Source organism: Streptomyces physcomitrii (assembly GCF_012273655.1).
In the GTDB taxonomy this organism is placed as follows: domain Bacteria; phylum Actinomycetota; class Actinomycetes; order Streptomycetales; family Streptomycetaceae; genus Streptomyces; species Streptomyces physcomitrii.
In genome coordinates this window covers 223,631-280,893 of the sequence record NZ_JAAWWP010000006.1, presented here as the reverse complement: position 1 = coordinate 280,893, position 57,263 = coordinate 223,631, and the positions used below count along the sequence as shown (strand labels likewise).

Genomic DNA, 57,263 nt, shown 5'->3' with positions numbered 1-57,263 from the left:
GCCGCATTTCGGGACTGCGCCGTCCCGGTGAGGCGACACGCCGGGGCTCCGCCGCACGCCGTGATATCGCCGCAGGTCACACACCGTCAGGAAAGAACCCGGGCTGCTCGCCCCGGATGGCGCACCGCGACGCGGGCGGCCACCCGTTCGCCGCCGCGTGCTCGCCGGGCGCGGGCGCCGCGCTTAGCTTTCTCGTACGCGCGGCGGGGTCCTCGCACGCGGGGTGAGCAAGGGAGTGCGCATGTCCTCTACCGGGTCCGCCGACGGCGGCAGGCCGATGAAGAAGCGGGCCCCCTGGGGGGTCATGGCGCTCGTGCTGCTCGCCGGGGTGGCACTGATCCGCAACGGCTCCGGCGAATTCGACTCGGGCCCGCCGCAGCCGGCCTCCGCCGACACCGGGACCGAGCGCGACCGCGGGGGCGGCGCGGCGGCGCTGCCGTTCGCCGAACCGGACCGGGTCCGTATCGACGCGATCCGGGTGAACGCCCCGCTGATGCCGGTCGGTATCGACAAGAAAGGCTGGATCGAGGCTCCCCCTCCCGAGGAGCCGAACCTCGCGGGCTGGTTCACCAGCGCGGTGACACCCGGCGAGAAGGGCACCGCGGTGGTCGTCGGACATGTCGACAACTCCCGCGGCCCCGCGGTCTTCTTCGGCCTCGGCGCCCTCAAGAAGGGAAACCACGTCGACGTACGGCGCAAAGACGGAAAGACCGCCGAATTCGAGGTGTACGGAATCGAGGTCTTCGAAAAGGACGACTTTCCCGGAGCCAAGGTGTACGGCGGCAAAGGCCGACCCGAATTGCGGGTGATCACCTGCGGCGGCGGTTATTCCAAGGAATCCGGATACGACGGCAATGTCGTGGTGTTCGCCCGTATGGTTTCCTCCCGCTGACCGCACCGGCGGCCTCACCGGCCCCCGGTTCCGCCCGTCCCCCGGTGCGCGCCGGGGCGGCGGCGGGGGCTCCGCTAGCCTCGGAGGGTGACGGAACACCAGGCATCCCGCTTCGAGCGCGGCACGGACGGCCCCAAGGTCATCCTGGCGGGCGTCGACGGCTCCGAGTCCTCGATGCGCGCGGCCGCCTACGCCGCCGGGCTGGCCCGCCGCCAGCACGCCCTGCTCGCCCTGGTCTACGTACAGCCCGTCATGACCGCCGGTGCCGCGCTCGGCGTGCCGGTCGCGGAGACCACGGACGAGATCGCCCAGGACATCGCCGCGGACATCAGCAGCAGCGCGGAGCGCCTGAAGGACATATACGACGTGCGCTGGGAGTTCCACACCTTCCGCGGCGACCCGTACACCGGGCTGGTCTCGGCCGCGGACGAACTCACCGCGGACGCCGTGGTGGTGGGCGCCTCCGAGCAGGCAGGCCACCGCTTCGTCGGCTCGGTCGCGGTGCGCCTGGTGAAGGCGGGCCGCTGGCCGGTGACCGTGGTGCCCTGAGCCGGCGCCGCCGGGTCGCGAACCGGTCAACCGCCCTGGCCGGAAGTGGCCATGTGAAGACTCTCACCCTCCCCGGGGAGTGACGCCCGTGGGCGGTGGGCGCTGTCGTGGTGCCTGGGATTCGGGGGATCCGGGGGCCGGTCCCGCGCCGGTTACGGTGAACCGGCGTGAGGGATCGACAAGACCCCGCGCGCCACCGTACGCACGACCGACAGCCGCCGCTGACCTGCCCAGAAACCGGAGATCGGGTCAAGACTTGGCAAATCGCCTTGCTCCCGACCCCCCTGGGGCACTGCGCTGTGCTCAACCGTGCGTGCGGACGCGGTGCCCGAGAGGCGCACGGAGTCAGGGAGGCGGGACGGATGCGGCAACAAGGCCAGGGAAGCGCGGAGGGTGCCGACGGCGGCGAACTCACGGTGCCGATGGCTTGGCTCTACGCCGAGTACATCGCGGACGAGCTGCTGCGCACCGGCGACCTGATGCCGCCGTCCTCCTTCGAGTTCCGCGCCGGGCGCGAGGCGCTGGCCCTGACCATCTACCTCTCCGACACCTCGGGCGAGCTCTCCGGCATCCGGGTCATCTCCCAGCTCGACAACTGGCTCTCCCTGACCGCCTACGAGCAGCCGTGGCAGCACTGGGTACGCGAGCAGATGGACGCCCTGGCCGGGGAGGCGGCCGGCACCCAGGGCCCCGACCTCGCGCTCGCCCTGGAGGCCTGGCGCTGGCTGGAGGAGACCGAGCTGCTCGCCCCGGACCTGGACGCCGTCACCGAGGGGCTGCCGCCGCACCCCGGCGCCCTGGAGGAGGACGAGGACCTGCCGAAGGTGTGGACCCCCGCCTGGCAACTGGGCCTGCCGCTGGGGCACTTGGCGATCCACCTGTTCTGAGCCCGGACCCGCGTGGACGCCCCGGCGACAACGCCCCGGCCGCGGCCCGGCTCAGCGCAGCAGCCGGGACATCCTGCGGTCCGCGAGGGGCTTGCCGCCCGTCTGGCAGGTGGGGCAGTACTGCAGCGAGGAGTCGCTGAAGGAGACCTCCCGGATGGTGTCCCCGCACACCGGGCAGGCCTCCCCGGTACGGCCGTGCACCCGCAGCCCGCTCTTCTTCTCGGCCTTGAGGCGCCCCGCCGCCACCCCGCGGGAGCGCTCCAGGGCCTGGCCGAGGGTCTCCCGCAGCGCCCGGTACAGGCGTCCCGTCTCCTCCTCGGTCAGGCTCCCGGCCGGTTTGAAGGGGGACATCCGCGCGGCGTGCAGGATCTCGTCGCTGTAGGCGTTGCCCACCCCGGCGAGCAGACTCTGGTCGCGCAGCGCCCCCTTGAGCCGGCGGCGCTCCCCCGCGAGCAGTTCGGCGAGCCGCGCCTCGGTGAGGTCCGCCGCCATCGGGTCGGGACCGAGCCGGGCCACGCCCGGCACCTCACCGGGATCCCCGACCACGTACACCGCGAGGCGCTTCTGGGTACCGGCCTCGGTGAGGTCGAAGCCCTGGCCGGTCTCCAGGGCGACCCGCAGCGCGAGCGGCCCCTTGCCGGGGCGCGGCGGTCCGTCCGGGAGCCGGTCCTGCCACCGGAGCCAGCCGGCCCGCGCCAGATGGGTCACCAGGTGCACTCCGCCGGCGTCGATGTCGAGGAACTTGCCGTACCGGCCGACCGCGGTGACGGTACGGCCCTCCACCGCGCTCAGCGGCGGCTCGTACGTCTTGAGCACGCTGACCGCCACCGGCAGGACGCGGACGATCTCGTGTCCCACCAGGTGCTCGTCGAGAAAATCCCTGAGCGCGGCGACCTCGGGCAGTTCCGGCATGGATCCAGGGTGCCACCTCCCCGCGCGTACGGCCCGGCCGCGGACCCGGTGCTCAGCCGCGCACGACGAACTCGCACCAGACGCACTTGCCGGTGCCGCGGGCCTCCACGCCCCAGACGTCGCAGAGCACGTCGACCAGGAGCAGCCCCCGGCCGGACTGCTCGCTGCGGGTCGCGTCCCGGCGGCGGGGCAGGGCGCTGGAGGTGTCCTCCACCTCGACCCGCAGGCGGCGCTGGGCGCCGGTGAGCACCCGCAGGGTGACCACGGCCGAACCGTCGGTGTGGATCAGGGCGTTGGTGATCAGCTCGTCGGTGACCAGCTCGATCTCCCCCGCGTCCGCGCCCGCGCCCCAGGCGCGCACCGCCGTACGGATCATGCGCCGCGCCTCGGCCAGGGACTCCGGGTCGCCGGGCGCCACATGCTGCCGGAAGCGGCCGCCGGACTGGGCCGCGCCGAGGCCCCGGCGGTTGAGCAGCAGCAGGGCCACGTCGTCCTCGCCGCCGCGCTCGTCGGCGCTCCCGCAGAGCAGGTCGGCGAGGGCCTCGACGTCCCGGGGCCCCTTGGCCACCGCCTCGGCCAGGGCGTGCATGCCGTCGTCGAAGTCGGACCCGGGGTGTTCGACCAGGCCGTCGGTGCACAGCACGAGCATCTGGCCCTGCTCCAGGCTGAGGGTGCGCACCGGGTACTCCAGGGCGCCGAACTCGGCCGAGAGCCCGATCGGCAGGCCGCCGTCCACCGGCACCCGGTGGCAGCTGCCGTCGACCAGGCGGATCAGCGGGTCGAGGTGCCCGGCGCGGACCACCTGGACCACGCCGGTCATCAGGTCCACCTCGGCGTAGAGGCAGGTCGCGAAGCGGTCGGTGTCGAGTTCGTGGAGGAAGACCGAGGCGCGGGCCATGACCGCGGCCGGGTTGTGGCCCTCGGCGGCGTAGGCGCGCAGCACGATGCGCAGCTGGCCCATGACGGCGGCCGCGTGGGTGTCATGGCCCTGGACGTCGCCGATGACGACGCCGACGCGTCCACCGGGCAGCGCGACCACGTCATACCAGTCGCCGCCGACATCGCGCCCCACGGCCGCCGAGCGGTAGCGCACGGCGATGTCGGCGCCCGGCACCCCGGGGATCGAGCGGGGCAGCATCGCGTGCTGGAGCCCCTCGGCGAGGTCCTTCTCCTGCTCGTAGAACATCGCCCGCTGGAGGTTCTGGGCGATGCTGCTGCCGAGGGCGACGAGCAGGCTGCGGTCGGCCTCGTCGAAGCCGGTGCGCCCGCAGTAGAGCAGCCCGAGGGCGCCGATGGGCCGGCCCTGGGCGATCAGCGGCAGATAGGCGCCGGAGGTCACCCCGACCCGGCGCACATCCGGCCACAGCTGCGGATAGCTGTCGGCGTACTCCTGCGGGGTCTCCACGAAGCGCGGCGAGAGGGTGCGGATGACCTCGGGCATCGGGTACGGCTCGTCGAAGCGCAGGATCAGGGTGTGCCGCTCGAAGGGGTCGACGGGGCCCTCGGAGATGACCCGGATACGGCCGTTCTCCACCAGGCCCATGACCAGGTGCGCGGCGCCCAGGTGGCCGAGGCCGTGCTTCTGCTTGAGCACGTCGAGGATGTCCTGCACGGTCCTGGCGTGCGAAAGGGCGGCGGTGGTGCTCTGCACGATGCCGGTCTGCCAGCGCCGGGAGGCGTGCTGGCGCTCGCGCTCCTCCAGGGCGGTGCTGTCGCTCAGCTCCTCGGTGGCGTCGCGGACGATGCCGTGGATGCTGCGGGGGCGGCCCGCGGCGTCGCGTTTGATGAAGCCGGTCGAGTGGGTCCAGCGCAGCGAGCCGTTGCGCAGCCGCACCCGGAAGTAGGTGCCGTAGTGACTGCGGCCCTTCTTCATGGCCTGGGAGATCACGCCGTCGAGGTGCAGGCTCTCGGCGCGCGGAATGCGGCCGGTGAGGGTCTCGGGGTGGTTGTCGTACTCCTCGGGCAGGACGTCGAAGATCTCGTACGCCGCCGCGTCCATGTGCATCAGTCCGGTGTCGAGATCCCAGACGAAGCAGCCCATGCGGTTGAGCAGGAGGAAGGGGTCCGGGGTGGCGGCGGGCCAGTTCTCCGGGAGTGAAAGCTCGCTCGCTCCCCGATCAGCCATGCAGTCACCTTGCCAGCAATTGTCCGATTCTTCGACTCTGCTGGTCCGGCCGGGCGCCCCCGGCGCGGGGGCGGAGGCGGCGGTCCGCGCCGCGAGGGCGTTCGGGGAAGGCCACACTGGGCGGGTGGACTGGTTCACCGTGAGCGACTACTGGCTGGGCCGCCTGCTCTTCCAGCGGGCGCTGGCCGGCGTCTACCTCCTCGCCTTCCTCGGCGCGGCGCTGCAGTTCCGCGCCCTGATCGGGGAGCGGGGCATGCTCCCGGTGCCGCGCTTCACCGGGCGGACCGGCTTCCGCCGCGCCCCGAGCCTGTTCCAGCTGCACTACTCCGACCGCTTCTTCGCCGGGTGCGCCTGGACGGGTGCCGCCCTTGCCGCGGCCCTGCTCGCGGGGGTCGGGGACCTGCTGCCGCTGGGGGCCTCGATGCTGCTGTGGGCGGCGGTCTGGGCGCTGTACCTGTCGATCGTGAACGTGGGCCAGACCTGGTACGGCTTCGGCTGGGAGACCCTCCTCCTGGAGGCGGGCTTCCTCGCCGTGTTCCTCGGCAACGACGAGACCGGGCCGCCGCTGCTCGTCCTGGTGCTGCTGCGCTGGCTGCTCTTCCGGGTGGAGTTCGGCGCGGGCCTGATCAAATGGCGGGGCGACGCCTGCTGGCGGAAGCTGACCTGCCTCGACCACCACCACGAGACCCAGCCGATGCCGGGCCCGCTGAGCCGCGCCTTCCACCATCTGCCGAAGCCGGTGCACCGCGTCGAGGTGGCCGCCAACCACCTCACCCAACTCGTGGTGCCGGTGCTGCTCTTCACCCCGCAGCCGGTGGCCGGGTGCGCGGCGGCGCTGATGATCGCGACCCAGCTGTGGCTGGTGCTCTCCGGCAATTTCGCCTGGCTGAACTGGCTGACCATCGTGCTGGCCCTGCCCGCCCTCGACCTCGGCCGCTTCACCGGGGGGCACCGCGACCCGGGCGCCCCGCTCTGGTTCGAGGTCCTGGTCCTCGCGGTCACCGCGGGGCTGCTGGCGCTGAGCTACCGACCGGCGCGCAATCTCCTCTCCCGCCGCCAGCTGATGAACACCTCGTACGACCCGCTGCGGCTGGTCAACTCCTACGGGGCCTTCGGCAGTGTCACCCGGCAGCGGCAGGAGGTCGTGGTGGAGGGCACCTCGGACAGCAGGCCGCGGGAGGAGTCCGACTGGCGGGCCTACGAGTTCCGCGGCAAGCCCGGGGATCCGCGGCGCCGCCCGCGCCAGTTCGCTCCGTACCATCTGCGCCTGGACTGGATGATGTGGTTCGTGGGGCTCTCCCCCGCCTATGCCCGCCCCTGGTTCGGCGCCTTCCTCCAGCGGCTGCTCCAAGGCGACCGGGACACCCTGCGGCTGCTGCGCACGGTCCCCTTCCCCTCGGGGTCACCGCCGCGGTACGTCCGGGCGCGGCTGTACCGCTACCGCTTCTCGACCCGGCGAGAACTCCGGGAGACCGGGGAGTGGTGGCAGCGCGCCTTCGTACGGGACTACTGGCCGCCCACCCGGCTCGACGGGGCCGGGGAGCCCCGGAGCTGAGGGCCGGTACCGGCGGGCCGTCGGCGGACGGCCGGCCGGTGGGACGCGGCAGCGGTCAGTCGACGCTGGGCAGGATGTGCGGCTCGGCGAGGTCGTCCTCGTAGCCCGCGAGCCGGATGGGGGCCGATCTGGCCCAGACGTCGAGGCTGCCGAGTTCCTCGCTCCGGGGGGCGAGGCGTTCGGCGGGCTCGCGGACGGCCCGTTCGCTGGTGGTCTTCTCCGGTGTCACCGCGTACTCCTTCTGTGTCGGTCAATCCACGGTTGCTTCGGACCTGGCGTCGCGCCTGTCCTCACTCGTCCGTACGGGATCTGTCGAGAGCAGCTCGGACGCGGTGGCGCCGATGACTCCTCGGGAGGCGCGCCATGACGGACGGCGGCTCCCGGAGCGGACCGTGCCTCCGGGTGAGAAGTCACGTGGACTGTCCGTGCGCTCAAGGGTAACCAGATGAGCGGCCCTGCGCTCGATAGCGCGAGAAACAACTGGTTCTTTTCAGGTCGCCTGTCGTTCACGCCGTCATGCTCTGCTTCTTCCGCCGCCGGTCCGCCCGAGGGAGGGAGCCCGTCTTGGAGCCGCTCAGCGTCGAGGAACTCATGGAGCTGCTGGACTCCTGCCGCGGCCTGCGGATCGCCACCGGCCGCGGCGGCCCGGTCGACCTGCACGAGCATGCGCTCCAGACCGCCGCGCTGCTGCGCCGAAGCCACCCGAGCGACAAGGAGTTGCAGGTCGCCGGTCTGGTCCACGGAATCGGCCACGCCCTCCGTCCGGGTGAGCCGGACGGGCACGCCGACCTCGCGGCGGAGGCGGTACGCGAACTGCTCGGCCTGCGGGTCGCGCGGCTGGTACGGGAACGCCCCGGGGCCGAACCCGCACCCGACGCTCTCACGCTGCACCAGGCCGGGGCCGCGGCCCGGGCGGCGGCACTGGACGCCGGGGTCCTGGAGGACTGGCGGCCGGTGCTCGAACTGGTCGCGGCGCGGCAGACCCGGCCGGGCGGCCGGCACACACCATGAGCCCCACACGGGCACTCCCCCCTCCTGCATCCCTCCGACAAGGTCACACAGGAGAGGGTGTGATCGAAAGCACATCCGGGGAACTGGCCGGAAGGTTTCCTACGACTTCCGAAGGCACCCGGCGGCCCCCTCGCGAAGCCCCGGCGCACCCTCCGGAACGCGGCCTCACCGGCCGGGTTCCGCGGGGGCGGCACACGAGTGCGGTGGGGCGGGGAATCCCGGCCGGCACCGGCTCCGCTTCGGGTCCCGCGCCGGACGGGGCCGCGGAGGGCGGATCGCCCGGCGCCGGACCGCCCCCGGCGGCCTCCGCGGGGCGCTGAGACGCACTTGGCCGGATCCGTACCGCCCCTCGGCGGGCCGCACCGCGCGGTCGGCCGCGCTCAGCGACCGGGCTCAGCGGCCGGGCTCGGGCTCGGCGGCCGGGCTCACCACTTGCCGGGCGCGTAGTCCTTCAGGAAGACGCCGAAGAGCTCCTCGCCCGCCTCGCCGCGCACGATCGGGTCGTAGACCCGGGCGGCGCCGTCCACCAGGTCGAGCGGCGCGTGGAAGCCCGCCTCGGCGAGGCGCATCTTGTCGGGGTGGGGCCGCTCGTCGGTGATCCAGCCGGTGTCCACGGCGGTCATCAGGATGCGGTCCCGCTCGTACATCTCCTGGGCGCTGGTGCGGGTCAGCATGTTCAGCGCGGCCTTGGCCATATTGGTGTGCGGGTGGCCGGGGCCCTTGTAGCCGCGGGCGAAGACGCCCTCCATGGCGGAGACGTTCACGATGTAGGCGCGCGAACCGGCGCGCGTGGCCGCGGCCATGGCCGGGCGCAGCCGGCTGATGAGCACGAAGGGCGCGGTGGAGTTGCACAGCTGCACTTCCAGCAGCTCGACCGGGTCGACCTCCTCGACGGTCTGCACCCAGCTGTTGGTGTCGTGCAGGTCGGGCACGAGTCCGCCCGCGTCGATGGCGGTGGCCGCCTCGATACGGGCCGGGGTCGCCGAGCCCGCGACCAGGGCGAGCTGGGTGAGGTCCTGGGCGCTGAGCCCGCCGCGGCGGGCCTCGGGCAGCATGCCGACGGCGCCCGAGCCGAAGCCGCCGATCACCTCGGCGGCGGGCAGCGCGCCCGCCGGGGCGGGCGCGGACTCGGCGGCCACCAGCTCGCGGTAGGCGCCGGGCGAACGGCGCACCGTCTGCGCCGCGTTGTTGATCAGGATGTCCAGGGGCCCGGCGGCCGAGACCGAGTCGGCGAGGGCCACCACCTGGGCCGGGTCGCGCAGGTCGATGCCGACGATCTTCAGCCGGTGGATCCACTCGTCGCTGTCCGGCATCGCCTTGAACCGGCGCACCGCGTCGGCCGGGAAGCGGGTGGTGACGGTGGTGTGCGCGCCGTCCCGCAGCAGCCGCAGCGCGATGTACATGCCGATCTTCGCGCGCCCGCCGGTGAGCAGGGCCCGCTTGCCGCCGAGGTCGGCGCGGGCGTCCCGGCGCATCCGGTTCTCGGTGGCGCAGGGCAGGCAGAGCTGGTGGTAGAAGGCGTCGACCTCGACATAGCGCTGCTTGCAGATGTAGCAGGAGCGGGGGCGCTGGAGTATCCCGGCGACCTCCCCGAGGCTGCTGGAGGACGGCAGCAGCCCCTGCGTCTCGTCGTCGATGCGCTCCGCGGAGCCGGTGGCGGTGGACTCGGTGACCGCCTTGTCGTGGGCGGTCTTGGCGGCCCTGCGCTCCTGGCGGCGCCGCTGCTTCACGGTGCGGTAGATCCCGGCGGTGGCGCGGCGCACGGCGATCGCGTCCGGGTGGTCGACCTCCAGCGCGTCCAGCTCGTCGAGCACGCTCAGGCACACCGCGAGGCGCTCCGGGTCGATGCCGGGGCCGTACTCGGGGGTTTCCTGTGTCGCCGTCATCGCGGTGCTTCCTCAGAATGTGCGTGCGCCGGTGGGAGTGCGCCCTGATGTTCCAAAAGCCGAACTTTACGTAGGCACCCGCGCTCCCGCCAAACCGCCTCGGGCCGCAGCTCAGCTCCCCCGCACCGGCCCCGGCCCCGCGGTCCCCGGCGGCCGGGTGAAGCAGCAGTCGCCGCAGACCCCGCCGCCGGGGACCCGGTAGTACAGGCAGCAGCTGCGGCGCCGGAAGGCGGTGCCCTCGCGGTGGCCGGTGGCCGCGAGGAGGGGGTCGGCGAACAGGGCGTCGCCGAGAGCCCGGGCGCGTGCGGCGGCCTCGGGGCGGCCGGTGCGGTGCGCCCAGCGGTCCACCTCGCGCAGGGCACCGGCGAGCGCGGAGCCCGAGTTGCCGTGCAGCAGCCCCTCGGCGAGCCCGTAGCGCCGGTGCAGTACCGCGGCGAGCGGGTCGAGGTGGCGCCCGCGCACCGCCCGGTCCACGGCCTCCGGGTCCGCGGGCAGCAGGCGCGCCTCGGCCACCCACAGGTCCTCGCCGGTGGCCGCCTCGGGGTCCCAGCGCACCCGCGCGGGGTCGAGGTCGGGCAGCGCCCCGTGCAGCACCGCGGCGCCCAGGTGCAGCGACCAGATCCGGGCCGCCAGCCCGAGCTGCACGAGGGAGACCGCGACCCTGGCCTCGGGGGCGCCGATCCGCCGGGTCACCAGGCCGACGCGTACCGCGAGCGGATCGCTGCCGCCCGGTACGAGGGCGTAGGCCTCGGTGAGCGGGCGGGCCGCACGCGGCGGGCGGCCGGTGCGCAGCGCGAAGAATCCGCCGATGTCCGCGAGTGCCGCCGTGTCGAGATCCTGGACCATGGCAGAAGTACACCAACCCCCCTCGGGCGGCGGTGACTCGGGGCTTGTGGGGGTCCGGCGACCCCCGCGAGCATGAAGGCGGCCGGGGTGTACTCCATCGGCAGTAGGAGGCAAGGCACCCTCAGGTACGACGACGTGAGCGCTCTCACGCGTCATGGTGGAACCATGGAAGCCGACCGTACGCCGCGCCGGGGCGTATCCGCCCGCTCACCGAGGAGCACCGGATGAACGCCCTGACGTTGTCCGTGGTCCTGTCCCTCGTCTCCGCCGTCCTCTACGCGGGCGGTGCGATCTGGCAGGAGCAGGTGGCCCGGGACAACCCGGACCGCCCGTACGCGCCGATGCGCAGCCCCGGCTGGTGGGGCGCGATCACCCTCAACGGTCTCGGCGCGCTGCTGCACGTGGTGGCGCTCGCCTTCGGCCCGCTCAGCCTGGTCCAGCCGCTCGGCGCGCTGACCATCGTCTTCGTGCTGCCGATGGCCGCGATCCTGGTGCACCGCAAGGCCGGGGCCGCCGCCTGGCGCGGCGCGGTGCTCGCGACGATCGGGCTCGCCGGGCTGCTCGCGCTGACCGGCTCCGCCGACTCGCGGTCCCTCGGCAGCGTGGAGCGCCTGGCCCTCGCGCTCAGCACCGTCGGCGCGATCGTGGTCGTGGTGGCCGTGGCGCAGACCGCGCAGCGTCACCCGGCGGTGCGCAGCGTGCTCCTGGCGACGGCGGCCGGTGTCGCCTTCGGCATGGCCTCGGTGTTCACCAAGACCGTCGCGGTGGACGTCTCCGCCCACGCGGCGGTGGACCAGCTGCCCTCGCTGGCGGCGATCGGCGTCTTCGCCACCGCGGGGGTGCTGCTCTCCCAGGCCTCCTACCGGGGCGCGGGCCTGACCGCGCCGCTGGCCACGGTGACCGTGGTCAACCCGGTGGCCGCGGCGGCGGTCGGTCTGACGATGTTCGGCGAGACCTTCCGCTACGGCTGGGCCGGCACCGGGCTCGCGCTCGGCTGCGGCGCCCTCGCCGCGGTCGGCCTGGTGCTGCTCACCACTGAGCGGCTCGGACGGGACGCGAAGCCGAAGGTGCCCGCTCCGGGCGGCGGGGCGGAGTTCCCGGGACCGCCGGCCGGGGGCCTGCCGAGCCCGAAGGGTCCGGATCCCGAGGAGCGGGGCGCGGTGCTGCGGAGCCTGCCCCCTGCCGCCGCGGCGCGGCAGCCGTCCCTGCCGGTGCGGCACGCGGCCCCGGCGAAGGTCGTGTTCAACGCGCGGCACTCCCGCGCGGAGATCCGCTCCTGAGTCCCGCCGCCCTCACGGGATCGTCCTGAACGGTCGACTCCCGCCTGCGGGCGGGCAGTTCACCCGCACCACACGAGCGCGCCGCCGGGAAAACCCGGCGGCGCGCCGCTGTCAGAGGCCGACGCCCTTGGCCCGCAGATAGGCGAGCGGGTCGATGTCGGAGCCGAAGCCGGGGCCGGTACGGATCTCGAAGTGCAGGTGCGGCCCGGTGACATTGCCGGTGGCGCCCGAACGCGCGATCCGCTGGCCCGCGACCACGCTCTGCCCCGAGCGCACCGAGATGGCCGAGAGGTGGGCGTACTGGCTGTACCTGCCGTCCGCGTGCCGGATGACGACCTCGTAGCCGTACGAGCCGCCCCAGCCCGCCGAGACGACGCGGCCCTCGGAGACGGACTTGATCGAGGTGCCGGTGGGCACCGGGAAGTCGACGCCGGTGTGGTAGCCCTTCGACCAGGAGCTGCCCGAGACGCGGTACTGGGTGCCGGTGGACGCCGAGACCGGGGCGGAGAAGCGGTGCGAGACCTTCGCGGGCGCCGGCTTGTGCGGCTTGGGCTTCGGCTTCGGCTTGGGCGCCTCGGTGTGGGTCTTCTCGGGAGCGGGCTTGTGCGTCTTCTTCGGGGCCGGGCGCTCGGACTTGCTCGGCGCCGGGCGGGTGGTCTTGGAGGGCGCCGGCTTGGTGTGCTCCGGGCTGGGCCGGGTGGTCGGCGAGGAGGGCTTCGGCCGCGGCGTGTCCTTCACGGGCGCCGGGTGGCTCGGGGGCTTGCGGGCCTCTTCCTTCTCCGGCTTCTCCGGCTGCGCGGGACGGGTCCGGGGCCGCGCCGGGGCGTCCAAGGAGAGCCGCTGGCCGGGGAGGATCAGGTCCGGATCGCCGCCGATGGTACGGCGGTTGCCCTCGTAGAGGCGGTGCCAGCCCCCGTCGACGCGGCGCTCCTCGGCGATCTGGGAGAGCGTGTCCCCGGAGACCACGGTGTACATCTCGGCCCGGCCCGCGCGGGACTGCGGGGTGGTCTGCGGCTTGACGTCCGCGACCTGGGTACGCGCCAGCGGGCGCACCCGCTCGGTCTGGGGGGCCGCCTCGCCGCGGGAGAGTCCCGCGGGGCCCGAGCAGTCGGGCCAGGCGCCGGGGCCCTGACTGCCGAGGACCTTCTCGGCCACCGCTATCTGCTGGTCCTTGCCCGCGAGGTCGGCGCGCGCCGCGAAGGAGCGGCCGCCGTACGCCTCCCAGGTGGACTGGCTGAACTGGAGCCCGCCGTAGTAGCCGTTGCCGGTGTTGATGCTCCAGTTGCCGGTGGACTCGCAGGCCGCCACCTTGTTCCAGGTGCTGGTGTCCGCCGCGTGGGCGAGGCCCGCGCCGAGCAGGGGGAGCGCCATGCCCGCGCCGCCTACCGTGACGGTGAGTGAAGCCCGGTTGACCAGACCGGGCTGCTGCCGGCGGTGACGACCGCGTGCGGCCATGAATGCCCCCTCAATGCTTTCCTCTGGGCGGCGCACCGCTCCGCAAGGCTTCAAGGGCCGCAAAAGTACGCGGTGTCGGGGCGCGCGGACAAGGGCGCATTGAGTCGCACGCACCGGCGCACGGACGGCTCCTCCGCGCCCGCTCCCCCACCGGTCAGGTCCTCAACTTGCCCGGCAGCCAGTGTAGTTGAGCGAGCTGCTGGTAAGGGCCCCCGCCTTCATGGTCGTTGAAGGGGTAGACCTCGATTGTCTTGTCCTCGCCCGCGTAGGCGTTGAAGGCGGCGAAGACCGTCGAGGGCGGGCAGGTCATGTCCTCCAGCCCGGTCGAGAAGAGGGCGGGCGCCCGGCCGCGCGCCGCGAAGTGCACCCCGTCGAAGTAGGAGAGCGTACGGAAGACGGTCTCCCGGTCCGCGCGCCGCGCCTTGAGGAACTGGCCGATCTCCCGGTACGGCAGCCGGTCGGTGAGTGTGGCCGCCCGCGGGAAGTCGCACAGGAAGGGCACATCGGGGGCGATCGCCACCAGGTCCGGCACCAGTCCGCCCACGGCCAGGGTCAGTCCGCCGCCCTGGCTGGTGCCGAGCGCCGCGACCCGCGCGGAGTCCACGAGGGGGTGCGCCCGGGCGGCCGAGACCGCGCGTACGGCGTCGGTGTAGACCCGGCGGTAGTAGTAGTCGTGCGGGTCGCCGATGCCGCGGGTCAGATAGCCGGGGAAGGCCGGATCGCTGCCGACCGGATCCGGGGTGGCACCCTCGGCGAGGCCGCCGCTGCCCTGGCCCCGGGTGTCCATCACGAAGTGGGCGAAGCCCGCCGCCGCCCACAGCAGATGCATGTGCGGCAGCCCGCGCCCGCCGTTGTAGCCGATGTACTCCACGACCGCGGGCAGCGGCTCCCGGGTACCCGCGGGCAGCACCAGCCAGCCCTTGACGGTGTGCCCGCCGTACCCCGCGAAGCTCACATCGAGGACCTCGACCCCGGGCAGCGGCAGCTCCACCGGCTCGAAGCGGGCGGCGAGTTCGTGCTCGGCCGCCGCGGCCAGCGTCTTCTCCCAGAAGGCGTCGAAGTCCTCCGGTTCCGGCAACGAGGGCCGGTACGCGCGCAGTTGGTCGAGCGGCAGATCGGTCTGGGCCACGGACGCTCCTGAGGGAAAGGGGGTGAGGTGAGGGGGCGCGGCGAGGAAACGCGCGGGGCCACCGCCCGCGGACGGACGGTGGCCCGGGTCGCCGGATGGACCGGCGGCGGTGCGTGCGGCCTTTAGGGCCTGTCGCCTGAGGCCGGTCCCGGCTGGGGCTCCGGGCTCGGCTCGGGCCCCGGCGGCTGCGGGATCGGCGAGGGCGGGGGCCCCGGCACCGGCTCGGGGTGCGCGGGATCCGGCCCGCCGGGTCCCGGCACCGGCGGCACCGGAACGGGCGGCTCAGGACCGTCGGGCCCTGGCGTCGGCCCGGGGGGTACCGGGCCGGGTGGCATCGGATCGGGGTACGGGTGCGTCATTTCGTGGCCTCCAGGCCGGTCGACGTGCGTCGGCTTCTGGACTTCTCCCACAGGTACCCAGCGGGATCGCGCTCACTCACCCCGTCATACCACCGTCGTACCACCTCCGCACGGCCGTCCGGCCCTGCGTCCGGCGGATCGTCCGGCGGGGCTCAGCCGCGGACCGCCCGGGCCGCGGCGGCGAGGCCGGGGCGGGGGCTCGACAGGACGGGCGGGCCGCCGGTCAGCAGTGCCCGGGCCGGTGCCATGGAGGCCTGGGCGAGGACCAGGACGTCGGCCCCGGAGACCTCGCGGGCCGCGGCGGCGACGCGGGCGATATAGCCCTCGCCGTCCCCGGACCGGAAGAGCTCCCAGGCCCCGGGCACCAGGACGGACCGCGGAGCGACCTCCCGCCCGGCCCGGCGCGCCTCCTCGGCGATCAGCCCGGTGGTCGGCTCCAGGGTCTCGGCCAGCGCCGCGAGGACCACGATCCGCGGTCCGGTGGCCACCGCCTCGGCGGCCATCGGCCGGTCCACGCGCAGTACGGGGACCCCGGCCGCCGCCGATGCCGACTCGGCGACGCCGCCGAGCGTGGAGCAGGTGCAGAGCACGGCCCCGGCCCCGTCCCGCGCGGCCCGCAGCACGGCGCCTTCGACCTCGGCGGCGACCGAGGCGGGCCCCTCGGCCGCAGCCGCGGTCAGCAGCTCCTCGCGGACGAGATGGCGCAGGGCGAGGCCGGGGTGGTGCGCCTCGCGCAGGGCCTCGAAGACCGGGACGTGGACGGGCGAGGTGTGCAGCAGCGCGAGGACGCCCGCGCTCCCGGGCGCCGGGCCGGTCAAAACCGTCCGGGGTGGGCGCGCACGTACTCCTTGGCGGCTTCGAGCAGCTCCGGGTCGGCGGCGGGCGCCTGCTCGGGGTGCCGGGCCGCCCACTTCACGACGTACGGGCAGAGCGGGGCGACCGGGAGCTGCTCGCGGGCGGCGCGCGCGTACAGCTCGGCGGCGAGTGATCCGGCGATGCCCCGGCCCTCGTGCCCGGGGTCCACGACGGTGTGGACCGGCACCACGGCGCGGCCGGGCTCCTCCAGGAGGAAGTACTGGATGCGGCCCACCACGGCGCCGTCCTCGACGGCCTCCAGCATGCCCGCGGCGCGGTCGTCACGGATGTCGATCTCGCTCATCGCCCTCAGCCTCTCGGTGGTCCCGCGCCGCCGGCCCGGCCGGTCAGACGGTGACCGGCGCCTTCGCCTGCGGGCTGCGGAAGGTGTCGCTGCCGGGGACGGGCTCGGAGGCGTCGGTGCCGAGCGCGAGAATGCGGTTGTCCTTGTCGACGTGGACGACGCTCGGCCGCCACTGCCTGGCCTCGGCGTCCTCGACCTGAGCGTAGCTGATGATGATCACCAGGTCGCCGGGGTGCACCAGGTGCGCTGCGGCACCGTTGATCCCGATCACCCCGGAGCCGCGCTCGCCCTCGATGACATAGGTCTCCAGGCGCGCGCCGTTGGTGACGTCGACGATGTGCACCAGTTCGCCGGGGAGCAGATCGGCGGCGTCGAGCAGGTCGGCGTCGATGGTGACCGAGCCGACGTAGTGCAGATCGGCCTGGGTCACCGTGGCACGGTGGATCTTGGACTTGAACAGAGTGCGCAGCACTGTGGACTCCTCGAAGACGGCTCCCTGCCTGCTTTCTGCAGGTCAAGGGCTTCCTCGACTTTACACCGGCACCCGCCGTCCGAGGATTGTGAGGAACATCGCTCCGCACGGGCGAGGAGGCCGCCCCGCCCGGCCCGAGCACCTGTCGGGCCGGGCGGTCCCGGTCAGCCGACGGTGCCGGCCGCCGCGAGGTCGAGGGCGATGTCCGTGATCATGTCCTCCTGACCGCCGACCATCTTGCGCCGACCGACCTCGACGAGGATCGCGCGGGTGTCGAGGCCGTACCGGTCGGCGGCGGACTCGGCGTGGCGCAGGAAGCTGGAGTACACGCCCGCGTAGCCGAGGGTGAGGGTCTCGCGATCGACGCGGACCTCGCGGTCCTGCAGGGGGCGTACGACGTCGTCGGCGGCGTCCATCAGGGGGAACAGCTCGCAGCCATGCTCCCAGCCCATCAGGGCGGCGACCGCGATGAACGCCTCCAGCGGGCAGTTCCCGGCTCCGGCGCCCTGTCCCGCGAGGGAGGCGTCGACGCGGGTGACGCCGTTCTCGACGGCGACGACGGAGTTGGCGACACCCAGGCCGAGGTTGTGGTGGGCGTGGATGCCGATCCCGGTGTCCGGTCCGAGGACATCGCGGTAGGCGCGGACGCGCTCGCGGACGCCGTCCATGGTCAGGCGGCCGCCGGAGTCGGTGACGTAGACGCACCCGGCTCCGTAGGACTCCATCAGCTGGGCCTGGCGGGCCAGTTCGGCGGGTTCGGCCATGTGGGACATCATCAGGAAACCGGCCACGTCCATGCCCAGGTCGCGGGCGGCCGCGATGTGCTGGGCGGAGATGTCGGCCTCGGTGCAGTGGGTGGCGACGCGGACCGAACGGATGCCGAGGGCATGGGCCTGCCGCAGGTCGTGCAGGGTGCCGATGCCGGGCAGCAGCAGCGTGGTGGGCACCGCGTGCCGGACGCTGTCGCAGACGGCTTCGATCCACTCCCAGTCGGTGTGCGCGCCGACCCCGTAGGTGATGCTGGAACCGGACAGGCCGTCGCCGTGGGCGATCTCGATCGCGGCGACCCCGGCGCCGTCCAGCGCGGCGGCGATGGTGCGGGCCTGGTCGACGGTGTAGCGGTGGCGTACGGCGTGCATGCCGTCCCGCAGGGTCACGTCCTGTACGTACAGGGCGGGGGGCTGGTTCGCGGTCATCGGGAGACCACCTCCGTGAGGGGCTGCGCGGCGGCCATGCGCTCGGCGGTGCGCAGGGCGGCCGAGGTCATGATGTCGAGGTTCCCGGCGTAGGCGGGCAGGTAGTGGGCGGCGCCCTCGACCTCCAGGAAGACCGAGACCCGCGCGGCGTCGCCGGAGCGCGTGCCGGCGGGCAGCAGCGAGCGCAGCGGGTCGTCGGCGGCGACGCGCTCGAACTGGACCTTCTGCTTGAGGCGGTACCCGGGCACGTACGCCTGGACCCGGGCGGCCATCTCCTCGACCGAGGCGGTCACCGCGGCGTCGTCGCACGCGCCGACCAGGCAGTACACGGTGTCGCGCATGATCAGCGGGGGTTCGGCCGGGTTCAGGACGATGATCGCCTTGCCCCGGGCGGCGCCGCCCACCTTCTCGATGGCCGAGGAGGTCGTCTCGGTGAACTCGTCGATGTTGGCCCGGGTGCCGGGACCGGCCGAACGGGAGGAGATCGAGGCGACGATCTCGCCGTAGTGGACGGGTGTCACGGCCGCGACGGCGGCCACGACCGGGATGGTGGCCTGGCCGCCGCAGGTGACCATGTTGACGTTCGGTGCGCCGAGGTGGTCGTCGCCGTTGACCGGCGGGACGACGTACGGGCCGAGCGCGGCGGGCGTCAGATCCACCACCCTGCGCCCCAGTGAGCGCAGCACCTCGTCGTGGCGGCGGTGGGCACCGGCCGAGGTGGCGTCGAAGACGATCTCGACGTCCGCGAACTCGTCCAGCTCCACCAGGCCGTCGACGCCCTTGTGGGTGGTGGCGGCCTTCAGGCGGCGGGCGCGGGCCAGTCCGTCGGAGTCGGGATCGATCCCGGCCATCGCGGCGATCTCCAGGGAGTCGGAGAGCCGCAGGATCTTGATCATCAGGTCGGTGCCGATGTTGCCCGACCCGATGACGGCGACCTTCGTGCTCATACTGCGGCTCCTTCCGTGGCGGCGGACGCGAACGCGGTCGTGACCGTGCCGAGCCCTTCGATGTGCGCGGTGAACTCGTCGCCCTCGGCGGCACGTGCCATCGGGCCGAGCGCGCCGGTCAGGACGAGATCGCCGGCCCTGAGCGGGTCGCCGAGCCCGGCCAGGGTGGAGGCGAGCCAGAGGGCGGCGGTGAGGGGGCTGCCCAGGCAGTCGGCTCCGGTGCCCTCGGAGACCGTCTCGCCGTTCCTGGTGAGACTCATGGTCGCCGCCCGCAGGTCGACGCGGTCCAGGGGGACGGGGGTGCCGCCCAGGACGTACAGGCCGCAGGAGGCGTTGTCGGCGACGGTGTCGACGATGGTGATGTCCCAGTCGGCGATACGGCTGTCGACGATCTCCAGCGCGGGCAGCGCGAACGCCGTGGCGCGCAGCAGGTCGGCGACGGTCGGGTCGCGGTACGGCAGGTCCGCGCCCAGCACCAGGGCGGCCTCGGCCTCGACCTTGGGCTGGAGGAGCCGGCCGGGGGCGATCGGCTGTCCCTCGGGCACCGCCATGTCGGCGAACAGCGCGCCGAAGTCCGGCCGGTCCACGCCGAGTTGACGCTGCACGGCCGGGGAGGTCAGGCCGATCTTGCGGCCCACGAGCCGCCGCCCGGCGGTGATCCCGCGCTCCACGTGCAGGCGCTGCACGGCGTACGCGGCGCCGATGTCCGCCGCGGGCAGCAGCGAGCGCACCGGGGCGCACGGCACGCCGGTACGGGCGGCCTCTTCCAGGGCGTCCGCCACCTCGGTCACGGCGTCGGCGGGGTTGTCCGGGCTCACGGTCGCCCCCGGCGGCGACGGGTGCGGCGGTGCGGAGCGAACATGCGGGGTACCTCCGGACGGAGAGTGGCGGGGCTGTCGGAGAGGCGGCGGTGGCCGTCCGTCGATCCACGACAGGTATAGGCGTACGGTTCGAGCGGCGGCAAAATACGTTCCATGACACGGAACAGCGCGCAGGGGAACATGCTCGACAAGGCGGCTGCCGTGCTCGACTGCTTCCGCCCGGACGGCGGTACGTTCCGTCTCACGGAAATCGCCGCCCGCACGGGACTGGCCAAGACGACCGCGTTCCGCCTCTGCGCCGACCTGGTGCGCCTCGGTCTGCTCGAACGCGACGGCGAGACCTACCGGCTCGGCGGCAAGCTCTTCGAGCTGGGCTCGCTGGTGCCGCGCCGACTCGATCTGCGGGAGGCCGCGCTGCCGTTCCTCCAGGACCTCTTCGAGGCCACTCACGAGACCGTGCACCTCGGCATCCGGCAGGGGCACGACGTGGTCTACATCGAGCGGATCCACGGCCACCAGACCCTGACACTGCCCTCACGCATCGGCGGACGCCTCCCCCTGAGCTGCACGGGCGTCGGCAAGGCGCTGCTGGCCTTCTCCGGCTCCGAGCTGGCGGAGGAGGTACTGGCCGGGCCGCTGCCCCGCCTCACCCCGCACTCGGTCACCGACCCGGCGCGGCTGCGCACCGCCGTGGAGCAGATCCGGGTCTCCGGTCTCGCGTACGAGGAGCAGGAGGCCGCCCTCGGCGTCAGCTGCATCGCCTCGCCCGTCTTCGAAGGACCGACGGCGGTGGCCGCCCTGTCCGTCGCCGTGCCGCGCGGCCGCTTCCACCCCGCCGAGCTGGCACCCGCCGTGCGGACGGCCGCGCTGGGCCTGTCCCGTGTGCTGCGCTCGGGCGGCGGACCGGCGGGCGGCGCCGCTTCCTGAGGCGGCGCCGGGCGACCGGCCCGTGGGCGGCGGGCGGCGCCGTCCGGCCCGCGCGCATCCGGGAATCACCCCTGCCGTGATTCTTGACGCCCACCGCCACCCCTCTTACTGTAGCGGTCACTCCAGTCATTGTAGTGAACACTACAAGAACGTCGCCGCCGGTCCGGCCGCCGCGCCGACCCGCCATGGCCGCCGGTGTCCGCGCGCACCCTCCGGCGGACGTTCCTTCCCCCCTTTCGCTCCTTCGGTGAGGTGTCTTCATGGCTGCTACAGGACAAGCCGACCCAGGCGGCATGCGGCGCCGCGGACTGCTCAAGGCGGCACTGCCGCTCGGAGCCACCGCGACGGCCCTCGGCGCGTGGCCGGCGGCCGCGACCGGCCACGCCTCCTCCGGCGCTCCGGGGCGCCGCGGCAGAGACCGCATCGACGTGCACTGCCATCTGATCCCGGACTTCTACCGCCGGTCCCTGGCGGCGCACGGCATCACCGAGATCGCGGGCGTACCGATCCCCGTGTGGAGCCCGGCCCTCGCGGTCGGCTTCATGAACCGCTACGGCATCCAGGCCCAGGTGGTCTCCGTCTCCGAGCCGGGCGTCACCTACCTGCCCTCCGCCGAGGAGCGGGTGGCGATGGCGCGGCGTCTGAACACCTACACGAGCCGGGACCTGGTCCACACCGCGTCCGCACGCCTGAAGGGCCGCTTCGGCGGATTCGCCGTCCTGCCCCTGGGCGCTACCGTCGACGAGCAGGACGTCTCGCACGCCGTCACCGAGGCCCGGCGGGCCGTACGGGACCTGAAGATGGACGGCGTGGGCCTCTTCAGCAGCTACGGCGGAACGTACCTGGGCGATCCCGTGTTCGCGCCGCTGATGAGGGCGCTGGACGAACTGGGCGCCATGGTGTTCATCCACCCCGTGACCCCGCAGGGCTACCCGGACCTCGGACTGCCGCCGTTCCTGTACGAGTTCACCTTCGACACCACCCGCGCACTGGTCAACATGCTCTACAAGGGCGTCTACCGGCGGTACCCGCGCATCCGGTGGCTGGCCGCGCACGCCGGCGGCACCCTGCCGTACATCTCCTACCGCACCAGCCTGCTGACCCTGACCCCGGCGATCGCGCAGCAGGTGGGGGCCGCCGGCCTGGACGACAGCAGCCCGCGCTTCCGGAAGCTCTTCTACGACACCGCCCTGTCCCCGGCGCCTCAGGCGATGAAATCCGTACGCGAACTCGCCGGAACCGAGCACATTCTCTTCGCCACCGACTGGCCGTTCACCCGCGTCCTGTTCCCCGCGGCCGGGGACCCCGCACCACAGCTGGACGAGACCTTCTCGCCCGCGGAGCGGCTGGCCGTCGAGCGGTCCAACGCGCTGGCCCAATTCCCCGGCCTGGCCGCCAGGATCGGGGCCGAACCGGCCTGAGCCCGGCCCGGGGGCGGTGCGCCCCTTCTGTCGCCGTGAGCCGGTCCGCGCCGTGTGCCGCGGCCCGGCTCTCCGGCCGGGCCGCGGCACACGTCATTCCTCTCGCGCTCCGGCGAGCACCCGTTCCCGCCACCGGGGGTCCGCCCCGGAACCTTCCCCGGGCCGGGCACGCCGTCCGGCGACGCTGCCCGCCCACCCGAGCAGGAAGCCCGCGGGAACGGACAGCACGGCGGTCGACTGCAGCCCGATGAGATGGAAGTCGTGACCCGGCAGCAGCGAGGCCGGCGTGCCCGAGAAGGAGAGGGAGCAGACGTACAGGGCGGTGGTGCAGAGCACACCGCCGTACACGGTCCACAGCAGCCCCGTCCGGTTGTACCGGCTCCAGAACAGTCCGTACACGCAGGCGGGCAGGACCGTGGAGGCGGCGAGAGCGAGTGCCAGATAGGTCAGGGACTCGAGGTTCCGTCCCTGGGCCGTTGCCGCCAGGAGGACGCCGAGCCCGCCCACGCCTCCCGCGGCCCATCTCGCCGAGCGGACCTCCCGGCGCTCGGAGATCCGTCCCCCGCGTACCGCGTGCGCGTGCAGATCGTGCGCCAGGGCGGCCGCGGCGCTCAGCGCGATACCGGCGACCACCGCCAGTACGGTGACGAAGACGGAGCACGCGACAGCGGTGTACAGCACGCTGCCCGCGGTTCCCGAGGTCTCGTGCCCCAGCTCCCCGGCCAGGAGGAGAAGGGCCGTCTGGCCGCTGCTGTCGACGGCACGGATCCTCCGGCCTCCCACGAGTCCGGCGGCACCGAGCCCCGCGATGACGACGCAGAGGAAGAAGACGGCCATGACGGCGACGGCGTAGCGGGTCGCCCGGCGGGCGGTGGCGCCGTCGGCGGCCGAGTTGATCCTCATCAGGATGTGCGGCATGCACGCCCCGCCCAGCACGACGGACAGTTGCAGGCTCAGGAAGTCGAGGCGGCCGACCGCGCTGTCCCCCGTGGCGTGACCGGGTTCGAAGTAGCGGTCGTGCAGCCCGCTCCCCCGCTCGGCCGCGGTCAGCAGGGCGCCCGGGTCGAAGTCGTGGTGCCGCAGGACCAGAAGGGCGAGGAGCACCATGGTGGTGAACACCACGGCCACCTTGGCGATCTGGACGAGGCTCGTCCCTCTCATGCCGCCGAGCACCGTGTAGCAGATCATCAGCACTCCGGCGAAGACCGTGCACGCCTGTGCGGCCCCCTGGCTCGTCAGTCCGAGCAGCAGTGCCGTGGCGCTGCCGGCTCCGGCCAGCTGCAGGACGAGGAAGGGCAGGCAGACCGCCAGGGTGGCCGTGGCGGCGGCGATACGGGAGGACGGACCCGGCGAACGCAGCGCGAGGATGTCGCCCAGGGTGTAGCCGCCGGCGTTGCGCAGCGGACCGGCGAGGAGCAGGAACACCCCGACGGCCAGGCAGCTGCTGACCGCCAGCGAGATCCCGTCGTAGCCGGCCACGGCCACCAGACCGGATACACCGAGGAGCGCGGCAGCCGAGAGGTAGTCCCCGGTGAGCGCCAGCGCGTTCTGCATCGGCGTCAGCGACCGGTTGCCGGTGTAGAAGTCGGCCGTGGTGTCGTCCCCGGGACCGGCCAGGACGCACAGCAGGAGGGACACGGCGACGAACACCATGAAGGCGGCCGGCACCATCGCCCGGTCGTCGGCACCGCCCGGGACCGAGGTGAGACCCGCGGCGAGCAGCAGCTCGGTCATCCCTGTCTCCCCTGCGAGGGGAACGGCCGCGGGGACAGGGCCTTGGCCGGGCCCGGCTGCGGCAGTGCGGGCTGCACGAGTCCGGCAGGGCGTCGCACCGAGTCGAGGAGCGGGTCGGCGCGACGGCGGAGGGTGCGGTCGTACTGCCATGAGGTCAGCAGCAGGACGGCCAGTTGCAGGGCGCCGAGCACCACGCCCAGAGGCGTGCCGATCACAGGACGGGTGGCGAACAGTTCGCCGGCCGCGCCGGACGGCAGGGCGGTGAGCAGGAAGGCGGCGCCGTTGACCGCCAGGAACCACCGACGCGCACGGGAGTGCGTGCGCGTCACGTGCCGCAGGGCGCCCGGGAGGGGCTCATGGGGCCGGTCGTCCGACGGGGGCCCGCTGCCGGGCCGGTGGAAGGGGACGGACATGGATCGGGGTCCTCTCGCGAGGTGGAGGATCACTCACCGGGACCTGGCAGCACGGCCCCCGGCGTCCCATGACGGGAGCACGACGAGCGGTGTGCCGGACGGACCGAGCGGTGCGGGACGGGGACGGGTGGGCAGCACGCATGACCGCAGGCGTCCGGGAGCGCCGGGGCCGCAGGCGTCCGGGAATGCCCGGGACCGCAGGCATCCGGGAGCGCCGGGACCGCAGGCATCCGGGAGCGCCGGGACCGCAAGCGTCCGGGGGCGCCGGGGCCGCGGGAGTTCGCCCAGGAGCGGGCCGTGGGGCCGGGTGCCCGTCAAAGCCCGGCGCGACGGTTGCGCGACCGGGCGACCGGGTTGGCGGCGGGCTCCCGCCGCGCTGCCGGGGATCGAGCGGGTACGGTCGCCCCGCCGGGCGGCGGAGTGACCGTACCGGGTCAGTCGTCGGGGATGCCGGTGCCGCTGAGGGCGGGGACGGTGCTCTCCGGCCGGACGAGGGAGCGGGCGCCGAGCCGGAACTGGTCGAGCTTGCCGATGATCGTCTGGCCGACGGGCCGGTGGCCCCAGATGCTGATGCCCTGGTGGGTGGAGGGCTCCCAGGTGCTCTCGTCGATGACGAGGGGGTTCCAGCCGACCTCCCACTCGAAGCCCGAGGGGGTGCGGGCGTAGTAGGAGAGTTCCTTGTCGTTGGTGTGCTGGCCCACCGACAGGGCCATGCCGAAGCCGAGTCGGTGCACGCGCTCGTAGCTCTGGGCCACGTCGTCCAGGCTGCCGGCCTGGATGTTGAGGTGCTGGACGCGGGTGCGGATCGGGTCGACCGGCAGGCCGCGGATGGCGGCGATCGCGAGGGAGTGGTGGCGTTCGTTGACGCGCAGGAAGCGGATCTTGAGCTTGACGCCGCTGATCGTCTCGTCGATGTAGTCGGTCAGGCGGGCGTCGAAGACCGTGTGGTAGTAGCCGCGCATCAGGGTGGGCTTGGCGGAGGTGATCGCGACATGGCCCATGCCCGCGTCGCCGGTGACCCAGCCGGAGGCGAGCATCCGCAGCGGCTCGGAGGAGATGACCGGGGTGGTGTAGATCTCCTGCACCAGGCCCTTGGGGCCGGGGAAACGCAGCAGCCGTTCCACGCCGCGCAGGGCCGCCTCCTCGTCGGAGCCCCGTACGACGGGGACGCCGTGGGCCCGGACGCGGGCCTCGATCTGCTCGAAGGAGGCGGGGTCGTCGATGTGCCAGCCGATCGCCACCACGTCCTCGGCGGGGCCGCGCCGGACCAGGAAGCGGCACTCGTGCTCGTCGAGGCGGAAGCGCATCACGTCACGGGAGATGTCGTCGTGGTGCATGCCGATGGCGTCGGTGCCGAACCGGCGCCAGTCGGCGAAGCGGTTGGACTCGACGACGACGTAGCCGAGGTGGACGGAGCCGAAGACCGAGGGTGCGGTGTTCATCGGCGGCCCGCCAGGAAGTCGGCGCAGAGCCGGTTGAACAGGTCGGCGCGCTCCCACTGCACCCAGTGCCCGGTGTTGGCGACCTCGTACAGGTCGCAGTCGGGCATGCGCTCGGCCAGCATCCGGCCGCCCGAGGGCCGGTTGACCTTGTCCGCGGCGCCCCACAGCACCAGGGTGGGCACCGCCAGCCGGTTCAGGCGCTTGTCGCGGGTGAAGTCCATCTTCCACAGCGTGCGCAGCGACTTCGGGCGCCTGAGCGGCGGGGCGGCGACGACCTCGGGGTCGATGCTGTCCTGGTAGCGCGCGTCGATGATGGAGTCGGGCACCTGGGCGGCGTTGAAGACCAGGTAGTCGCGGATGAACTTCTCCAGCTTCGGCCGCGACGGGCCGTCCCCCGTGTAGTAGTTCAGGAGGCTGTTGAGGCCCGGCGTGGGCAGCGCGCGGGTGGTGCCGATGCCGCCGGGACCCATGAGCACCATGCGGTCGACCCGCTCGGGGGTGTCGAGGGCGAGGCGCAGGGCGCAGGCGCCGCCGTAGGAGTTGCCGACGAAGTGGGCCTTTTCCAGGCCGAGTTGGTCGAGCAGACCGCGGATGGCGGTGGCCAGGGCGCCGAAGGGGTCGTCGGGGTCGACGCCCTTGACGCTGCGGCCGTAACCGGGCAGGTCGGGCACGATGACCCGGAACTCCTTGGCCAGCTCCGCGATGTTGCGGCTGTAGTTGGAGAGTCCGGAGGCGCCGGGGCCGCCGCCGTGCAGCAGCAGGACGGGCGCTCCCTGCCCCGCGTCGGCGACGAAGATCTTCTTGCCGCCGACGTCGAGGAGGCGCTCGTGCATCGCGGGGACTTCGCTGGGTGTGGTCATGGTGGTCCTCACTGGGCGGTCGTCACTGGCGGTGGTCACTGGGCGGTGGTCGCGCCCGGCCGCGGCGCGGGGGCGAACCCGGCCGGGGGCGGCGGGAGTTGGGCACCGGCGGGAGCGGCGGCGTAGACATAGGCGTCGGGGCGCAGGGCCAGGGTGGTGACACGGCGCTCGGTCAGCCAGGGCAGCAGGACGCCGTCGCTGTCGACGACCGCGCCCTCGGCCGGGCGCGAGCCCACCGGCAGAACGGCCAGCGACTCGACACCGAGGCGCTCCCACGCGGGCTGCGCGGTGGGCAGCCCGTGGCGCAGCAGCAGCCAGCGCCCGCCGAGCACGTCGTCCAGCCGTACGCGTTCGCCGTCGGGCCCGGTCACCGAGGGCTGCGGGATCTGGTGCCCGGTCGCCTTGGTGCGGGGGCGGGCCTGCAGGCCCGCGTCGTAGCGGGCCACGGGGATCCAGTTCGCGTCCTGCAGCCAGTCGGCGACGCCCGGTATGCGGTCCAGGGTGCGCAGGGCGCCGTTGCGGAGGCGGGCGACCGGGCGCCGGCGTTCGGTGATCATGCGGCCGACGAACACCGCTCGCTTGGTGACCTCCCTGACGTGCGGTTTGCGTTCGGTCTCGTAGCTGTCGAGGACGCTGTCGGGCAGTTCACCGCGGAGGACGGCGTCCAGCTTCCAGCAGAGGTTGGCCGCGTCCCGCACACCGGCGGCCATGCCCTGGCCGATCCACGGCGGCATGGCGTGCGCGGCGTCCCCGGCGAGGAAGACTCGGCCGGCGCGGAAGCGCGAGGCGAACCGGACGTGGTGGCTGTAGACGGTGGTGCGCAGGACTTCGATGCTGTCGCGGCCGATCCTGTACCGGGAGATGAGCCGGTACACGGCGTCCTCGGTGACCAGCTGCTCCTCGTCGTCTCCGGGCAGGAGGGGGAACTCGTAGCGGTGGTGGTCCAGCGGGGTCGGACAGTCGACGGCCGGGCGTGCCGGGTCGCAGTGGAAGCGCAGCTTGTCGTGGTCGGGCCAGGGCTTGAGCATCTTGGTGTCGATGACAATCCAGCGGTCCTCGTACGTCCGCCCCTCGTAGCCGATGTTCAACTGCGCGCGGGTGAGGCTGGAGCCGCCGTCGGCCGCGATCACATAGGCGGCGCGCAGCCGGTGGACCGAGTCGTCGGCGGTGCCGACCACGGTCAGGTCCACGCCGTCGGCGTCCTGGCGCAGGCGCAGGCACTCGTGGCGCAAGAGGATCTTCACGTTCGGGTAGCGGTCGACCCCGTCGCGCAGGACCTGCTCGAGGGCCGGCTGGTAGATGAACATCTGCGGCGGGTGGCCGTGGCCGCGCGGGGTGGGGGACGCGCTGAGGACCGTACGGCCGGCGGCGTCGACGAAGTCCACCGGCCGCTCCGTCAGCATGTCCCGCTTGAGGCGCTCGGCCAGCCCGACCCGCTGCCAGATGCGGACGACCTCCTCGTCGGTGGAGATGGCCCGTGCGCGGGTGAAGATCTCGGCATCCCGTTCCAGGACGACGACGCGCAGCCCCATCGCGCCGAGCAGGTTCGCCGCGGTCACGCCCGTGGGCCCGTAACCGATCACCGCCACGTCGTAGGCGCTGTCCTCGGTCCCCGGCCCGGCCCCGGTCCCGTCCATCAGGCCACCTCACTGTCGTTCGTCTCGCACGGCTCTTGCTGTAGCGTACATTCCAATTGGAACGACTGCTACGGTAGACTTGCCGCCGGATAGGGTCAAGCAGCCGGCGAGAAGCGCACACCACGAGGGGCACCTGCCATGACGAAGCCGCAGACGACCCGCAAGAAGCGCGCGAACGGAGTGGAGTCGCGGCAGCGCATCCTCGACGCCGCCATGGAGATCGCGGGCGAGCGGGGATACGAAGGCACGTCGATCGCGGCCGTCAGCGCCAAGTGCGGACTGCCCGCCAGCTCGATCTACTGGCACTTCAAGGACAAGGACGACTTGATCGCCGCGGTCATCGAGCGCAGCTTCGAGACCTGGCTCGCCGCCGTCGAGCTGCCGGGCGAGGAGACGGGGACCCCGCTGGACCGGGTCACCGCCATGGCGGGGAACGTGGCGAGGTCGCTGATCGACGCCCCCGACTTCCTCCGTCTCGGTCTGATGCTCGCCCTGGAACGGCGCCCCGCGGAGCCCCGCGGCCGGACGGTGTTCCTCCAGGTCCGCGACATCGCGCGCACGAAGATCGCCGAGATGTCCCGGACGCTCGTCCCGGACCTCGACGAGGAGTCCGTGCACGCCCTGACGACCTACGCCGTCGCGGGCGCCGACGGGCTGTTCGTCCAGCGGGAGATCAACGGCGACGACGTCGACCTCGTGGCGCTGTTCGAACTGCACGCCCAGCTGGTCTACGAGGCGGGGACCCGCATGGCGGCGAGGGGCACGGCAGCGAGCCGGACGCCGGGCACATGACCGCGCCCGGCGTCATGACCACGGCTCCCTGCACCGGCGTCGGCCGGAAGGCAGCGGCAAGGGCAACGGCCCATTTCGGAGCCCTCGGCTCCGCGCCGGTGCCCTTACTCCGACGTCAGCCGCCCGCCCCTCACCCCGTCTGAGACCTCACGCACCACACGGGCGACTCCCCTGTCCGCTCTGCCCCCGTCTCTTCTGCTCCGTCTCTTCTTCCCTCTTCTTCCGGTCGCCCATCGACCCCGCGCCACCGCCGAACCGGGCCTCCACGCTGCCCCGGACACCGATGCCCAGAGGGCCAGGCGGGTCGGCAGCGCCCGGTCGACCGCCGGAAGGACCCGGCTCCCCCGCCGCATCTCGTACACCCGCAGGAAAGGCCGCTTCATGTCCCCTTCGGCACAGCGCATCGACGTCCACCAGCACGTGGTGCCCGACTTCTACCGCGAGGAGCTCGCCAAGGCCGGTATCGCCGACGCCGGCGGCCGCGCCCTGCCCGCATGGAGCCCCGAGTCCGCCCTGCGGCTGATGGACCTGCTCGGCACCACCACCTCGATCGTCTCCGTCTCCACCCCGGGCACCGGCTTCCTCCCCGGACCCGCCGAGGCCGCCGATCTGGCCCGGCGCCTCAACGACCACTCCGCGGCCCTGGCCGCCGACCACCCCGGCCGCTTCGGCTTCTTCGCCACGCTGCCGATGCCCGACGCCGACGCCTCGGCCACCGAGGCCGCGCGCGCACTGGACGAGCTGCGCGCCGACGGTGTCACCCTGCTCGCCAACAACCGGGGCACCTACCTCGGCGCGGAAGACCAGGACGCCCTGTGGCAGACGCTGAACGACCGCGGCGCGGTGGTCTTCGTCCACCCGGCCGAACTGCCCGCTCCCCCGGTCGACGGCATTCCCGCCTTCGCCGCCGACTTCCTCCTGGACACCACCCGCGCCGCCTACCTCCTGGTCCGCAACGGCATCCCGCGCCGCTACCCGGACATCCGGTTCATCCTCAGCCACGCCGGCGGCTTCGTCCCCTACTCCTCCCACCGCATGGCCCTCACCATCGCCGAGGACAAGGCGCGCAGCCCGCTCGACGTACTGGACGACTTCCGCTCCTTCTACTTCGACACCGCCCTGTCCTCCAGTCCGGCCGCCCTGCCCACCCTGCTCGCCTTCGCCCGCCCCGGACACGTGCTCTTCGGCAGCGACTGGCCCTTCGCCCCCACCGCGGCCGGGCAGTACTTCGCGGGCGGTCTCGACGACAACGTGGACCCGGGCACGCTCAAGGCCGTCAACCGCACCAACGCCGAAGCGCTCTTCCCCCGGCTGGCCGCCACCGCCCCCACCGCGGCCCCGGCCCTGCCGGCCCCGGTACGCCTGCGCAACGCGGCCCAGCGCACCGCCGCGCGCCTGGTCTTCCGACTCCTCCAGCCCGGCACCGACTGAGACGGTTTCCTCATGCCCGCCAACGCGCACCGCCCCTTTGGCGACCAGCCCGAAGACCGGCAGGACACCGTCGCGACCGGACGGGCCGGCCACCGCGGCGTGCTCTTCGCCATGTGCCTGTCCCTGGTCCTGGTCGTCGCCTCCGTCTCCGCGCTCAACCTCGCCCTGCCCGACCTCGCCATCGACCTGTCGGCCACCAACGGCTCACTGACCTGGATCGCCGACGGCTACACCGTCGCCCTGGCCGCTCTCGTCCTGCCCCTCGGTGCCATCGGCGACCGCATCGGGCGCCGCAAGGTCCTGGTCGCGGGCACCGTCGTCTTCGGTCTCGCCTCCCTGGCCGCCTCCTTCGCCGACTCCACCACCACGCTGGTGGTCTGGCGCGTCGTCATGGGCCTGGGAGCCGCGATGATCATGCCGGGCACCCTGTCCACGATCACCGCCGCCTTCCCTCCCGAGCAGCGCGGCAAGGGCGTGGCCACCTGGTCCGGTTTCGCCGCCGCCGGAGCGATCCTCGGCATGCTCGCCGCGGGGACTCTGCTGGAGTGGTTCTCCTGGCGCTCGCTCTTCGTCACCAGCGCCGCGGTAGCCCTGGTGGCCGCCGTCGCCGCCCTGCTCCTGTCGCCCGACACCAGGGACGAGCACCCCGCCCCGCCTGATGTGTCCGGAGCCGTCTGCACCGCTGCCGGGATCGGCACCCTTGTCTTCGCCATCATCGAAGGCAACGAGCAGGGCTGGACGGAGCCCGCCGTGATCGCCGCCCTCGTGGTCACGGTGCTGGCCTTCACCGCCTACGCCTGGCTCGGACTGCGGCGTGAGCACCCCCTGCTCGATCCCGCCCTGTTCGGCATCCGCGGCTTCCGGGCGGGCGCGATCACCGTCCTCGTGCAGTTCATGGCCGTCTTCGGGTTCTTCTTCGTCGGCCTGCAGTATCTGCAGCTCATCCTCGGCTACAGCCCGCTCAGGGCCGCCGCCGCCCTCGTACCCGTCGCCGTCGTCGTCCTGCCCACCTCCCAGGCCACCCCGCACCTGGTGCGGCGGGCCGGGATGAAGGCCACCATGACCGTCGGCCTGCTCCTGCTGAGCGCCGGACTGTTCGTCATCTCCCGGCTCGACGTCGGCTCCGGTTACCCGCCGTTCCTCGGCGGACTCGTCCTGGCGGGCTTCGGCATCGGCCTGTCCGGAGCCGTGGGCACCTCCGCCATCACCGGCTCGCTCGGCCGCGGCCAGCAGGGAGTCGCCTCCGCGATGAACGACACCACCCGCGAGGTCGGCTCGGCCGTCGGCATCGCCCTGATGGGGTCGATCTACGGCAGCCACTACCGCTCCCACCTGCCCGACTCGCTCGACCGGCTCCCCGCCGCTACCGCCGAGGCCGCACGCGACTCCGCCGCGGCGGGCCTGCACGTCGCCGATCGGCTCGGTGCCCGGGGCACGGCCCTGGCAGACGGCGTCAAGTCCGCCTTCATGGACGGCCTGTCCGCCTCGCTCACCGCCGTCAGCGTCATCGTTCTGGCCGCCGCGATCGGCTGCCTGTTCCGCGCACCGAGGACACCCCCGGCATCCGACGACGGTCCGCGCCCGCCCGAGACCGGCTGAGGTACCGGCCCACCCCGCACGGCGGTACGACACCGGCCGAGGCCCCCGGCACTGCGCGGGGGCCTCGGCCGCTGAACCGGCGGGGCCGGCTCAGGTGCTCGCGAGGAGCGTCAGCGGGGCAGCTCGACCGGGAGGCCGGTGACGCCCACGGCGTCCCAGGAGTCGCCGACCGCGGTGTACTCGGCGCTGTCCTCTCCGTACAGGTCCGCCGCGGCCCGGAGGGTGGCCACCCGGGCGAGCCGGTAGTCGGTGAGGGCGGTCATGTACGTCGTCAGCGCCCGGTACCAGACCGCCTGCGCCTTGTCCCGGCCTATGCCGGTCACGGCGGAACCGTCGCAGGTGGGCGAGTTGTGGGCGGTACCGTTGATCGTCTTCTCGCCCGAGCCCTCCGCGAGCAGGTAGTAGAAGTGGTTGCCGATACCGCTGGAGTAGTGGACGTCGACCAGCTTCGCCCGCGGGCTCCAGCAGCCGAGGGAGTCGCCGTCGGAGGCCGGGTCGTCCATGCGGCGGAAGCCGGTGTGCTCCTTGAGGTCGAACTGCTCGCCGACCAGGTAGTCGCCGCGATCGGTGGCGTTGTCGGCGTGGAACTCGACCATCGTGCCGAAGATGTCGGAGGTGGCCTCGTTGAGCCCGCCGGACTCACCGAAGTACGCGAGCCGCGCGGTGTTCTCCGTGACACCGTGGGACATCTCGTGCCCGGCCACGTCCAGTGAGGTCAGCGGACCGTACTCGACGCCGTCGCCGTCGCCGTAGGTCATCTTCTCGCCGTCCCAGAACGCGTTGACGTACTTGTGCTGGTAGTGGACGCGGTTGTAGGAGCCGACCGGGATGTCCCAGATGCCCTGACGCCGGTGTACGTCGTTGTAGTAGTCCCAGGTGGCGTCGGTGCCGTACTGGGCGTCGGCCGCCGCCGAGTCGCGGGAGTCGTTCGTCCCGTCACCGAAGAGCGCCGTGTCGGCGGTGACCGGCACCCCGTTCCAGCAGTACCCGTCGGTGGAGCAGAGCGGTCCGTCGCCGAGGTTGAGCATGTCGGTCGTGAAGGACCATCCGTGGGCGGGGTCCTGCAGGACGTACTGGTCGCCCACCTGCACCGCGCCGAGATCCACCTCGCCGCCGTAGAGCGTCCTGCCCTTGGCGGGAACAGCCCGGGGGGAGCCGTCGGACGCCTCCTGGCGGGCCTTCGCCTCCTCGAACGCCTTGCGGTCCTCAGCTCCGGGGGTGTCGCCGGACACCGCGGCGGCCTTCGAGAGGTCCGTGGCGCGAAGACTACGGATCTGCTGGACGTCACGGATGACCTTGCCGTCGGCCGCGTCGACATAGGTCGCCAGTCGGCTCGGCGTCCCGTCGTACTGCGTACCCGTGGTGGTCACCTCCCAGGCGAGGCGCGGCGCGCTGCCGGTCGCGTCGACGACCAGGCGCGGCTTGCCCTCGGCCTTGACACCGGAGATGCCGCGCAGCCCGTCCCGGGGGGCGCGGGCCTCGGTGAGGGCGCGGTCGGCGGTGACGCCCGCGCTGCTCGCCGGCTCCAGTGGGGCACCGAGGGTCTGCGAGATGCCCTTCCACGCGCCGTCGCGCTTCAGGTGGACGACGAGGTCGCCTCCGAGGACCGGTACGCCCTTGTACGTCCGGTCGAGCCGGGTGTGCGTGGTGCCGTCCGGGTCGACGAGCGTGGAGACGGCGCGGAAGCTCACACCCTCGGAGACGCGGGCGTCGCGCGGGTGCTCACCGAGCGCCCGGATCGCGGCGGCGGCGAGCTTGTCGGCGTCCTTCCCCTTCGCCTGGCTCGCCACGGGCACCGTCTGCCGCTGAGCCGCACCGCTCGGACTGGGCAGCAGCGTGACGGCGCCGATGCCGGAGCACAGCGCGAGCGAGATGCCGAGTCCGCGCAGCGTGCGCTTTCTATGCATGGGCATGTCAAACCTCGTATTGCTCGAATCGGGTGGAAAGCACTCAGTCGACACGGACCCCTCGCCGGCGATGCGGACCGTGGAGGATCAGCCGGGGGTGACGAAACCCCGCCCGCGGAGGTGAGAACCGCGGAACATCCGGCCAGGACGGTCGACAGCCGAGTAACTGATCGACCTCTCATGACTGATGCTCTCATCAACCTAGCCATCGCTTCCCGGCCGGGTCAATGCCAGCTGATGAATTCATCAACCTTGCGGCCACCCCGGGAGTGACGCCCGACCCCCGGGGCGAGGTCCACGGCACGACCGGCCGAGCCCGACCGGAAGCACGACTACCATCACAGGTGACGACACCATCAGAACGAGTGCCGCGGCACTGAAGGCAGGCTCCATGTCCCCCGAGGCGAACACCGCGAAGTCCGGCAGTGCGCCCGGAGGACGGATGGGCCGCCAGCGGGCGCGCACGCGTGCGGCGCTCGTGTCAGCCGCGCAGACCCTCCTCGCCCAGCGGCGGATCAACGTCGCCATCCGGGAGATCACGGAAACCGCCAACGTGGGCTTCGGCTCCTTCTTCAACCACTTCACCTCGAAGGAAGAGCTCTTCGACGAAGCGGTCCACGTGACCCTCGCGCAGCACAGCAGGGTCCTGGACGTCCTCACGCGGGGCATCGACGATCCGGCCCGTGTGCTCGCCCTGGGCATCCGCACCACCGGGCGGCTGCAACGGCAGCAGCCCGAGATGGCCCGCATCTTCCTGCACCAGGGCACCAGACTGCTCCTCGACACCACGGGCCCGACCGCCCGGGCGCGGGCGAATCTCGCGCTCGGCGTGGAGTCGGGGCGGTTCGCCGCCCCCGCGGACATCGAGTTCGCCCTCATGGCGATCCTGGGAGCCCTGCTGGGTGTGGTGCAGTTCCTCGACGCACACCCGGAGGCCGATGCGAGCGCATCGGCCGATCAGCTGGCGGAAGGCGTGCTCGTCTCCCTCGGCGTCGAGTCGAGCGAGGCGCGCCGGATCGCACGAGAGCCCCTGCCGCCCGCGTTCGACGGCTGATCTACGCTGATGCCATGTCAGAGCAGAAGTCGTCCCGCACCGGGACCCGCTTCGAACGCCGCCGGGCTCAGACCCGGCGCTCGCTGATCGCCGCCGCTCGCGTCATCCTGGCCGAGGAGAACGCGATGCCGGAGGCGAGCATCCAGAGGATCGCGGAACAAGCGGATGTCGGCTTCGGGTCGTTCTTCAACCACTTCGAGAACAAGTCCGCCCTGTTCGACGCGGCCGTGGCGGACGCGCTGGAGGAGTACGGGCAACTGCTGGACGAGGTCACGGCGGTGCTCGACGACCCCGCCCAGGTGATCGCCGCCAACGTCCGTCTGACGATCGGCATGGTCGGGACCCACCCGGAGCTGGCCAAGATCCTGCGCCACCGCGGTATGGCGCAGCTGCACGCCGAGAGCGGTCTCGCCCCCAGGGCCCTGCGGGACATCGAGGTCGGCGCCGCGAGCGGCCGCTTCACGGTGGACAGCCCTGACATCGCGCTCTCGGCGGTGGGAGGCGCGCTCCTCGGACTGCTCGAACTCGGATCCCACCGCCCGGAGGTGGTGAGCCCCGAGGCCGCCGAGCGGACGGCCGCCCTTGTGCTGCGTATGCTCGGCCTCTCCGCCGAGGACGCCGACGACGTAGCCCGGCGCCCGTTGCCCCAGGCGCCCGCACCGCGCGCCTGAAGGGCAGCGGGCTCTCCGTCACTTCTCCAAGCGCTTGACGAGACGCGGGAACTGCTCTCGCGCGTTGTCCCGCTCCACCCGCAGCCGCTCCTTCGAGGTGAAGGTCTCGTCGAGCTGAGGGGCGGGATCCCCGGCGGCCGGGAACAGCTGCGCCGTGAACGGCCAGTCCGTGGCGAAGAGGATGTGACCGACGCCGGTCAACTCCTTGACCGACTGCATCGACTGCGGAGCGGGAGACAAGGCGGTGTCGACGAAGAGCCGCCGGTACAGCACATTGGCGTCGTCGAGCCCGTCGAGGCCCAGCAGTTGCGCCAGCCCCACGGTCTTGGAGTAGAGCAGGCTGGTGCGGTAGGAGATGTACGGCAGGGTCCCGCCGGCGTGTGCGCCGAGCCAGCGGATCCCCTTGTAGCGCGTGTAGACCTTCTTGTAGAGCATGTTGACCAGCGCGCGGGTGGTGTCGAAGGTGAACTCGTAGAGGAACGGCGGCAGATCCAGGTCCGGATAGTGCTGCGGGGTGACCGGGTGGATGAAGACCATCGCGCCCAGGTCGTCCAGCGCCTCCATCAACGGGTCGAGACGAGGGTCGCCGAGATAGACCCCGTCGTAGCTGCTGAAGATGCCGATGCCGTCCAGCTTCAGTTCGTCGATCGCCCGCCTCGCCTCGGTGACGGCGTTCTGGATGTCGTCCGAGGAGGTCAGGTCTCCGAGGGGAAGCAGCGCGAAACCGCCGAAGCGCCGCGCCAGCTGGGCATCCCGGGTGTGGACCAAGGTCTCGCTGATGTAGTCGTTCAGCTTCTGGGCCATCTCCATACGGGCGTCGGACGTCGGCAGATACACGACACCCGGTTCGGAGACGGACACGATCTGGGTCTGGATCCCGTAGCGGTTCATGAAGCGCACCGCCAGCTGCGGAGACCAGTCGGGAACCGGCACACCACCGATCTCGGTGATGTCATGGTCTGCCAGCGACTCGCGGTAGAAGTCCGGGATGATGTGGCAATGCACGTCGATGCGGTAGTTGCCCGCAGGCCGTGAGGCCGGCGCCGCGTCAACAGCCGCCGCCCTGTTGGCGGCCAGCGCGGCTGTACCGCCGATCGCTGCGGCACCGGCCGCACCGGCGGCCTTCAGCACACCTCGCCGACCGAGTCGGTGAGAAGGGGAACGGTCACCTCGGGTCACGACAACTCCTGGTTTCAAGGATTCCGGGGACTCGCACGCCGCTCCCGGACCGGATGCGGTCCGGGAGCGGAGCATGCGGGATCGGGGGACGTCTCGGCAGGACCCGGTCGAGGCGGATCTTCTGCCGGCACTGCCGAGATCATGGGATCCATCGATCAGATTCGTCAATCTCGATCGGTTTTGATTTTTTCATCAATCTGAGTAGCGTGTCGGGCATGGCTGAAGCAGCGGACAGACCCTGCGTGACCCGACGAGAAGAACACGGTCGCCCCGAACGCCTCTCCCGGCGGAGGGCACACACCCGAGCCGCCCTCCTCGATGCGGCACAGCACCTGCTCGCCGAGCAGCACCGCGCGGACATGGGCATCCGGGAGATCACCGAAGCGGCGGACGTCGGGTTCGGGACGTTCTACGGCCATTTCGCGAGCAAGAGGGATGTGCTCGAAGCGGCCATGTCCATGTTCCTCGAACAGCACAGCGTGCGACTGGAGTCAGCGGTCGCGCACTTGGACGACTGCGCCGAGGTGTTCGCCGTGGGGGTGCGGCTGACGGGCCGTCTGCAGCGCAACCATCCCCAGGTCGCGCGCATCCTGCTCCGTGTCGGCCTCCCCCGCCTGACGTCTCCCGCCGGACTGGCCCCGCGGGCCCGTGAACTCCTCCGCGCGGGCGAGGCCACCGGCCGTCTGCAGGTCGGAGATCTCGAAGTGGCGCTGGCGAGTGCCGGAGGCTCCCTTCTGGGCCTGATGCACCTGCTCGACGCCGAGCCGCACATGGACGCCGGGCAGGCCGGCGACCGCCTCGCGGCCAACCTGCTGCGCATGTTCGGCCTGCCGTACGACGAGGCCTGGGACGTGGCCACCCGTCCGCTGCCCGCACTCGGCTGAGCTGCCTGCTCCCGGCCGTACGGCTTCCTGCAGACGAGTCGGCTCTCCGAGTCGAAAGGGGTGGAGAGGTGTCCATGAACGCCGCAGACGAACGGCCGGAGGATCCCGCCCGTTCGCCTCGCACCGGTGCGCTCGCCGCCCGGTGCCGTGCGTCGGCCTCGCACGGAGACGTCCAGTGAGCCTCGGCGGGCCGGACCATCCGGCTCCCTCGGATACCGGCAGCCCTTGGGCACGCGGTGACGGACAACCGGTCCACTCCGGAGCCTCCGCCTGGCACACGCCACCGGTCCGCAGCCGGACGGGGCGAACTCTGGGCGGCCGCTACGAGTTGGGCCACCTGCTCGGCCGTGGCGGCATGGCCGATGTCCACCTGGCTCACGACCTCCGCCTCGGCCGCTCCGTCGCCGTGAAGACACTCCGCTCCGAGCTGGCCCAGGACCCCGCGTTCCAGGCCCGGTTCCGTCGCGAGGCGCAGTCCGCCGCATCGCTGAACCATCCGGCCGTCGCCGCGGTCTACGACACCGGCGAGGACCTGCCGTACGGGGGCTCCTGCCTGCCGTACATCGTGATGGAGTACGTCGAAGGGTTCACCCTGGCCGAACTCCTGGACGCAGGACGGGCGTTGAGTCCCGAGCAGGTCCTGGACACGGCCCTCGACGTACTGCGGGCACTTGAGCACGCGCACCGCGGCGGCATCGTGCATCGCGACATCAAACCCGCCAACGTCATGCTGACCCATACCGGTCAGGTCAAGGTCATGGACTTCGGGATCGCGCGCGACGTCCGCGACGGGGGCCTGACGCAGACGGGCGGGGGCCTGACACAGACGTCGGCCGTCATCGGAACCGCACCGTACCTCTCCCCGGAACAGGCCATGGGGCTCCAGGCCGACGCCCGTTCCGACCTGTACTCCCTCGGCTGCCTGCTGTACGAACTGCTCACGTTCCGGCCTCCGTTCACCGGCGACTCCCCCACGGCGGTGCTGTACCAGCACGTCCAGGAAGCGCCGCGGCCACCGAGCCACCACAATCCGGCGGTCACCCCCGAGACGGACGCTCTCGTGCTGTGGGCCCTGGCCAAGCGCCCCGAGTTCCGGCCTCGGTCCGCTGCCGAGATGCGTGCCGAGGTCGAGGCCTGCCTGGGAAGGGGAAGAGGCATGTCCCCCGTCACCGCCGCGTTCCCTTCGGTGACGGACGAGGACAGTGAAGTGCGGGTGCTCCCGGACGACACGGACGAGGAGCCGACGCACGGAAGCGGCAAGAGGGCCGCGCTGCTGCTCGGCGCGGCGGGCGTCCTGGTGATCGCCTGCGCGCTGCTGATCGGCCGGCTTATGTTCGGGGGCGGCGGCGCCGACACCGTGCCGGTGCCGGATCTCGTCGGTGAGACGCTGGAGGATGCGCGCGCCGCGGCGGACAACGCGGGCCTGGCGGTCGCCGTCGACAAGAGCGCGCCCTGCGCGGACCAGCCCAGGGACCGCGTGTGCAGCCAGACCCCGGAGGGCGGAGAGGTCGACGAGGGCAAGGCGATCCATGTCGTGGTCTCCACCGGCTCCCCGAAGGCCGAGGTCCCGGACATCACGGACAAGGACGAGGGCGACGCGTCCCGGATCCTGCGGGACAAGGGCTTCACGGTGAAGACCAGGTACCTCGCATCCGAGGACGACCCCGGAACGGTGCTCGAACAGGATCCGGCGGGTGGCCGCAGAATCGAGAAGGGCGCCGAGATCACCCTCACCGTGGCCGAGGCGCCCGACAGTTCCACCGTGCCCGACCTCACCGGCAGGACCGTCTCCGAGGCCGAGCGGCTGCTCGCCGACCACGGCCTCGCGCTGGGCAGTACGACCGAGGTCGAGGCCGATGAGGGGGAGAAGGCCGGAACGGTCGTCGGACAGAGCGTCCCGCACGGCACCGAGGTCGAGCCGGGCTCCTCGGTCGACGTCGAGGTGGCGAAGCGGGTGGAGACGGTCCGGATACCCGCCGGCATCGTGGGCAAGACCCTGGCCGAGGCGCGCGGCGACCTGCGATCCCTCGGGCTGCGGGTCGGTGTCGCTTCCGACTCCTCCGGCGCCTCGGACGCGGTCGTCACGTCGAGCATCCCGGGGCCCGGCAGCGAGGTGGCCGCGGGAAGCACGGTGACGGTTGTCACCGAGGAACCCTCGGACGAGGCGAGCGCCACCCCGCCGGAGACCGGCGCGCCTCCCTCCGACTCCACTCCCGGCGGCTCCTGACCCATCGAGCGGACGATGTTCAGGACGGCCGAGTGGTTCCGGGTCCCCGCCCTTCGGCGCGCTACCGGGAGGGGTCTCCGCTCGTCGGCGTACCGGCCGCGATCACGGCGGCGACTCGGGCAGGGCGAGAGCAGCGGTGGCGAGATCAGCGGTGAGGGGTTGTTCGGTCCAGATGGTCTTTCCGCTCCGTGCGTAGCGGCTGCCCCAGCGGGTGGTGAGCTGGGCGATGAGGAACAGGCCCCGGCCCCCTTCGTCGGACCAGCGGGCCCGGCGCAGCCGCGGCTGGGTGTTGCTGGGATCGTCGACCTCGCAGACCAGCACGTTCTCCCGGATGAAGCGCAGGCCGACGGGGCCGCCCGCGTACCGGACGGCGTTGGTGACGAGTTCGCTGACGATCAGCTCGGTGGTGAAGGACATCTCGTCCAGTCCCCAGGCGGCCAGCTGCCCGGCCGCCGCCTTGCGCGCGGCGGCGACGACGGACGCGTCCGCGGGGAATTCCCAGCTCGCGGTGTTCGCCGGATCGAGGGCACGGGTGCGCGCCAGGAGCAGGGCCATGTCGTCGCGGGCCGGCACCTCGCCCAGGCTCCGGAGCAGCTCGTGTCCCGCGGCGTCCAGGGCACGGCCGTCGCCTGCGAACCGCGCGAGCCGGTCGGTCAGCCGCCGGGCACCGGCGTCGGGATCGTGGTCTTCCCGGTAGACGACGCCCTTGGTGTACACCGCGATGATGCTGCCGGGCTCAAGAGCGAACGTGGTCGCCTCGAACGGCATCCCGCCCACGCCGAGCAAGGGTCCGGGCGAGATCTCGACGGATCCGACGCTGCCGTCGGGCCGGACCACGAGGGGCGGTGGATGTCCGGCGGCGGCCACGGTGCACTGGCAGGTGACGGGGTCGTAGACGGCGTACAGGCAGCTGGCGCCGACGGTGTCCCCCTGGTGGGGCGCCTCGTCCTGGAGCTGCTGGACGAGGTCGTCGAGGTGGGCGAGGAGTTCGTCCGGGTCCAGCTCCAGATCGGCCAGGGCGTCGACGGCCGTGCGCAGCCGGCCCATGGTGGCGGTGGCGGGCAGCCCCTGTCCCATGACGTCGCCCGCGACGAGGGCGACACGGAAGGACGGGAGGGCGATGACGTCGTACCAGTCACCGCCGATCTCCGCTCCGCCTCCCGCCGGCACATAGAACCCCGCGGTCTCCGCCGCGGGGGTGTCGGTGGCGGCCGCGGGGAGCAGGCCCCGCTGCAGGGCGACGGACGCCCGGTGCTCGCGCGTGTAGCGGCGGGCGTTGTCCACGCCGAGTGCGGCCCGGGACGCCATCTCCGTCAGCAGGTCGGCGTCCTCCTGGCCGAAGGGGACGGGCCGGCGGGTGCGCCAGACGACCACGGTGCCGAGGACGAGGCCGCGGGCGAACAACGGAGCCGCGATCGCCGAGTGGCCGCCCTCGGGCACGAACAGATGGGCCAGCTCCACGTGCCCCTCGGCTGCGGCGATCACGCTGTCCCGGTCCGGCAGCAGGACGGTCTCACCCTGGCCGATTCTCCGGAGCAGCGCGATGTCCGGCAGCGCGGGCGGAACCGCACCCGCGGCCGGGAGACCGGTGGGCCAGCCGCCGCCCGAGGGGGCCACACCGATCCGGCGCAGGTTCCACCGCCCCGGGCCGAACATCTTCGGGGGCTCGTCCCCCTCCAGCACGGCCTCGGACAGGGCCACCCACGCCACGTCGCCGAGGGTCGGCACGAGGACGTCCGCCAGCTCCTGGGCGGTGCGTGCCACGTCCAGCGTGGCACCGACGCCCGCTCCGGCCCTGGTCAGCAGTTCCAGGCGCCGCTCGGCCCGGTGCCCGTCCGTGATGTCGAGGTACGTCTGGCACAGGCCGAGGAGGCGGTCGTCCGGGTCGGTCAGGCGGAACGTGGACAGCGACCACGTACGGTCGCGGTCCGGACCGGTCGAGGGGCTTTCCCGCACCGGGAGACCGAGGACGGGCTCACCCGTCTCCCGGACCTGCCGCAGAACCCGGTCGATCGTTCCGGAGCCGACGGGAGAGGTGTCCGTCCCGACGTGCCCGCCGAGGAGCCGGTTTCCCGGGTGGGTGAGAACGCGCTCCGCCGCCGCGTTCAGCAACCGGTACCGCAACTCGCCGTCCACCAGCGCGATGGGGCCGGGGTACTGCTCGAACAGGGCCCGCAGCATCGCCCGGTCGCGGTCCTCCCGTTCGATCCGCCGAGCGTCCCCCGCGGAGACCGACCATCCCGCCCGGCCCTCCCGGTCGGTGAGCGGACGCACGCGCAGCGCGACACTCACCTCGTGCCCGGCACGGTGCCGCAAGGCGAGAACCCCGTCCCAGCGCTGACCGGCCTCGGGCCGGTCGCGCCGGGCCAGCGCCGCTTCCCGGTCCCCGCGCGTGGCCAACAGCTCCACCGCCGGGGTGCCGCAGACTTCCTCCGCCGGGTATCCGAGGAGGGCCTCCGCCTCCGCACTCCACAGCTGGACGGTGCCCGCCCGGTCCACCCAGGCAGTGGCGGGACAGGGCTCCGGCGGCGGGCCGCCCTCTCCCGCGCCGGCCCCCTCGGCGTTCACGGGTCCGTTCATGGGTATCCGTCCGTTCCCGGCGTCGCCCCCCGGCCATCATAAGAGAAGTGGACATTCAGTACGTCTTGAGCGGCTCGGGGGCGAGGTCTCCGGCGGGGCCCTGGTGCCCGTTCCGCTCCCCCGACTCCTCCTCGACCACGAGATCGCCCCCCGGCCCTCAGGGAATCCCGGTTCCGCCCCGCCGCTGCCGTACCTCCCTCGGCGACATGCCGAACCACCGCCTGGTCGCCCGCGACAGCGCGGACGATTCGGAGAGTCCGAGGACCTGAGCGAGCCGGGTGGCCGAGATGCCGGACTCGGTCAGGTAGCGGTGGGCGGTGGTGCGGAGCACCTCGTCCTTGATCCGCTCGAACGTCGTGGCCTCTGCCCGCAGGCGGCGCTGCATCGTACGGGGATGCATCGACAGCGAGCGCGCGACAGCCCGGTAGTCGTCGTCTTGCGTACCCAGGGTGCGGAAGAGGAGGTGGCGAACCCGTTCGGTGGTGGTCGCGTCCGGGCGCGGAAACCGGGACTCCAGGAACGCGAGCGCGTTCGCCCGGATCGCTTCATCGGCACCGGGCACGCGCTCGTCGAGAAGCCGCCGCGGTACGACCAGTCGCGCGTCTCTGCTCTCCGGATGGACGGTCGCCGAGAAGAACTGGACGTAGCGCGTCAGCGGGGCGAGAGGCGTATGCGGCAGCGACACGGCCAGTGGCCGATAGGAGCTCCCGAGGACGGTGACGAGCATGCGATGGCAGGTGGCCAGCCCCAGCTCCACCGTCTGCCGGGCGGGCGGACGGGGTTCCAGCAGCAGGTCGAAGACGATCGCGGCGCGCTCACCGTCCTCCTCGATCGAGAGCCGGAGTGCGGGGCTGTGGACGAACAGCCATCGGCTTGCCAGCCCGAGTGTGGCGCGAACGGTGGCGGCGTTGCGCAGCACCGCCTCCAGAGGTCCCAGGGCGTCGACGTCCTGGAAGAGGGAAAGCCGAAGGCCGAAGTCCGGGCAGGCAAGCGCGTGCGCGGACAGTTCGAGCAGGGTCATGGCCCCGTGGGCGGAGATCGGGAAGTCCTCGTCCGCGAGAGCGTCCTCCGCCAGCCCCGCCGATCTGAGGAGCGCCCGCGGATCGCCGCCCAGCCGGGCCACGAGATCGGACCAGCCCCGCAGGCTGCCGGGCCGCACGACGGTTTCCACGCCTCCATCGTGCCCGGAAGGTGTCGCCTGGCGTCAAGTTCTGAGCCCGGGAACTTGGTCCCATGGGCAAGGGCCCGCCCCGTACCCAGGGTGTCGGCCCTCTTCGATCGAGCACGTCAGAGAGGGCAAGCTGATGAACACGCCACTGCTGCGAACTCCCCTGCGCATCGGCCGGTTGGAGGTCGCGGGGCGGCTCTTCAAGTCGGCCACCCATGAGACGCGCGCGACGGTGGACGGCGCCGTCACCGACGAACTCCTCGACTTCTACCGCCCCATGGTGGACGCGGGCACGCCGCTGATCGTCACCGGCAATATGTTCGTGTCATGGCAGGGCAAATCCGCCCACCGCCAGGCGGGCATCCATTCCGACGCGATGCTGCCCGGCCTGCGCGAGTGGGCGCGGTCCGCTCACGCGGGCGGGAGCAAGCTGTTCGCCCAGCTCAACCACGGCGGCCGGCAGATGACCAAACCGGCGCCGGGTGTCCCTGACGCCGTATCGGCCTCGGCCCGCCGGGAGAAGTCGCAGGGAACGATGCCTCGCCCGCTCCGACGCGAGGAGTTCCCCGCGCTCGTCGAGTCCTACGCCGCCGCCGCGGCACGCGCGCAGGGGGCCGGTATGGACGGAGTCCAGATCCAGATGGCCCACGGCTATCTGCTGAGCCAGTTCCTCAGTCCGGAGTCCAACCGCAGGTCGGACGGGTACGGCGGCTCGGCGCACCGCCGGATGCGGTTGCCGCTCGAGGTCTACCGGGCGGTGCGCCGACGCGTCGGCGCGGACTATCCGGTCATCGTCAAGCTCAATGGCACCGACACGATCCCGTTCGGCGGGGTGCGACTGGACGACCAGGTGGAACTGGCGCTGCGCCTCCAGGACGAAGGGGTCGACGCCGTCGAGATCACCCGTGGCCACTTCTCCTCCTTCCCGAGCACGACCTCCGGGCACTTCCGCGGATACGTGACCGCCCAGGTGACGAAGGGCGCGATGCGCGAGGGAACCCGCAAGCGGCGGCTCGCGCTGCGGGCGCTGGCACCACTCCTGGAGTTCGGCCTCGAACGCGCCTTTCCCCACAGCGAGGGCTACAACCTGCCGCAGGCGAAGGCGTTCAAGGACGCTCTCGACATACCGGTCATCACCGTCGGCGGCTTCGTCTCGCCCGCCGCGATGACCGAGGCGATCAGCTCGGGCCGGACCGACGCGGTGTCCTGCGCCCGCGCGCTCATCGCCAACCCGTCCCTCTGGCGCGCTCTCCCGGAGCCGAGCGCCGGCGTCGCGGCATGCACCTTCTGCAATCGGTGCATCGGGGTCGCCGGCGGCCTGCCCATCGGCTGCTACGACGACACCGTCACCGCGGCTCTCGAGCGCACACGGCAAGAGTCGCGGTGAACACCCCGGGCACCGCCGCGGATCAGGCGGTCGCCCCGGCCGCCTCTTCGGCCAACTCGCCCTGCTCTTGTGGGAATCGGGTGCCGTGGAGTTCGGCGTACCGGCCGCGGGCGGCGAGGAGTTCCTCGTGGGTGCCCTGTTCCAGGATCCGGCCCTCCTCGACCACCAGGATCCGGTCCGCCGAGCGGATGGTGGAGAGCCGGTGCGCGATGATCAGGGCGGTACGTCCCGCCAGCGCCTCGGTCAGCGCCTCCTGGACCATCGCCTCCGAGGTGTTGTCCAGGTGCGCGGTGGCCTCGTCGAGGATCACCACGCGCTGACCGGCGAGCAGCAGCCGGGCCAGGGTCATGCGCTGCCGCTCGCCGCCGGAGAGCCGGTAGCCGCGCTCGCCGACCACGGTGTCCAGGCCCTCCGGCAGCGCGCGCACCAACTCCTCCAGGCGGGCCCGGCCGAGGGCGTCCCAGAGTTCGGCTTCCTCGGCGTCCGGCCTGGCGAGCAGCAGGTTGGCGCGGACCGTGTCGTGGAAGAGGTGGCCGTCCTGGGTGACCATGCCGAGGGTGGAGCGCAGCGAGACGGCGGACAGTTCGCGTACGTCGATGCCGCCGATCCGGACCGTGCCGCCGTCGGCGTCGTACAGGCGGGGCAGCAGCTGGGCGATGGTGGACTTGCCCGCGCCGGAGGAGCCGACCAGGGCGATGGTCTGGCCGGGTTCCGCGCGGAAGGAGACGCCGTGCAGCACCTCGGCGCCGCCGCGGTCGTCGAGGGTGGCCACCTCTTCGAGGGAGGCGAGGGAGACCTTGTCGGCGGCCGGGTAGCCGAAGCGCACCTTCTCGAACTCGACCGAGACCGGGCCCTCGGGCACCTGGCGGGGCGCCTCGGGCTCCTTGATGAGCGGGGGCAGGTCGAGCACCTCGAAGACCCGCTCGAAGCTGACCAGTGCGCTCATGGCCTCGACGCGGGCCCCGGCCAGCGAGGTGAGCGGCGCGTAGAGGCGGGTGAGCAGCAGGGCGAGGGCGACCACATCGCCCGCGTCGAGGCCGCCGCGCAGCGAGTAGTAGCCGCCGAGTCCGTAGACCAGGGCGAGCGCGAGGGCGGAGACCAGAGTGAGGGCGGTGATGAAGGCGGACTGCGCCATGGCGGTGCGTACGCCGATGTCCCTGACCCGGCGGGCCCGGGCCGCGAACTCGGCGGACTCCTCGTCCGGGCGGCCGAAGAGCTTGACGAGGGTGGCGCCGGGGGCGGAGAAGCGCTCGGTCATCCGGGTGCCCATCGCCGCATTGAGCTCGGCGGCCTCCCGCTGGAGCCGCGCCATCCGGGTGCCCATCCGGCGGGCGGGGACCACGAACACCGGCAGCAGGGCCATCGCGAGCAGGGTGATCTGCCAGGACAGGGTGAGCATCACGGCCAGCGTGAAGACCAGGGTGACCAGGTTGGTGACGACGCCGGAGAGGGTGTTGCTGAAGGCGCGCTGGGCGCCGATGACGTCGTTGTTGAGGCGGCTGACCAGGGCGCCGGTGCGGGTGCGGGTGAAGAAGGCGACCGGCATCCGCTGCACATGGTCGAAGACGGCGGTGCGCAGGTCGAGGATGAGCCCCTCCCCCAGGCTCGCGGAGAGCCAGCGGCTGACCAGGCCGAGGCCCGCCTCGCCGAGCGCGATCAGCGCGATGAGCAGGGCGAGGCGGATCACGGTGCCCGGGTCGTCGCCGGAGACGATCGCCTGGACGACATGTCCGGCGAGTACCGGGGTGGCGACGGCGAGCAGGGCCGTGGCCACGCTCACCGCGAGGAAGCGCAGGATGCGGCCGCGGTGCGGGCGGGCGAAGTCGGCGATGCGGCGCAGGGTCGCGCGGCGGAAGGGGCGGGTGCGGTCCTGGGCCCTGACTACGTTCTGCAGCTGGGCCCAGGCTGTGGTTTCCATGCTCATGAGAGGAACCTAGAACCTCAAGCAAGGTTCAGGTCAACAGATCGCCGGACTGCCCTCGCCCGCGCCCTCCTTGACCGCGGGGAACTGGGAGGGAGGCCCAACTCCCGGCCCGCCGCGCGTCCTTGGCCCGGCTGTCGGCCGCCGTCCCCGTGGGCGCCACCCTTCGTTGGTGTGCGGCGCCGAGTCTCTGGCGGTGTGACGGTTCCCCACGTGACCCCCGCGCCCGCGTCCCGGCTCCCTGAGCCGCTGCCCCTGCGGCGGCCGCTCCGCCCGCTGCCGCTCCGGCAGGCGCTGTGCCTGCTGCCGCTCGCCCTGGTCGGGGTGCTCGCGGTGCGGCACCGCCGCGTGCTGGCCGAGGGCTTTCGCCAACTCGCCGGTGCCGACCGGACCTGGCTGGCCGTCGCCGGGGCGACCACCTGCCTCACGTGGGTGGCCGCCGCCTTCGCGCGGCAGGGTGCGGTGGCCGAACGGCTGCCGCGGGTACGGCTGTTGGCGACGCAGTTCGCCTCCGGCGCCGCCAACCACCTGCTGCCCACCGGGCTCGGCGCGAGCGCGGTCAGCCTGCGCTTCATGACGGTCTGCGGCATCCCCGCGGCGCGCTCCACGGCCGCGCTCGCGCTCTACCTCCTGACCGAGACCGCGGCCCGCCTCGGCCTCCTGCTCGTCCTGCTGCTCGCCTTCCCGGACGCCCTGCGGCTGGGCGCCCTGCTGCCCGAAGGGGCCCTCTGGCCGCTGCTGTCGAGCCTCGGGGCAGCGGCACTGCTGAGCGCCGGGGTGCTGCTGTGCCTGCGCCGGGTACGCGGTCTCCTCCTGCGCTTCCTGCGTACGGCGCTCGGTGAGGCCAGGCGCGTGCACGCCCGCCCGGCGCGGGCCCTCGCCCTCTGGGGCGGCTCGCTCGCCTTCCCCGCACTCCAGGCCTCGGGCCTTGTCGCGGTGGGGCGCGCCCTCGGCCTGGACATCCCGGTGATGCACATGGCGCTCGCCTATCTCGCCGCGAGCTGCGCCGTGGCGCTGGTCCCGACTCCGGGCGGTCTGGGCTCGGTTGAGGCGGCGCTGGTGGTGGCCCTGGTCGCGGCCGGCGCGCCCGCCGCCCTCGCCACCGCCGTCGTCATCGGCTTCCGGATCGTCACGGTCTGGGTGCCGCTGCTGCCGGGGGCCCTCACCCTCGGCGCCCTGGTGAAGCTCAAGGTGATCTGAAGACCGTCTGGGAACAATGGTTTTGACGGCACGTCATATTTGGCGGCGCGTCACATCAGCTTGCCGATGAGGGACTTCAGGCACGCCGCTCAACTGCCGCCCAGGGCACCGGAGTCCGCTTCGGGGATGCCGCCGAGGTCGCGGTTGAGCCCCATGTTGCTGACCAGCAGGCCGCCGTCCACGGGCAGGGTGACACCGGTGATCCACGCCGCGTCCGCCGAGGCGAGGAAGGTGACGGCGGCGGCCACGTCACCGGGCTCCCCCACCCGGCCCAAGGGATAGCTGCGGGCGGCCCGTTCGAGGGCCCCGGGGCGGGAGTCCCACACCGAGGTACGGATGGTCCCCGGCTCGACGAGGTTGACCCGCACCCCGCGCGGGGCGCTCTCCACGGCGAGGGTGCGGGTGAGGGAGCCGAGCGCCGCCTTGGCCGCGCTGTAGGCGTGCCCGCCGAAGTGGCGCTGGGCGTTGACCGAGCCGATGTTCACCACCGCGCCCCGGCCGCCCGCCGCGGCCAGTTGGGGCATGGCCGCGCGGCAGCAGCGGAAGGCCCCGTTGACGATCACGTCGAAGTCCTCCAGCCAGGGCCCGTCCTCGTACTCCTCGAAGCGGGCGGGGTCGGGATGGGCGGCGTAGGCGTTGTTGACGAGGACGTCGAGACCGCCGAAGGAGTCCACGGCCCGCCCGACGGCCGCGGCCACCGCCTCCGGGTCCCGGACGTCGCAGGCGGCCGCATCCGCCCGGCCGCCCTCGTCCCCGATCAGCCCGGCCACCCGGCGGGCCCGTTCCGGGTCCAGATCGGTCACCAGTACCCGCGCGCCGAGCCGCGCGCAGCGCCGCGCGACCGCCTCCCCGATCCCCTGCCCCGCACCGGTGACCAGCACCCCGTAACCGTCGAGTCGTGTCATGCCCGCACCCTACGAGGCCGCGGCACGGGGCCAGCTGCTCCGTACCCGCGCGCGTTGCGCACGGGTACGCGGAACGCAGGCGTGCAGGCGTGCAGGCGTGCAGGCGTGCAGGCGTGCAGGCGTGCAGGCGTGCAGGCGTGCAGGCGTGCAGGAACGATACGGCCGGGGCCGTACCGCGTGGTTGCGGTACGGCCCCGGGTGTCCGGTGGTGCTCAGGCGGCGCCGAAGACCAGCGCCGAGTTCTGGCCGCCGAAGCCGAAGTTCTGCTTGACGGCCACCGAGAGGGAGGCGGGCCTGCCCTTCAGCGGGGTGTAGTCGAGGTCGCACTCCGGGTCGGGGTTCTCCAGGTTGGCGGTGGGCGGGACGAAGTCGTGGCGCAGCGCCATCAGCAGCCCGACGCTCTCCAGGATCCCGCAGGCGCCGCAGGCGTGGCCGATCACCGACTTGGGCGCGGTGATGGCCAGTTGCCCGGCGTGCGCGCCGAAGGCACGCCGGATGGCCGCCGTCTCCGCCCGGTCGTTCAGCGGCGTGGAGGTGCCGTGCGCGCTGAGCAGGTCCACCGCCTCGGGCTCGACACCCGCGTCCGCGAGGGCCCGTACGACCGCCCGGGCCGCCACCTCCCCGTCCGCCCTCGGCGCCACCGCGTGTCCCGCGTCGCAGGTGGCGGCGGCCCCGAGGAGTTCCCCGTGGACCTCGGCGCCGCGCCGCAGGGCCGACTCCTCCGATTCGAGCACCAGCACCCCGGCGCCCTCGGCGGGCACCATGCCGTCCCGGTCCCGGTCGAAGGGCCGCGAGGCCAGCGCCGCCTCGGCCGCCGGGCGCCGGGAGAGGGCGTCGAGCAGCGTGAACGAGGCGAGGCAGGGCAGGTCGAGCCAGCTCTCCACCCCGCCGACCAGGGCGACTTCGGCGGTGCCGTCGCGCACCGCGCGCAGTCCGGCCCCGAGGGCGTCGGTGGAGGAGCTGCAGGCGGTGGAGAGGGTGAGCACCGGGCCGGTCACCGACAGCTCCCCGGCGAGCAGGCCCGCGGCCATGTTGGGTAGCAGCCGCAGCAGGCCGAGCCGGTTCATGGCGGCCCAGCCGCGTTCGCGCAGCACGGTCACCAGACGGGCCGACTCGTCCAGGCCACCGCCCCCGGTCCCCACGTAGAGGGCGTCGGGGGGTGTGCGCAGCCCGGCTTTCTCGACGGCCTTGACGGCGGCGGCGAAGAGCAGCTGCTGGAAGCGGGAGGTCCGGCGCACCTGCTGCCGCGACATGTAGTCGCCCGGCTCGAAGCCGGTCACCGCCCCGCCGACCTCGCAGGGCAGCGGCTCCTCCAACTCCAGCGGGGCGAGGGCCGGTTCCCCGGCGGAGAGGGCCTTCCACAGCTCCTCGGGGGTGCCCCCGGCGCAGGACTCGACGCCCATGCCGGTGACCAGCACCCGCCGGTGGCCCCGGGCCGTCACGAGGACCGCTCCGGGCGGGCGGCGGAGCCGGTCACAGGGCCTTCTCCAGGGCGTCCACCACATCGCCGACCGTGTGGAGTTCGGCTATGCGGATTCCGGTGTCGGCCAGTTGAACGTCGCATTCCTCTTCGAGGATCGCGAGGAGTTCCAGGGCCTCCATCGAGTCGAGACCGAGAATCGGAACGCCGGGGTCCCTCGCATAGAACAGAACCGATTCCCGGGTGATGGGCGTGCCCTCCTCACCCAGATCCGGGCGGATTTCAGTCAGGGAACGCGCGACAAGGGAGAGTGCATCAGCCATAAGAAGAACACCTTTCACGTTTCAGGCTCGGACCGCGGAGAAGTACAGGCAGCGGCGCGTCACGGTGACGGGTGCCTTTTGCTGCTGCTTCTGGAGGGATTCCCTGAGGAGTTCGGCGGCGACGTTCCTGTCAATTCCGGGCAGCGCGGCGGAGGCGAACATGGGGGTGCCGCAGAGGGCGGCGAGAAAGCCCCCGCTGAAGGTGAAGGACTCCTCGGCATGGGTGATCCCGGTGAAACCGCACGCGGCGAGCGCCTCCCAGTAGTCCTCCGCACTGCGGCGCATCCCGGGCGTCTTGGCCGGGGCGGAGCGGTCGAGGACGAGCCCCCGGGCCCGGGCCGCGCGCCGGGCGGCACCGATCAGCTCGGCGTAGACGGGTAGTTCGGCGGGGAGTTCGGCCCCCGCGTAGAAGGCGGAGTTGAACACCAGCCGGCCGCCGGGCTCCAGTACCCGGTGGATGGCGCCCAGCGCGGCGGGCAACTCCTCGACCAAGTGCACGCAGTTGGCCATGACAACGCTGTCGAAGGACGCCGGCGGGAAGAGGCGCTCCACCGAGGCGGCGTCGCCGACGTGGAACTCGGCCCGGCCCTCCAGCCGGGCGCGGGCCTCGGCGAGCAGTCCGGGCTCGGGGTCCACGCCGGTCAGGGCGAGGCCGGGATCCCGGCCGAGGAGCACCTCGCTGACCGCTCCGTCGCCGCAGCCGATGTCCAGGAGCCGCCGCGGACCACCGAGGGCGAGGAACTCCAGGAGCCTTTGGTTCAGCTGGCCGTATTCCGGATCGCGGCGTAATGCGGCGTAGTCCTGTGAGGGTTGCACTTCGTTTACGGGCACCTGGTGATTTCCCTTCGAGAGGCGGGCCCAGCGGGACAACTCCTGGGAATGTAGCGCCCCTCGGCATTCTCGCGAGGCCTTCCCGGGCGAGTGTGATTACGCTCTCAATGGGCTTCCGAGGTGTCACGGTTGCGCCCCCAAAACCGCCTTTGTCGTGCATGGCACAGGCGTTGCCCCACAGCTCTGCACAGTATGTTCCAGGCTGATTCCCGGGACGAATATGCGGTATTTCCCGTTCCGGTTCCACGTCCATTTCGGGGGTTTGCATGCTGTTATCGGGGAAAGCCGGACGGCGCATCGGGCACGGTGCGGCACGACTGCCCGGCCGGTGAGAGATGGAGTTCACCGAACTGGACGCCTGCCCGCTGCCGCCGGGCGACCTCTCCTTCTGGACCCCCCGGGCGGCCACCGCCGCCTGGCGCGACGACCGACGCACCCCGCCGCTGGCCCATGCCCGCCATGTGCACGGCGCCGCGGCGGCGGGCCGCAGCCTGGTCGACCCCGCCTGGGTGGGGCTCGCCTTCCGGCTCGGGCCGGTGGCGCCCTCGGCGGTCGGCGCGGCCCTGACCGCCTGGTTGCGCGCCCATGAGCACCTGCGCAGCAGGCTGGTCCCCGGGGAGCGCGAGCGGACCCGCCTGGTGCTGCCCGCGCGGGCGCTGTCCCTGCAGCGCGGATACATCGGCCGCTTCGCGGACCCGTCGGCGATGCGCCGCCAGATCGAGGCCTGCTTCGACCGTGCGACCCGCCCGCTCGACTGGCCGCAGGTCGCCTTCGCCACGGTGGAGTCGGCCGAGGGCGTGCTCGTCCTGCTGGCCGCGGACCACGGGGTGGTCGACGGCACCACGCTGGCCATGACCGGCGGCGAGGTCCGCGGACTGCTCGCGCATCCGGCACCGGTCGCGCGCGGCCCCGGCTACATCGACTTCGGGGTCTACGAGCGGCGCCTCGTCGACACCGCCGTCCGGCCCGCCCTCGACCCGGGGCGCTGGCACGACCTGCTCGCCGCGGGCGGCGGGGCCCCGCCCGGCTTCCCGCTGCCGCTCGGCCCCTCGGCCGCCGCATCCCAGCAGAGCCTGTACCGCTGGCTGCTCGACGCGCCCGCCGCCGCGCGCTTCGCCGCCGCCGCGCGGGCCGCGGGCGGCTCCACCGCCGCCGGGCTGCTGGCCTGCCTGGCGCTCGCCGCCCGGGGGACCGCCGGGACCCCGGTCCTGCGTACCGTCACCCTGACCGACGCGCGGCCCACGCCCTGGCGGGACGCGACCGGCTGGTTCGTCGGGCTGCACCCGGTGGCGGTGCCCGTGCCGCCGGAGGCCGGCTTCCCCGCCGTGGTGGCCGCAGCCGCTGCCGAACTGCGCGACCGCGCCCCGGGACCCGGCAGTTCGGCCGCCCATCTCACGGAGTTCCTCGGCCGCGAGGTCCCGCTCCGCTTCGTCGTCTCCTTCCTGGACGTACGCCGGGTCCCCGGCACCCCGCCCCGGCCCGAGGACCGGATGCTGCGCAGCCGCGTGCACGCGCCGCAGGAGGTCTACCTCTGGTTCACCCGGAGCGAGCGGGGCGTGCACCTCTCGGCCCGCTTCCCCGGCAATCCCACCGCCCGGGCGAGCCTCGGCCGGTTCATGAAGAGCACGGCCCGCCTCGCCGCCCGGATCGCCGACCACGGCACCACCGGCGCCGCGCTCGCCACCGTCTGAGCGCCGCCCCCGACCCCGCCCCACGAGGGAGAACCACCATGCACATGACCCAGCTCCTCGACCATCTGCCCGCGCCCGGCGAGGTCGTCGAGTTCACCCTCGGCGCCACCTTCGCCCCGCGGCCGCACGAGGTCCCCGCCTCCCTCTTCCAGCAGGGCCACCTCGGCCTCGCCCGGGCCCACAGGCAGGCGGGCCGCACCCAGTCCCCCTGGGTCGCCCTCAGCTTCGAACTCCCCGGCCGCGCCGACCCCGGGGCCCTCGCCGAGGCCTGGCAGGGACTCGCCCGGCGGCACGAGGCCTACCGCAGCTGGTACGCCCACGAGGAGGACGGCACCCTGCGCGGTCACCTGCTGCCCGCCGAGGGGATCGAGGTGCGGGCGGAGAAGGCGGGCGCGTTCACCGACCCGCGCGCGCTGCGGCAGCATCTGCACCGCCGTATCGACGAGGTGACCGCCGCCCCCGGTCCCGGGCTGCTCGCCGGGGTGGTCCTGCGCCCGCACAGCTCCACCGTCTGGTGCGCGATCGACCACGCCTACACCGACGGCCACTCGATGGCGCTGGTCTTCGAGGAGATCCGCGAGCGGTACGCGGCCGCCCTGCGCGGCGAGGAACCGGCCCTGCCCGAGGCCCCGGGCTACCTCGCGCTGAACCGCGCGGAGGCCGCGTACGCCGCCGGGCTCACCCCGCACTCCCCCGAACTCGACACCTGGCGCGAGTTCTTCGCCACCGCGGACGGCGGGTTCCCCGCCTTCCCGGGCGACCTCGGCCACGACTCCGACGAACTCCTGCCCGGCACCCGCCTCAGCCTCCCCGTCTTCACCGGCACCGAGGCCCGCGCCTTCCGCGCCCACTGCGCCCGCAACGGCGGAGGCTTCGCCGCCGGGATGTTCGCCGCACTGGCCCTGGTGCAGCGGGAGTTGGCGGACGAGGCCGCCTACCGGGTCCTCACCGCGGTCTCCACCCGCGCGAGCCCCCGCGATCTGCGCATCCACGGCTGGCTGGTGAACCTCGTCCCCCTCGCCTTCACGCTCCCCGGCACCCCGGGCCTGGACGCCGCCGTACCGGTGGCCCAGCAGGCCTTCCAGCGCGCCAGATCCCGCTACGACGTCCCGCTGCACCGCGCGGTGGAACTGCTCGCCCCCGCCGGGCAGCAGCTGCGGATCCCGCCGATGGCCTCCTACCTGGACGGCAGGAGCGCCCCCGGCGCCGCCGACTACCTGGACCGCGAGGTCCGGATGCTCACCGGCCCGGACAACGCCAGCGGTGTCTCGATCTGGTTCAACTGGTTCCGCGACCGCGCCGAGTTGGTGGTGAGCATGCCCGACACCCCGCAGGCGGCGGTCTCGGTACCGGCCGTACTGGAACGTGCGGTGGCGGTGCTGCGGGGAGCGATCGGGGCGGGGCCGCTGCCCCCGACGGCGGATCCGGTCTGACCGCGACGCGGGCGGGGCGCTCCCACTGTCGCCCGCTCCCCGCCGCCCACCCGCACCCCGCCCGGGCCGGGCCGGGCCGGGCGCCGAAGCACTGCCGGAGTACCGGAACTTCGGACCGCCGGACTGCCGGACTGCCGGACTGCCGGACGAGGCTTCCGCACGGCCCGGGCGGGGAACCGTCAGGCGGGACCCGGGCCGTCGGTGACCGGCATGCCGACCGACTCGTAGTCCGGGCCGACCTCGTTGTCGCTGTAGAACCTCACCCCGGTCGAGGCCGAGGTGACCTCCATGACCTTGGTCGAGGAGCCCACGAACTTGTTGCGAGTCAGCGCGATGTCGTCCGGCCCGTCCAGCTTGATGGCCTGGTTCCAGCTGTCGCCGATCTCGTTGTCCGCGACGATCCAGTTGTGCATGCCGTCGGTGTCGCCGCCGGAGTTCCCGCCCCGGCCGTAGTCCTCGACCATCAGCCACTGGTGGATGCTGGGGATGCTGCTGTCCTGGTCCGGGTTGTCGGGGCCGACGGCCTTGTTGCCGCGGATCTCCACGTCGTCGCTTGTGGTGGGGTGGGAGTCGGACACCCAGGTCTGGATGAAGTCGGTGTGGCTGTCGCCCGGATCGCCGGTCACGAAGTCGACGGCGGTGTTGTACAGGATCTTGTGGCCGTTGCCGAAGAAGGTGATGGCATTGAGGTCGCCGGGGCCCTCGACGCCCTTGATGTCGTTGTTCTGGATGGTGACGTCGGTGTTGTCGTCCGAGTAGATCCCGTACTGCTGCTGTGCGTCGACCCGGCAGTTCTGCACCACCACGTTGTCGGCCTCGATCCGGATGCCCCCGTGGACGGTCTCGCCCTGGCAGTCGTAGACGTCGGGGTCGGCCGCGGTGCCGCCGGAGTCGATGGTGAATTCGGAGTCCTGCTCCCCGACCAGGATCGCGTCGGCGGGGGTCTCCACTCCGCCGACGCCCGGGGTCTGGGCGGGAGGTGTGGTTCCGCCCCCACCGGACACGGCCGCCTCGGTGATGCTCGTCCACTCGCCCGAGTCCGCGGAGGAGTTGCCGTGTCCGACGACCCGTACGAAACGCGCCGAGCCCTCGGCGAAGCCGTACTCCTCCGGGCTGAGCGTGGTGCCGCTGCTGGTCTTCCCGGACAACGCCGTCGACCAGTGCGAACCGTCCTCGGACAGCTGGACGTCGAAGGTCGTCCGCCGGCTGTCCCCGTCGTACCAGGCCAGCGAGACCGAGTCGACGGCGGTGACCGAGCCGAGGTCGAAGCGGATCCAGACACCGTCACCGGAACCGGACCACCGGGTGGAGGGGTCACCGTCGATCGCGTTGGCCGCCACATTGCCGTCATCGGAGCTGGCGGTCGCCGCGGTGACGGGCAGGGCCGCCGCGGCCGCGGAGGACTCGAGCAGGGCCACCGAGCCGAGCGCCGCACTCGCGCACAGCACGGTGGCCAGAAGGCAGTTCATCGACGGACTCGGATTCCTCCGATTCCTCCGATTCCTCGGATGCAGAAGGCGAGCGGCCGATAAGCGTCGTCGGGAAGCTCTCCGGGCAGTCGGATCGTTCACATCGTCTCCTCGGGAAGGATGCTTCCGCCGGGTGGATCGGCGGTGTGCGCGGAATCAACGACCAGCGCCACAAGGCGCGGGGGCACGCTACCCAAGCCCCACACGCTCGTCCATGTGGCCGGCCACCATAGCTTTCCTTCGGTGTTTTCCCAGTTCAAGGGGGATTTCGGGCAGCAGCGGACGTCCAGGGCGGGGAGACGAGCCGCTTGGCCGACGAGAGGAATCCCGACCGCTCCGGAAGCATGCGGAGATTCGCAGACGAACAGTGCGCCGATGCCCAGCCGGTGCCCAACTGGCCCACCGTGACACCGAGTTGAGGCACGCAGCAGCGCCGACGGCCCGTACGACCACGATCTTGACGGTACGTACGACCATGATTACGTTGCGGCGAGTTCTTCGCGGAAGCTGCTCACCTCCTCGTGCAGTCGGCCGTCGAGAACCGCGGGCGCCGTCGGCCGCCCGTGCCTCCGGATCCACCGTCGCACCAGCCCGGGAGTACCTGACATGGTTCGCGCACTCGCCGCCCCGCTGATCGCCTGCACCCTTGTCCTCGGTTCCAGCACGTTCGCCTTCGCCGCCCCGGCCGGCCCCGGAGCCGAGGAGGGCCCCTCGCTCGACGGGTGGCGCCTGACACTGCCGGTGGATTCCGAGGGCGGCACCGACGGCGATCCGGTGGTGCTCGACCCGGCCGAACTCGCCCCGCCGTTCCTCTCCCGCACCGAGGGCGGCGGCCTGGAGTTCTGGGCACCCACCCTCGGCGCCACCACCAGCCACTCCGGCAGCCCGCGCACCGAACTCGTCGCCGGCGAGGGCTTCACCACCGGCACGGACGGCGAGCACGCCCTGACCGCCGAGGTCGCCGTCACCCAGGTCCCGGACACCAGCAGGACGATCGTCCTCGGCCAGATCCACGGGGACCAGGAGCTGCGTTCGGACCCGTATGTGCTGCTGTACTACGACGACGGCGAGGTGTACGCGAAGGTCAACCAGCAGCTGGAGAGCGGCAGCGACTACGAGAAGTACCCGCTCCTCGACGAGGTACGGCTCGGCGACACCTTCGGCTTCGGCATCACCGACTCCGGCGACGGCGACCTGGAACTCACCGCCACCCACGAGGACACCACGGAGCGGAAGAGCGCGCCGGTTCCCGAGGTGTGGTCCGACCGGCCGGTCC

The 57,263-nt window shown here is 72.7% G+C and carries 48 protein-coding genes (1 of these 48 cut by a window edge); 20 read left to right on the top strand and 28 right to left on the bottom strand.

Going from position 1 to position 57,263, the window contains the following annotated elements; all coding sequences use genetic code 11:
- Window positions 1-241 precede the first annotated feature (241 nt).
- The 3 genes from HFV08_RS12900 (at window position 242) to HFV08_RS12890 (ending at window position 2,328) form a co-directional block, all read left to right on the top strand.
- Window positions 242-892, top strand: a complete 651-nt coding sequence (locus tag HFV08_RS12900) for a class F sortase (protein WP_168538986.1) — start codon at window positions 242-244, stop codon at window positions 890-892.
- Window positions 893-979: 87 nt separating this feature from the next.
- A complete protein-coding gene (locus HFV08_RS12895) occupies window positions 980-1,441 on the top strand; it encodes a universal stress protein (RefSeq protein WP_168538984.1) in 462 nt (153 codons plus the stop codon).
- A gap of 362 nt (window positions 1,442-1,803) precedes the next feature.
- Window positions 1,804-2,328: a hypothetical protein gene (locus tag HFV08_RS12890; RefSeq protein ID WP_040255584.1), complete on the top strand. Its 525-nt coding sequence runs from the start codon at window positions 1,804-1,806 to the stop codon at window positions 2,326-2,328.
- Between the two features lie 51 nt (window positions 2,329-2,379).
- On the opposite strand, the gene HFV08_RS12885 is transcribed toward HFV08_RS12890, so the two are convergent.
- Together HFV08_RS12885 and HFV08_RS12880 are read right to left on the bottom strand one after the other, a co-directional pair.
- A complete protein-coding gene (locus HFV08_RS12885; RefSeq protein ID WP_168538982.1) occupies window positions 2,380-3,240 on the bottom strand; it encodes an Fpg/Nei family DNA glycosylase in 861 nt (286 codons plus the stop codon).
- Window positions 3,241-3,292: 52 nt separating this feature from the next.
- A complete protein-coding gene (locus tag HFV08_RS12880; protein WP_168538980.1) occupies window positions 3,293-5,365 on the bottom strand; it encodes a SpoIIE family protein phosphatase in 2,073 nt (690 codons plus the stop codon).
- Between the two features lie 124 nt (window positions 5,366-5,489).
- Between HFV08_RS12880 and HFV08_RS12875 the strand changes: the two genes are divergently transcribed.
- Window positions 5,490-6,920 carry a lipase maturation factor family protein gene (locus HFV08_RS12875; protein ID WP_168538978.1) on the top strand — a complete coding sequence of 477 codons (1,431 nt, stop codon included), beginning with the start codon at window positions 5,490-5,492 and terminating at the stop codon, window positions 6,918-6,920.
- A 55-nt stretch (window positions 6,921-6,975) separates the two neighbouring features.
- Here HFV08_RS12875 and HFV08_RS12870 read toward each other — a convergent pair whose 3' ends face one another.
- Complete coding sequence (locus HFV08_RS12870; protein ID WP_163011145.1) at window positions 6,976-7,149, bottom strand: hypothetical protein; 174 nt, start codon at window positions 7,147-7,149, stop codon at window positions 6,976-6,978.
- A gap of 335 nt (window positions 7,150-7,484) precedes the next feature.
- Between HFV08_RS12870 and HFV08_RS12865 the strand changes: the two genes are divergently transcribed.
- Entirely contained in the window at window positions 7,485-7,931 is a 447-nt protein-coding gene (locus HFV08_RS12865; protein WP_168538976.1) for an HD domain-containing protein, read from the top strand.
- A gap of 425 nt (window positions 7,932-8,356) precedes the next feature.
- On the opposite strand, the gene HFV08_RS12860 is transcribed toward HFV08_RS12865, so the two are convergent.
- Together HFV08_RS12860 and HFV08_RS12855 are read right to left on the bottom strand one after the other, a co-directional pair.
- On the bottom strand, window positions 8,357-9,817 hold the full coding sequence (locus HFV08_RS12860) for an SDR family oxidoreductase (RefSeq protein WP_168538974.1): 1,461 nt from the start codon (window positions 9,815-9,817) through the stop codon (window positions 8,357-8,359).
- A 111-nt stretch (window positions 9,818-9,928) separates the two neighbouring features.
- A complete protein-coding gene (locus HFV08_RS12855; protein ID WP_168538972.1) occupies window positions 9,929-10,663 on the bottom strand; it encodes a (2Fe-2S)-binding protein in 735 nt (244 codons plus the stop codon).
- A gap of 224 nt (window positions 10,664-10,887) precedes the next feature.
- Between HFV08_RS12855 and HFV08_RS12850 the strand changes: the two genes are divergently transcribed.
- The gene (locus tag HFV08_RS12850) at window positions 10,888-11,943 is read left to right on the top strand and encodes a DMT family transporter (RefSeq protein WP_168538970.1); all 1,056 of its coding nucleotides are present in this window, start codon (window positions 10,888-10,890) and stop codon (window positions 11,941-11,943) included.
- 111 nt (window positions 11,944-12,054) lie between these two features.
- Here the strand turns inward: HFV08_RS12850 and HFV08_RS12845 are convergent, their stop codons facing one another.
- The 8 genes from HFV08_RS12845 to mhpD all read right to left on the bottom strand — a co-directional run bounded on the left by HFV08_RS12845 (window position 12,055) and on the right by mhpD (window position 19,478).
- Window positions 12,055-13,398 (bottom strand): transglycosylase family protein, encoded by a 1,344-nt coding sequence (locus tag HFV08_RS12845; protein ID WP_168538968.1) that lies wholly within the window; start codon window positions 13,396-13,398, stop codon window positions 12,055-12,057.
- A 154-nt stretch (window positions 13,399-13,552) separates the two neighbouring features.
- Window positions 13,553-14,527, bottom strand: coding sequence for an acetylxylan esterase (locus tag HFV08_RS12840; RefSeq protein WP_168538966.1), 975 nt, complete (start codon window positions 14,525-14,527; stop codon window positions 13,553-13,555).
- A gap of 511 nt (window positions 14,528-15,038) precedes the next feature.
- Complete coding sequence (locus HFV08_RS12835; RefSeq protein WP_168538964.1) at window positions 15,039-15,704, bottom strand: aspartate/glutamate racemase family protein; 666 nt, start codon at window positions 15,702-15,704, stop codon at window positions 15,039-15,041.
- Window positions 15,701-16,045 (bottom strand): GNAT family N-acetyltransferase, encoded by a 345-nt coding sequence (locus tag HFV08_RS12830; protein ID WP_168538962.1) that lies wholly within the window; start codon window positions 16,043-16,045, stop codon window positions 15,701-15,703. Before HFV08_RS12830 ends, HFV08_RS12835 begins: the two co-directional genes overlap by 4 nt.
- Window positions 16,046-16,088: 43 nt before the next feature.
- The gene (gene panD, locus HFV08_RS12825; RefSeq protein WP_168538960.1) at window positions 16,089-16,517 is read right to left on the bottom strand and encodes an aspartate 1-decarboxylase; all 429 of its coding nucleotides are present in this window, start codon (window positions 16,515-16,517) and stop codon (window positions 16,089-16,091) included.
- Between the two features lie 164 nt (window positions 16,518-16,681).
- The gene (gene dmpG / locus HFV08_RS12820) at window positions 16,682-17,713 is read right to left on the bottom strand and encodes a 4-hydroxy-2-oxovalerate aldolase (protein WP_168538958.1); all 1,032 of its coding nucleotides are present in this window, start codon (window positions 17,711-17,713) and stop codon (window positions 16,682-16,684) included.
- Window positions 17,710-18,660 (bottom strand): acetaldehyde dehydrogenase (acetylating), encoded by a 951-nt coding sequence (locus tag HFV08_RS12815; RefSeq protein WP_168538956.1) that lies wholly within the window; start codon window positions 18,658-18,660, stop codon window positions 17,710-17,712. The genes dmpG and HFV08_RS12815 overlap by 4 nt, the downstream gene beginning before the upstream one ends.
- A complete protein-coding gene (mhpD, locus tag HFV08_RS12810) occupies window positions 18,657-19,478 on the bottom strand; it encodes a 2-keto-4-pentenoate hydratase (RefSeq protein WP_312885567.1) in 822 nt (273 codons plus the stop codon). Before mhpD ends, HFV08_RS12815 begins: the two co-directional genes overlap by 4 nt.
- 183 nt (window positions 19,479-19,661) lie before the next feature.
- Here mhpD and HFV08_RS12805 point away from each other — a divergent pair, with 183 nt between their 5' ends.
- On the top strand, window positions 19,662-20,408 hold the full coding sequence (locus tag HFV08_RS12805) for an IclR family transcriptional regulator (RefSeq protein ID WP_168539114.1): 747 nt from the start codon (window positions 19,662-19,664) through the stop codon (window positions 20,406-20,408).
- A 260-nt stretch (window positions 20,409-20,668) separates the two neighbouring features.
- The gene (locus HFV08_RS12800; protein ID WP_168538954.1) at window positions 20,669-21,829 is read left to right on the top strand and encodes an amidohydrolase family protein; all 1,161 of its coding nucleotides are present in this window, start codon (window positions 20,669-20,671) and stop codon (window positions 21,827-21,829) included.
- A 93-nt stretch (window positions 21,830-21,922) separates the two neighbouring features.
- Here the strand turns inward: HFV08_RS12800 and HFV08_RS12795 are convergent, their stop codons facing one another.
- The 5 genes from HFV08_RS12795 to HFV08_RS12775 form a co-directional block, all read right to left on the bottom strand.
- On the bottom strand, window positions 21,923-23,563 hold the full coding sequence (locus tag HFV08_RS12795; protein WP_168538952.1) for a sodium/solute symporter: 1,641 nt from the start codon (window positions 23,561-23,563) through the stop codon (window positions 21,923-21,925).
- Window positions 23,560-23,892, bottom strand: coding sequence for a DUF485 domain-containing protein (locus HFV08_RS12790; protein ID WP_168538950.1), 333 nt, complete (start codon window positions 23,890-23,892; stop codon window positions 23,560-23,562). Before HFV08_RS12790 ends, HFV08_RS12795 begins: the two co-directional genes overlap by 4 nt.
- Before the next feature lie 518 nt (window positions 23,893-24,410).
- A complete protein-coding gene (locus HFV08_RS12785) occupies window positions 24,411-25,418 on the bottom strand; it encodes a VOC family protein (protein WP_168538948.1) in 1,008 nt (335 codons plus the stop codon).
- Window positions 25,415-26,278 (bottom strand): alpha/beta fold hydrolase, encoded by an 864-nt coding sequence (locus HFV08_RS12780; protein WP_168538946.1) that lies wholly within the window; start codon window positions 26,276-26,278, stop codon window positions 25,415-25,417. Before HFV08_RS12780 ends, HFV08_RS12785 begins: the two co-directional genes overlap by 4 nt.
- A 35-nt stretch (window positions 26,279-26,313) precedes the next feature.
- Window positions 26,314-27,915 (bottom strand): bifunctional 3-(3-hydroxy-phenyl)propionate/3-hydroxycinnamic acid hydroxylase, encoded by a 1,602-nt coding sequence (locus tag HFV08_RS12775; RefSeq protein ID WP_168538944.1) that lies wholly within the window; start codon window positions 27,913-27,915, stop codon window positions 26,314-26,316.
- A gap of 138 nt (window positions 27,916-28,053) precedes the next feature.
- Between HFV08_RS12775 and HFV08_RS12770 the strand changes: the two genes are divergently transcribed.
- The 3 genes from HFV08_RS12770 to HFV08_RS12760 all read left to right on the top strand — a co-directional run bounded on the left by HFV08_RS12770 (window position 28,054) and on the right by HFV08_RS12760 (window position 31,737).
- Entirely contained in the window at window positions 28,054-28,707 is a 654-nt protein-coding gene (locus HFV08_RS12770; RefSeq protein ID WP_168538942.1) for a TetR/AcrR family transcriptional regulator, read from the top strand.
- Window positions 28,708-29,088: 381 nt separating this feature from the next.
- Complete coding sequence (locus HFV08_RS12765) at window positions 29,089-30,138, top strand: amidohydrolase family protein (protein ID WP_168538940.1); 1,050 nt, start codon at window positions 29,089-29,091, stop codon at window positions 30,136-30,138.
- A gap of 12 nt (window positions 30,139-30,150) precedes the next feature.
- A complete protein-coding gene (locus HFV08_RS12760) occupies window positions 30,151-31,737 on the top strand; it encodes an MFS transporter (RefSeq protein ID WP_168538938.1) in 1,587 nt (528 codons plus the stop codon).
- A gap of 110 nt (window positions 31,738-31,847) precedes the next feature.
- On the opposite strand, the gene HFV08_RS12755 is transcribed toward HFV08_RS12760, so the two are convergent.
- Window positions 31,848-33,650: a M4 family metallopeptidase gene (locus HFV08_RS12755; RefSeq protein WP_210430205.1), complete on the bottom strand. Its 1,803-nt coding sequence runs from the start codon at window positions 33,648-33,650 to the stop codon at window positions 31,848-31,850.
- Window positions 33,651-34,035: 385 nt separating this feature from the next.
- Here HFV08_RS12755 and HFV08_RS12750 point away from each other — a divergent pair, with 385 nt between their 5' ends.
- Together HFV08_RS12750 and HFV08_RS12745 are read left to right on the top strand one after the other, a co-directional pair.
- Window positions 34,036-34,698: a TetR/AcrR family transcriptional regulator gene (locus HFV08_RS12750; RefSeq protein WP_168538936.1), complete on the top strand. Its 663-nt coding sequence runs from the start codon at window positions 34,036-34,038 to the stop codon at window positions 34,696-34,698.
- Between the two features lie 14 nt (window positions 34,699-34,712).
- Window positions 34,713-35,369, top strand: coding sequence for a TetR/AcrR family transcriptional regulator (locus HFV08_RS12745; RefSeq protein ID WP_168538934.1), 657 nt, complete (start codon window positions 34,713-34,715; stop codon window positions 35,367-35,369).
- Window positions 35,370-35,387: 18 nt separating this feature from the next.
- On the opposite strand, the gene HFV08_RS12740 is transcribed toward HFV08_RS12745, so the two are convergent.
- Window positions 35,388-36,374 carry an amidohydrolase family protein gene (locus HFV08_RS12740; protein ID WP_168538932.1) on the bottom strand — a complete coding sequence of 329 codons (987 nt, stop codon included), beginning with the start codon at window positions 36,372-36,374 and terminating at the stop codon, window positions 35,388-35,390.
- A gap of 416 nt (window positions 36,375-36,790) precedes the next feature.
- Here HFV08_RS12740 and HFV08_RS12735 point away from each other — a divergent pair, with 416 nt between their 5' ends.
- Window positions 36,791-37,432, top strand: coding sequence for a TetR/AcrR family transcriptional regulator (locus HFV08_RS12735; RefSeq protein ID WP_312885564.1), 642 nt, complete (start codon window positions 36,791-36,793; stop codon window positions 37,430-37,432).
- Between the two features lie 310 nt (window positions 37,433-37,742).
- Window positions 37,743-39,659, top strand: a complete 1,917-nt coding sequence (gene pknB / locus HFV08_RS12730) for a Stk1 family PASTA domain-containing Ser/Thr kinase (protein WP_281373473.1) — start codon at window positions 37,743-37,745, stop codon at window positions 39,657-39,659.
- Window positions 39,660-39,761: 102 nt separating this feature from the next.
- Here the strand turns inward: pknB and HFV08_RS12725 are convergent, their stop codons facing one another.
- Window positions 39,762-42,239, bottom strand: coding sequence for an ATP-binding SpoIIE family protein phosphatase (locus HFV08_RS12725; RefSeq protein WP_168538928.1), 2,478 nt, complete (start codon window positions 42,237-42,239; stop codon window positions 39,762-39,764).
- Between the two features lie 157 nt (window positions 42,240-42,396).
- Entirely contained in the window at window positions 42,397-43,410 is a 1,014-nt protein-coding gene (locus HFV08_RS12720; RefSeq protein ID WP_210430204.1) for an AraC family transcriptional regulator, read from the bottom strand.
- Between the two features lie 133 nt (window positions 43,411-43,543).
- Here HFV08_RS12720 and HFV08_RS12715 point away from each other — a divergent pair, with 133 nt between their 5' ends.
- Window positions 43,544-44,794: an oxidoreductase gene (locus HFV08_RS12715; protein ID WP_210430203.1), complete on the top strand. Its 1,251-nt coding sequence runs from the start codon at window positions 43,544-43,546 to the stop codon at window positions 44,792-44,794.
- A gap of 22 nt (window positions 44,795-44,816) precedes the next feature.
- On the opposite strand, the gene HFV08_RS12710 is transcribed toward HFV08_RS12715, so the two are convergent.
- The gene (locus HFV08_RS12710) at window positions 44,817-46,718 is read right to left on the bottom strand and encodes an ABC transporter ATP-binding protein (protein WP_168538924.1); all 1,902 of its coding nucleotides are present in this window, start codon (window positions 46,716-46,718) and stop codon (window positions 44,817-44,819) included.
- Window positions 46,719-46,928: 210 nt separating this feature from the next.
- Here HFV08_RS12710 and HFV08_RS12705 point away from each other — a divergent pair, with 210 nt between their 5' ends.
- A complete protein-coding gene (locus HFV08_RS12705; protein WP_312885563.1) occupies window positions 46,929-47,915 on the top strand; it encodes a lysylphosphatidylglycerol synthase transmembrane domain-containing protein in 987 nt (328 codons plus the stop codon).
- An 89-nt stretch (window positions 47,916-48,004) separates the two neighbouring features.
- Here the strand turns inward: HFV08_RS12705 and HFV08_RS12700 are convergent, their stop codons facing one another.
- From HFV08_RS12700 to HFV08_RS12685, 4 genes are all read right to left on the bottom strand, one after another.
- On the bottom strand, window positions 48,005-48,820 hold the full coding sequence (locus HFV08_RS12700; protein WP_168538922.1) for an SDR family NAD(P)-dependent oxidoreductase: 816 nt from the start codon (window positions 48,818-48,820) through the stop codon (window positions 48,005-48,007).
- Window positions 48,821-49,032: 212 nt separating this feature from the next.
- A complete protein-coding gene (locus tag HFV08_RS12695) occupies window positions 49,033-50,262 on the bottom strand; it encodes a beta-ketoacyl-[acyl-carrier-protein] synthase family protein (RefSeq protein WP_168538920.1) in 1,230 nt (409 codons plus the stop codon).
- 31 nt (window positions 50,263-50,293) lie between these two features.
- Window positions 50,294-50,563, bottom strand: coding sequence for a phosphopantetheine-binding protein (locus HFV08_RS12690; RefSeq protein WP_168538918.1), 270 nt, complete (start codon window positions 50,561-50,563; stop codon window positions 50,294-50,296).
- Window positions 50,564-50,584: 21 nt separating this feature from the next.
- Window positions 50,585-51,379, bottom strand: coding sequence for a class I SAM-dependent methyltransferase (locus HFV08_RS12685; protein ID WP_168538916.1), 795 nt, complete (start codon window positions 51,377-51,379; stop codon window positions 50,585-50,587).
- Window positions 51,380-51,729: 350 nt separating this feature from the next.
- Between HFV08_RS12685 and HFV08_RS12680 the strand changes: the two genes are divergently transcribed.
- Window positions 51,730-53,085 (top strand): hypothetical protein, encoded by a 1,356-nt coding sequence (locus tag HFV08_RS12680; protein WP_168538914.1) that lies wholly within the window; start codon window positions 51,730-51,732, stop codon window positions 53,083-53,085.
- Window positions 53,086-53,123: 38 nt separating this feature from the next.
- The gene (locus HFV08_RS12675) at window positions 53,124-54,518 is read left to right on the top strand and encodes a condensation domain-containing protein (RefSeq protein WP_168538912.1); all 1,395 of its coding nucleotides are present in this window, start codon (window positions 53,124-53,126) and stop codon (window positions 54,516-54,518) included.
- Between the two features lie 179 nt (window positions 54,519-54,697).
- Here HFV08_RS12675 and HFV08_RS12670 read toward each other — a convergent pair whose 3' ends face one another.
- Entirely contained in the window at window positions 54,698-55,987 is a 1,290-nt protein-coding gene (locus HFV08_RS12670) for a discoidin domain-containing protein (RefSeq protein WP_168538910.1), read from the bottom strand.
- A 606-nt stretch (window positions 55,988-56,593) separates the two neighbouring features.
- Here HFV08_RS12670 and HFV08_RS12665 point away from each other — a divergent pair.
- Window positions 56,594-57,263, top strand: partial view of a polysaccharide lyase family 7 protein gene (locus HFV08_RS12665; protein ID WP_168538908.1) — the 5' portion only. It continues 92 nt past the right edge of the window; 670 of the gene's 762 nt are visible here — the first part of the coding sequence; it begins with the start codon at window positions 56,594-56,596; its stop codon lies off the right edge, out of view.

Coding starts and splice junctions, on each gene's coding strand:
- HFV08_RS12830 (WP_168538962.1), bottom strand. CDS start 16,045: ATGAGCGAGATCGACATCCGTGACGACCGCGCCGCGGGCATGCTGGAG.
- HFV08_RS12885 (WP_168538982.1), bottom strand. CDS start 3,240: ATGCCGGAACTGCCCGAGGTCGCCGCGCTCAGGGATTTTCTCGACGAG.
- HFV08_RS12890 (WP_040255584.1), top strand. CDS start 1,804: ATGCGGCAACAAGGCCAGGGAAGCGCGGAGGGTGCCGACGGCGGCGAA.
- HFV08_RS12680 (WP_168538914.1), top strand. CDS start 51,730: ATGGAGTTCACCGAACTGGACGCCTGCCCGCTGCCGCCGGGCGACCTC.
- HFV08_RS12760 (WP_168538938.1), top strand. CDS start 30,151: ATGCCCGCCAACGCGCACCGCCCCTTTGGCGACCAGCCCGAAGACCGG.
- HFV08_RS12855 (WP_168538972.1), bottom strand. CDS start 10,663: ATGGTCCAGGATCTCGACACGGCGGCACTCGCGGACATCGGCGGATTC.
- HFV08_RS12805 (WP_168539114.1), top strand. CDS start 19,662: ATGCTCGACAAGGCGGCTGCCGTGCTCGACTGCTTCCGCCCGGACGGC.
- HFV08_RS12765 (WP_168538940.1), top strand. CDS start 29,089: ATGTCCCCTTCGGCACAGCGCATCGACGTCCACCAGCACGTGGTGCCC.
- HFV08_RS12670 (WP_168538910.1), bottom strand. CDS start 55,987: ATGAACTGCCTTCTGGCCACCGTGCTGTGCGCGAGTGCGGCGCTCGGC.
- HFV08_RS12860 (WP_168538974.1), bottom strand. CDS start 9,817: ATGACGGCGACACAGGAAACCCCCGAGTACGGCCCCGGCATCGACCCG.
- HFV08_RS12880 (WP_168538980.1), bottom strand. CDS start 5,365: ATGGCTGATCGGGGAGCGAGCGAGCTTTCACTCCCGGAGAACTGGCCC.
- HFV08_RS12770 (WP_168538942.1), top strand. CDS start 28,054: ATGACGAAGCCGCAGACGACCCGCAAGAAGCGCGCGAACGGAGTGGAG.
- HFV08_RS12815 (WP_168538956.1), bottom strand. CDS start 18,660: ATGAGCACGAAGGTCGCCGTCATCGGGTCGGGCAACATCGGCACCGAC.
- HFV08_RS12750 (WP_168538936.1), top strand. CDS start 34,036: ATGTCCCCCGAGGCGAACACCGCGAAGTCCGGCAGTGCGCCCGGAGGA.
- HFV08_RS12675 (WP_168538912.1), top strand. CDS start 53,124: ATGCACATGACCCAGCTCCTCGACCATCTGCCCGCGCCCGGCGAGGTC.
- HFV08_RS12775 (WP_168538944.1), bottom strand. CDS start 27,915: ATGGACGGGACCGGGGCCGGGCCGGGGACCGAGGACAGCGCCTACGAC.
- HFV08_RS12710 (WP_168538924.1), bottom strand. CDS start 46,718: ATGAGCATGGAAACCACAGCCTGGGCCCAGCTGCAGAACGTAGTCAGG.
- HFV08_RS12690 (WP_168538918.1), bottom strand. CDS start 50,563: ATGGCTGATGCACTCTCCCTTGTCGCGCGTTCCCTGACTGAAATCCGC.
- HFV08_RS12755 (WP_210430205.1), bottom strand. CDS start 33,650: ATGCCCATGCATAGAAAGCGCACGCTGCGCGGACTCGGCATCTCGCTC.
- HFV08_RS12845 (WP_168538968.1), bottom strand. CDS start 13,398: ATGGCCGCACGCGGTCGTCACCGCCGGCAGCAGCCCGGTCTGGTCAAC.
- HFV08_RS12725 (WP_168538928.1), bottom strand. CDS start 42,239: ATGAACGGACCCGTGAACGCCGAGGGGGCCGGCGCGGGAGAGGGCGGC.
- HFV08_RS12850 (WP_168538970.1), top strand. CDS start 10,888: ATGAACGCCCTGACGTTGTCCGTGGTCCTGTCCCTCGTCTCCGCCGTC.
- HFV08_RS12800 (WP_168538954.1), top strand. CDS start 20,669: ATGGCTGCTACAGGACAAGCCGACCCAGGCGGCATGCGGCGCCGCGGA.
- HFV08_RS12700 (WP_168538922.1), bottom strand. CDS start 48,820: ATGACACGACTCGACGGTTACGGGGTGCTGGTCACCGGTGCGGGGCAG.
- HFV08_RS12745 (WP_168538934.1), top strand. CDS start 34,713: ATGTCAGAGCAGAAGTCGTCCCGCACCGGGACCCGCTTCGAACGCCGC.
- dmpG (WP_168538958.1), bottom strand. CDS start 17,713: ATGACCGCGAACCAGCCCCCCGCCCTGTACGTACAGGACGTGACCCTG.
- HFV08_RS12900 (WP_168538986.1), top strand. CDS start 242: ATGTCCTCTACCGGGTCCGCCGACGGCGGCAGGCCGATGAAGAAGCGG.
- HFV08_RS12795 (WP_168538952.1), bottom strand. CDS start 23,563: ATGACCGAGCTGCTGCTCGCCGCGGGTCTCACCTCGGTCCCGGGCGGT.
- HFV08_RS12780 (WP_168538946.1), bottom strand. CDS start 26,278: ATGACCACACCCAGCGAAGTCCCCGCGATGCACGAGCGCCTCCTCGAC.
- HFV08_RS12785 (WP_168538948.1), bottom strand. CDS start 25,418: ATGAACACCGCACCCTCGGTCTTCGGCTCCGTCCACCTCGGCTACGTC.
- HFV08_RS12715 (WP_210430203.1), top strand. CDS start 43,544: ATGAACACGCCACTGCTGCGAACTCCCCTGCGCATCGGCCGGTTGGAG.